Source organism: Acidovorax sp. (assembly GCF_046314175.1).
Taxonomy (GTDB): domain Bacteria; phylum Pseudomonadota; class Gammaproteobacteria; order Burkholderiales; family Burkholderiaceae_C; genus Acidovorax.
Map to the genome: position 1 here is coordinate 1 of NZ_JBKBXG010000019.1, position 56,377 is coordinate 56,377.

Genomic DNA, 56,377 nt, shown 5'->3' on the forward strand with positions numbered 1-56,377 from the left:
TCTCGAACCAGTTCGTGACCTTGGCGCCTGCCGAGGCGTTGGGGGAGATTTCCTTGAATTCAGCCATGTCGATTTACCTCAGGCCTTCTTGTCTTCGCCGATCAACAGCAGTGTGTCGGACAGGTACATGTGCGGCGGCACTTCCAGATTGTCAGGCGCCGGCTTGTTTTTGAAGACCCGGCCAGCCACATCGAACGTGGAACCATGGCAGGCACACAGGAAACCACCATGCCAGTCATCCGGCAGGGATGGCTGAGGACCTGTTTGAAATTTGTCGCCAGGCGAGCAGCCCAGATGGGTGCAAATGCCCACACCCACAAACACTTCTGGTTTGATGGAGCGATGCTGGTTCTTGGCGTACTCGGGGGTGGGGTACGTATTGCGATCCGACTTGGGGTCAGCCAGTTGCGGCTCAGTCTGTGCGAGGGACTCCAGCTGCTTGGGAGTGCGCTTCATGATCCACACGGGTTTGCCACGCCATTCGACCGTCAGCTTCTCGCCGGGCTGGAGGGCCGAAATATCCACCTCTACAGCGGCACCGGCCGCTTTGGCTTTTTCCGAAGGCTGGAAACTACTGACGAAAGGCACTGCAACGGCCACTCCGCCAGCGGCACCGGCACATCCGGACGCAATCAGCCACGTCCTTTTACTGGTGTCGACTGGTGTGTCACTCATGGGGATCCTCGGTAAACATCGCTATTGTTTGGGTCAACCGCGAATTGTAGCGGAGTGAAAATGGTTATTTCAATGCGTTGAGTGCCTTGACAGGGCATTGGGCTTGAGGATACTCCGGCATCGCTATTTACAAACGAGGGAACATCATGGGAATGATGCAAGAGTTCAGGGAGTTTGCGGTCAAGGGCAACGTGATTGACTTGGCAGTGGGTGTCATCATCGGAGGCGCGTTCGGCAAGATCGTGGACTCGGTGGTCACTGACCTGATCATGCCGGTGGTGGGCCTGGTGTTTGGCCGGCTCGACTTTTCCAATCTTTTTGTGGTGCTGGGTACTGTCCCCGCAGGCACCGCCATGACGCTGGACGCCCTGAAGAAGGCGGGCGTGCCCGTTTTTGCCTATGGCAACTTTCTGACCGTCGCAGTCAACTTTGTCATCCTGGCGTTCATCATTTTCATCATGATCAAGCAGATCAATCGCCTCAAACGCGAAGCCCCCGCAGCGGCGCCAGCGCCTGCGGCAACCCCTGAAGACATCGTATTGCTGCGTGAAATTCGCGACAGCCTGAAGAAATAGCCCGAGTGGCCTTGCTGTAAGACCAACAGCGCCACGGGGCCGCCCGTGCAACCAGCCACCCGAATGGCGCCGCTACCCTCTTGATAGCTACTACCGCTTACCCCATAAGCGGTAGCACTCAATTTCATTCACAAAGTGCACGGGCCATTCGGATTGCCTCGATCAGGCTCGCGGGGTCCGCCACGCCCTGCCCCGCAATGTCGAACGCGGTGCCGTGGTCAGGGCTGGTGCGCACCAAAGGCAGGCCGAGCGTCACGTTCACGCCCTTGTCCACACCCAGGTACTTCACCGGGATCAGGCCTTGGTCGTGGTACATCGCGATCACCACATCAAACTCACCCGGGTGACCCGGCGTGCTGCGCGCGCGCATGAACACGGTGTCTGGCGCTAGCGGGCCCGACACGTCCAGCCCCTGGGCACGCGCGGCGGCGATGGCCGGGGCGATGACGGTGGCCTCCTCATTGCCGAACAACCCACCCTCCCCCGCATGGGGATTGAGACCCGCCACTGCGATGCGCGGTGCGCGGCCCAGGCTGCGCAGCAGCGCGGTGTGGGTGATCAAGAGCGTCTGCAGCACATTGTCGTAAGTGACCGCTGCAATCGCGTCGCGCAGCGACATGTGGATGCTGACCAACACGGTGCGCAGTTCGTCGTTCGCCAGCATCATGCGCACGGGCATTTGCGTCAGCGCAACGCCCTGGTGTGCGGTGGCCTCGGCCTGCAGCAACTCGGTGTGCCCCGGGAACGCCACGCCCGCCGCGGACAGCGCCTCTTTGTGCAGGGGCGCTGTCACCAGGGCCGCCACATCCCCACGCAGCGCAGCACGCGCGGCCCATACCACGCTGTCGGCGGCGGCGCGCCCCGCGTCTGCGCTGACTTGTCCCCACGGTTGAGGCCCCGCAATGCCGGGCAACTGAAACACAGGGATACAACGCGGCAGCACATTCAAGGCGTCGGCCGGTGCTGCAATCTGTGCAACAGGCACCATCGGCACGCCCGGTCGCGCAATTACCTGCGCAGCGCGGCGCAAGGTGGCTACGTCGCCCACCACAAAACACCCGCGCAGATCTGCGGGCGCATCGCGGAACGCCTGCGCCACGGTCTCGGGGCCAATGCCGGCGGAGTCGCCTTGGGTGATGGCAATGATTGACATGAAAATACGAGTCAAATTGGCCTCTAGCGCTTATCCATAAAGCGCTAGCAGCTATAAATAAGTGAGTGATTTCAAAACCACTACTACGCCGGGTTGTCGATTTCGATGAACTGGTGGGTCACCCCGCACTGTCCGGCCACAGCCTCCGCCACTGCGGGCGCGCCGTAGCGCTCGGTGGCGTGGTGTCCGGCGGCGATAAAGCTCACGCCCATCTCGCGCGCCAGGTGCGCCTGGGGTTCGGAGATTTCACCGGTGATGAAAGCGTCAGCGCCGGCCGCAATGGCTGATTCGAAGTAGCCCTGCGCGCCCCCGGTACACCAGGCAACGCGGCAGATGGGGCGCTGGGTATCGTCACCCGCCGTGCCAGGCTGCACCAGCGTGACCGCACGGCCCAGCGCCTGCGCGACGTGGTCGGCTAACGCCTGCCCGTTTGCGAAGGTAGCGGGCGCGGCAAAGCCCAGGTCCTGCTCGCCAAACCGCGCGTCGGCCACAAAGCCCAGCACGCGGCCCAGCTGCGCGTTGTTGCCCAGTTCCGGGTGGGCATCCAGCGGCAAGTGGTAGGCGTACAGGTTGATGTCATGCGCCAGCAGCAGTTGCAGGCGCTGCTTCATCCAGCCAGTGACGCGGCCATCCTGCCCACGCCAGAACAGGCCGTGGTGCACAAAGATGGCGTCGGCTCGGGCCGCAATGGCGGCCTCGATCAGCGCCCGGCTGGCCGTCACGCCGCTCACGATGCGAGAGACCTCGGCCTTGCCCTCTACCTGCAGGCCATTGGGGCCGTAGTCTTTGAAGCGCTCGGGTTGCAGCAGGCTGTCAAACGCCTGCAAGAGTTCGGTGCGGGAGATGCTCATGCCGGTATTGTCGCCGCCGCACCATCGCGCAAGCGAACAAGGCGCAGCGGGGGCGCCTTGTTCAATTCGGGGCGGCTCAGGCGCCCGTCACCGGTAAAGCACCTGCGGCAGCCACAGGCCGATGGCCGGGAACTGGTACAGCAACACGATGGCCAGAACCTGGATGCCCATGAAGGGCAACATGCCAGCAAAGATCTGGTTCAGCGTCACATGCTTGGGTGCCACGCCCTTGAGATAAAACGCACTCATCGCCACGGGCGGGCTCAAGAATGCGGTCTGCAGGTTCAGCGCCACCAGCAGGCCAAAAAACAACGGGTCCACGCCAAAGTTGTCCAGCAGCGGGATGAAGATGGGCATGAAGATCACGATGATTTCCGTCCACTCCAGCGGCCAGCCCAGGATGAAGATGATGACCTGCGACAGCACCAGGAACTGGGTCTTGGTAAGGTTCATGCCCAGCACCCACTGCTCTACCAGCTCCTGCCCACCCAGCAGCGCAAAGGCCGCCGAGAAAATGGCCGACCCCACAAACAGCCAGCACACCATCGCGCTGGTCTTGGCGGTCAGGTACACCGATTCCTTGACCACGCCAAAGGTGAGCTGCCGGTAGGCCGCCGCCAGCACAAAACCACCGAACGCGCCCACAGCCGCCGCCTCGGTCGGAGTAGCCAAGCCAAACACGATGGAGCCGAGCACCGACAGGATGAGGATGAGCAGCGGGAAGAAGCTGGACAGCAGCATCTTGAACACTTCCAGCCGCGCGTGGCTCAAGATGCCGTAGAACACCGCCAGCGCCAGCGCCCCCACACCCAGGCCAATCCAGTAGCCGACGGGCGCTGGCTGGGACGTGGCTGCAGGTGCCGATTCACCAGCCCCATCGCCAGCCGCCGGGGCATCTGCCGACCCAGGAAGCGCGGCAAGCCCATCGGCTGCGCCTGGGGGCTCGGCCACAGCGTCGGTCGGCGCTGCAGCGGGCTCCGCACCCGGCGGTTCCGCCACGCCGTCGGCCTCATCGCCAGGGGGCTCCGACAGGCCCGACCCGCTGGGCTCGGCAAGCCCCCCGCTGTCGCTGCCTTGGGCGTCTTCGGTCGACCCTGCACCCATCGGCTGCAGTCCTTCGTAGGTCTCGACCACGGTGACGCGGGTTACGCTCTGGTAGCTGGACACGGCCACCACGGCAAACAGCAGTGCGGGAAGCAGGGCCACGCCAAGCTGCCCCAGCAGGTAGCGTGTAGACACGGCCTGGTTGCGTTTGCCCTTGAGCGCGTTGACCAGATTGCCCACAGCCCATCCATCGGCCGTCGCACCAATCGCCTTGAGCCCAGGCGGCAGCGGCACCACCCGCTGCGCCGCAGACAGCGGCGGCGCCCACTGCGGCTTGATCTTGGCCATCAGCACCACGTACAGGATGTACAAACCGGCCAGCATGATGCCCGGGAAAAAAGCGCCCGCATACAACTGCACCACCGACACCCCCGCCGTGGCGCCGTACACGATCAACAGCACCGAGGGCGGGATGAGAATGCCCAAACAGCCGCCCGCCGTGATGACCCCGGCTGACAGCCGCACGTCGTACCCGGCACGCAGCATCTGCGGCAAGGCCAGCAACCCCATCAACGTGACCACCGCGCCCACAATGCCCGTGGCAGTGGCAAAAACAGCACAGGTCACGAGCGTGGCAACACCCAGCGACCCGGGCACCCGCGACAACGCCAGGTGCAGGCTGTGAAAGAGCTTTTCGATCAGGTTGGCACGCTCGACCAGATAGCCCATGAAAACAAACAGCGGGATCGAGATCAGCACGTCGTTGCTCATCACCGAAAACGCACGCTGCACCATCAGGTCCAGCGTCTGCTTCATCGCCCCGGCCGCCGTCTGGTCGCCTGAGTGGTAGGCAAAAAAGGCGAACAACATGCCCATGCCCATCAGCGTGAACGCGGTGGGAAACCCGAGCATGATGGCCACCACCACCAACGACAGCATCAACAGGCCGTAGTGGCCGTTGGTCATGGTGTCCACGCTGAACACCATGGCGAGCGCCGCCACAATGATCACGCCCATCAGCGTGAAGCCGAAATACAGTTCCTTGCGGATCTTCATCACTGGCCGCCTTTCTTGTTCACCACCAGGCTGTCCAGCGCTTCAATGTCGGCGTCTTTGACGTGCACCATCTGCTTGAGCTTGTCGACATCCACCTCCTCCACATCACCCTCCCGGCGCGGCCATTCGCCGGTGCGGATGCAGATCACGCAGCGGATGATTTCCACCACGCCTTGCAGCAGCAAAAAGGCGCCGGCCAGCGGCACCACAAACTTGAATGGATATACCGGCAGCGGGTCGGCGTTGAAGGTCTGCTCCCGCATGCCCAGCGAGTCCTGAAAGAAGTACCAGCCCGCGTACGTCAACGCCACAATGCCGGGCAAAAAGAACACCACGTACAGCAGGAGATCGATCCACGCCTGCGTGCGCGGCTGGAAGAACCCATACAGCACATCGCCCCGCACATGCCCGCTTTTGGCCAGCGTGTACGCGCCCGCCGTCATGAACAGAAAGCCGTACAGCATGATCTGTGCGTCCAGCACCCAGGCATGTGGGGTGTTGAGGACGTAGCGGGAGAACACCTCCCAGGTGATCAGTGCGGTGAGCGCAATCACGCTCCAGGCACAGGCTTTGCCGAACCAGGTCGAGAGCCGGTCGACGGCCAGTAAAAGTTTTTGCATGACATACCTATGGCGGAACACAAAAATGGGCGCCAAGTGGCGCCCATGGGCAACGCAGCCCGGGTCGCCGCAGGCGGGGACATCAACGTCTCCGGCGCGGGGCCCGCACTGCGCAGCCCGCAAAGGGCCGCAGCCTGTCCGTCAGCTCTTCTTGGCTCCGCGGCCAAAGTAATGGTTGTAGGCCATCTTGAAGTCCACGGTGTAGTCGTTCTGCCATTGGCCTGCACGCTGCGCGAACGCTTTTTGCGAGTCCAGGATCTTCTTGAACATGGCGTTTTCACCGCCCTTCTTGGCCATGATCTTGTCCCACGCTGCCAGCTGGCCGCGCAAGATGGCGTCGGGGGTCTTGTAGAACTTGACGCCCTGCTTCTTGAGCTCGTCATAGTCCTTGGAATTACGCTCGATGGCCTTCCAGCTCATGTCCGCGCTGGCGGCCTGCACGGCGTAGTCGATGATGGATTTGAGCTCGGCTGGCAGCGCCGCAAGCTTGCCCTTGTTGAACAAAATCTCAAACTGCTCGCCGCTCTGGTGAAAGCTTTGCAGCATGCAGTTTTTGACCACATCGGGGAAGCCCAGCAGGCGGTCAGACGAGGCATTGTTGAACTCGGCGCCGTCAATAAGCCCCCGGTCCAGCGCAGGCACGATTTCGCCGCCGGGCAGCGGGTTCACCGCGGCGCCCATGTCGGTGTACATGTCCACAGCCAGCCCCACGGTGCGGAACTTGATGCCCTTCATGTCCTCAGCCTTGGCAATCGGCTTCTTGAACCAGCCAAACGGCTGGGTCGGCATGGGGCCGTACAGGTACGACACCACATCCAGGTTCAGGCTTTTGTAGATTTCTTCGAGCAGTTCCTTGCCGCCGCCGTAGTTGTGCCAGGCCAGGAGCATGTTGGGGTCCATCCCGAACGAGGGCCCCGAGCCCCACAGCGCCAACGCAGAGTTCTTTCCATAGTGATAAGCGACCACGCCGTGGCCACCATCGAGCGTGCCTTTGGCCACCGCCTCCAGCAGCTGGAACGCAGGCACTACTGCGCCTGCGGGCAACACCTCGATCTTGAGGCGACCGCTGGCCATGTCGTTGACCTTTTTCGCGAAGTCCTGGGCGTACTCGTGAAAAATGTCTTTGGCCGGCCAGGTGCTCTGAAAGCGCAGACTTGTGGTCGTCTGCGCCGTGGCGACCATGGGGGCGCTCAGGGCGCCCGCTGCGACGGCTGCGCCCTTGAGCAGGCTGCGACGGCGCGAGGTGTTGCTATGCGTCATGGATGTCTCCGTAATGTTGATGCAATCTACTGTTGCAATTTCATTGTCGGCATCGTCAGCGCCCGCCCTACAGGGTTTACACCATCCAGAAAATGACCAAACCGGCAAAAAGGGTGAAAAAAATCTCACACCATCTCTTTTGGCAAACCGGTCCAGAGCCCGCACAACTGAATGCCCCGTTCGCGGCGAGACCGACCGTTCAGCGACAATCATTGATAGACCGCCCCAGGGCGACCACGCGTTCTCACATACCCTTTTCCCGAGTCACCCACACACACCATGAAGCGCATTTGGCTCCTCTTCTCGCAGGCTGTGACGGTGTTTGTCGCCGCCTACTTTGTTGTCGCAACCTTGCAGCCAAGCTGGCTGGGCCGGGGCGCGACACGCTCTGGGGCCGGGATTGCGCTGATCGAGGCGCCCGCCGCACCCAGCTCGCTGCCCGCGGCGGGCAGCTTCAGTGCAGCGGCCCGCAAGGCATCGCCAGCGGTGGTCAGCATCAACACCAGCAAGGCGGTGCGCCACCCGCGCAGCAATGACCCCTGGTTCCAGTTCTTCTTTGGCGACCAGGGCAGCCAGTCACAGGCCGGGCTGGGCAGCGGCGTGATCATCAGCCCCGACGGCTACATCTTGACCAACAACCACGTGGTCGAAGGTGCCGACGAAATTGAAGTGACGCTGACCGACAGCCGCCGCACCCGCGCCAGCGTGATCGGCACCGACCCGGACACCGACCTGGCCATCCTGAAGATCGACCTCGATAAATTGCCCGTCATCGTGCTGGGCAACTCCGACCAGCTCGACGTGGGCGACCAGGTCCTGGCCATTGGCAACCCGTTTGGCGTGGGCCAGACCGTGACCAGCGGCATCGTGAGCGCCCTGGGCCGCACACAGCTCGGTATCAACACGTTTGAGAACTTCATCCAGACCGACGCTGCCATCAACCCTGGCAACTCGGGCGGCGCGCTGGTGGATGTGAACGGCCATCTGATGGGCATCAACACTGCCATCTATTCACGCTCGGGGGGCAGCATGGGCATCGGGTTTGCCATACCTGTGTCCACCGCACGCCAGGTGCTGGACGGGATCGTTAAGGACGGCCAGGTGACCCGCGGCTGGATCGGCGTGGAGCCCAACGAACTGTCGCCCGAACTGGCCGAGACTTTTGGTGTGAAAAAGGCCACCGAAGGCGTGATCATCACCGGCGTACTGCAGGATGGTCCCGCCGCCCAGGCCGGCATGCGGCCGGGGGATGTGATCGTGAACGTGGATGGCAAAAAGGTGAGCAACGTGTCTGAGCTGCTGACAGCAGTAGCTGCTCTGAAGCCCGGCACGGACTCTGCGTTCACGGTACAGCGCGGCGACGCGATAGTAGAGCTGAACATCAGCCCCGGTGTGCGGCCCAAGCCCCAGCGCAATGTAAGAAGGTAAAGGAGTAGGAGTGCCCTGAGGGAGGCGCCTCCAGCGGCCGGGCAAAGCCTGTTCCGCAGTGGCGCTGGCAATCGGGACGCACCAGTTTCTCAGTGCGGTGCACACAACACCGCAGGAACATCGATGACGATTTACCTAGCCCAGACAGCTATAAAAGTCATAGCTTCCAGCGCTTACTGGACAAGCGCTAGCAGCCAATTTGGCTAGTAATTCAAGGCGTCAGGAATTAGAGGCAGGTTCGCTGCCCTCTTCCGGCGCCTTGGTGTGCTTGATGAAAACCTGCGCGGCCCAAATGCCCACCTGGTACAAGATACACATCGGGATGGCCAGCGACAGCTGTGACACCACGTCGGGCGGCGTCACGATAGCGGCGATTACGAACGCCAGCACGATGAAATAGCCGCGAAACTCGCGCAGCTTTTCGATGCTTACCACACCCATGCGGGCCAGCACGACCACAGCAATCGGCACCTCGAACGCCAGGCCAAACGCCAGAAACATGGACAACACAAAGCTCAGATACGCCTCGATGTCTGGCGCCGCTGTAATGCTCTTGGGCGCAAAACTCTGGATGAACGCAAACACCTGGCCAAAAACCAGGTAGTAGCAAAACGCCACGCCGATGAAAAACAGCAGTGTGCTGGAGATGACCAGCGGCAACACCAGCTTTTTCTCGTGTGAATACAGGCCTGGCGCCACAAAGGCCCACACCTGCCACAACACAAAAGGCAGTGCCAGCAAAAAGGCGGCCATCAGCAAGATCTTGAGCGGCACCATGAACGGCGAGATCACTGAAGTGGCAATCAGCGTAGCGCCCTTGGGCAGGTGCGCCACCAGGGGCGCGGCCAGAAAGTCATACAGCTCGCCAGGGCCAGGAAAGAAGAACAGGATCGCCGCCGCAATGCCGATGGCGATGATGGCCTTGACCATCCGGTCGCGCAGCTCCATCAGGTGCTGAACAAACGGCTGCTCGCTGCCGGCCAGCTCGTCTTCTTTGGAAGGGGTTTCGGACATGGTGGGTTTTCGTGGGCGTCAGGGTCGTCGCCCGTACAGCGCGTGGAGCGCTGCTGGCTGCATCAATGGAATTTTTGGGGACGGTAACGGGCCACACGGGCCGCGCCAGACTGCGCCTTGGTGCGCACGCCGCTTTTGGACTTGTACCACTGGGGTACGGCACCGCGCTTGAGGCGCCAGTTTTTGCCGGGGTGCTTGTAGGCGGGCACTACGGCGCTCTGGTCCTGCAGCGCTGCGTTGGCCTCGCTGGCAGTACCGGTGGCGTCGGCCCAGTCTTTTTCAAACTCGCTGGCGCTGGTCTGGATGGAATTTTGCACATCGCGTGCAGCGCCTTCCATCGTGTCCTTCATCTTCTTGAGCTCATCAAGCTCCATGGACCGGTTGACCTCGGACTTCACGTCAGCCACGTAGCGCTGCGCCTTGCCCAGCAAAGTGCCGACCGTGCGCGCCACGCGTGGGAGCTTCTCGGGTCCGATGACGATAAGTGCCACCGCGCCGATCAGCGCCATTTTGGACAGGCCAATATCAATCATGAACGATCAAGCGGCGTTGCCAGTACGGGTGCCATGAATGGACGCCCGCTCAGCTTTTTTGCTTGGCTTCAACATCGATGGTGGTCTTGTCAGCCGCTTGGCTGTTGGCAACCTGGCCAGCGGGAGGACTAGCAGCCGCGTCAGCCGAACCGTCCTTCATGCCATCCTTGAATCCCTTGACGGCGCCTCCGAGGTCAGAGCCCATGTTCTTGAGCTTCTTGGTGCCGAAGACCATAACGACGATCAGCAGCACGATCAGCCAGTGCCAGATGGAAAAAGAACCCATGGAATATCTCCTAACGAATTGCAATCATTTTAGACGGGGGGCGTGACAGGAGTTCACCGCCCAGACACAACTGCGGGAATCTCCCTGCACAACCCGTCAGCCTGGTTCAGCCTTTGAGCCATGGGCGCGGGCCGCCCATCACGTGCACATGCAGGTGATGGATTTCCTGCCCACCTTCAAGCCCCGTGTTTACCACGACGCGAAAGCCACCTTCCGGGTACGGGTTGCAGCCCTGCTCCAGCGCCAGCCTGGGGGCCAGCGCCATCATGCGCCCCAGAACCCCGGCGTGCTCAGCGGTGACCTGCGCCATCGAAGGGATATGCGCCTTGGGCACCATCAAGAAATGCACCGGCGCCCAGGGATGGATGTCGTGAAAAGCAAAAATTTCTTCGTCTTCATAGACCTTCTTCGAAGGAATCTGGCCTGCGATGATTTTGCAGAAGAGGCAGTTCGGATCGTGCATGGTAAGGAGATGAAGATACAAAGGGCCGTATGCGGCAGCGAGGTCACCGCAAACGCTTAAGCATTGTCTGTGATCTTGATCGTGGGCCGCACGCCCACATCCTGGCGGTGCGCATGCAGCCATTCCTGCCCGGCGGCTCGCCCCAGATCAAACAGTTTGCGCACAAAGGCCATGTCCGCGCGGGTCTTGCTGTCGGCACCAAACGGGGCCAGCACGGCGCCACCGTCGATGCGGTGCATGCGCACGCTTTTGTAGCGGCGCGCATCGAGCTTGCCTTCGGCCAGCAGGCGGCGCACAAACTCGATGGCGCGCAGCTCGGCCAGCAAGCTGGCGTTGAAGGTCACCTCGTTCATGCGCTCCATGATTTCGGGGCCTGAATGGGGCAGGTCCAGATGTTCGATGGGGTTGATCTGCACCAGCAGGATGTCGGAGGTCTCGGTTTGGTAAATCAGCGGGTGCAGCGCCGGGTTGCCCGAGTAGCCGCCGTCCCAATAGTGCTCGCCCTCGATCTCCACCGCCTTGAACAGCAGCGGCAGGCAGGCCGAGGCCATCACGGCGTCCGCACTGAGCCGCGGGCCCGAGAAGATTTCCCCACGCCCGGTGCGAACATTGGTGGCGCACACAAACACCGTCGGCCCGCCCGCGCCGCCGTGGGATCGGCGCGCCGCGCACAGCAGGTCAAAGTCCACCTCGCGCTCCAGCAGGCGACGCAGCGGGTTGATGTCGAGCGGGTTGGTCTGGTAGGGCGACAACCACTGACGCATCAGCCCCATCATCGGATTGGCTGCCGACAAGGGCGTGCCGCGCAGCAGGCTGCCCAGCGTGCCCACGCCCTCCCACAAGCGGGTGAGCGTCTCGCGTGCCTTGGCGCACCCCGCCAGGTGCGCTTCGTGCGGGTCTTTGTATTCATGCGCCGCGTGGGCAAAACCGTGGGCCATGGCCACAGCGTTCATAGCGCCTGCGCTGGTGCCGCTGACACCATCAAACTGCCACTGGCCGTCTTCCAGCAGCGCATCTAGCACGCCCCAGGTCAACGCGCCGTGCGAGCCTCCGCCCTGCAGTGCCAGGTTCAGGCGCTGAAGGGGCGCTGATTCAGGCATCCACCGCCTGGTTCTTGCTCATGGCCAGCATGCCGCGCACGATGCGGTACAGGAACCACAGAGAGATCACGATCCACGCAGGATTGAAAAGCAACAGACCAAGCAACCAGAACGGAAAGGTGACCAAATACAACACGCCCGCCCAGACCACGGAACGGATGCGCCACGAGAAATGATTGGCCTGCCAGGTGCCTTCGGCGTCACCGCGTTTGACCAGGTCGAGCACCAGCGCAATGATCAGCAGCAGCGCGCTGGCCTGGGCGCCGGGCAGCACCGCGCCCACCGCCACGATCAGGTGCAGCACATAGCTGACCCATCCGATGTTCTTGAGGCCCTGTGCCTTTTCTTCGTTGCTCTGCACATCAATGATGTCGTTCATGGGGACCCTTCCTCAGCGGACCGCGCAACGGCCTTGCGCAAGGCTTTTTCCTCGATGCCGCTGGTACCTTCGCGGCGCTCCAGTTCGGTCAATACATCTGCGGGCGTCAGGCCATAGTGCGCCAGCGCGATCATGGAGTGAAACCACAGATCGGCCACTTCATAAACGATCTTGGATGTGTCTGCGCCATGGTCCACATCCTTGGCCGCCATCACCACTTCGGTGGCTTCCTCGCCAATCTTCTTCAGAAAGGCATCCGGCCCCTTGTGCAGCAGGCGCGATACGTAGCTCTTGTCCGGATCGCCGCCGTTGGCGGGCTTGCGGCTTTCAATGATGGCAGCCAGGCGCGCCAGGGAATCGTTGGAACTCATGGTCTTCTCGTCCATTACCATTACTTGTAGATGGATTCGGGGTCTTTCAAGACCGGTTCAACCGCATGCCATGCGCCGTCCTTGAGCACGCTGAAAAAACAGCTGTGGCGGCCGGTGTGGCAAGCGATACCGGGCTCATGGCCCAATTGCGTCACCTTGAGCAGCACCACATCGTTGTCGCAATCCAGGCGGATCTCATGCACCGTCTGCACGTGGCCGGATTCTTCGCCCTTGAACCACAGCTTTTTGCGCGTGCGACTGAAGTACACAGCACGGCCCAGTTCTGCCGTTTTCTGCAGGGCCTCGCGGTTCATCCACGCAAACATCAGCACGTCGCCCGTGCCCTGCTCTTGCGCAATCACGGGCACCAGGCCCTGCGCGTCCCATTTCACATCGTTGAGCCAGTTCATGCGCGGGATTGTCGGTTATTTGAATGACCTGCCCGTCTGCGGGACGAGGCGATTGGAGGTCAAATGGGACTCTAGCGCATATGCAGCAAGCGCCAGCAGCTATCAAATTGAGAAATCACCCCATAAAACAGGGCGCTGCAGCAAGGCCACCGGGCACCACACAGTGCGCCCTGTGAGGTGCAACATGCACTACAAAAATAATAGCTACTATCGCTTACCCATCAAGCTTTATATCCTGTTTTTATCCAAAATTCACACTGCAACGCTGAAACGACCCATCGTCAGCGCCCAGCCAGCGCCGACGAACCGCTTCATCACAAACGCACCGGAATGCCGCGCTCGGCCATGCGGGCCTTGGCCTGGCCCACCGTGTATTCGCCGTAATGGAAGATGCTGGCCGCCAGCACCGCGTCGGCACCGCCGGTCTGGATGCCATCGGCCAAATGGTCGAGGTTGCCCACTCCGCCCGAGGCGATCACGGGCACGCTGACCGCGTCGCTCACGGCACGGGTCAGCTCCAGGTCAAAACCAGCCTTGGTGCCATCGCGGTCCATGCTGGTCAGCAGGATTTCGCCCGCGCCGCGTTGCGCCATCTCGGTGGCCCAGGCAACGGCGTCCAGGCCGGTGTTCTTGCGCCCGCCGTGGCTGTATACATCCCAGCCTGCACCCACGGCCTGGCCGTTGGCGCCGATGCGCAGGGCATCCTCGGCCGAGCGGCGTTTGGCATCGATGGCCACCACGATGCACTGCGCGCCGTACTTGGCAGACACGGCGTTGATCACGTCGGGGTTGGCGATGGCGGCCGAGTTGAAGCTGGTCTTGTCGGCACCGGCATTGAGCAGCCTGCGCACGTCTTCGACCGTGCGCACGCCGCCGCCCACGGTGAGCGGAATGAACACCTGGCTGGCCACGGCTTCGATGATGTGCAGGATCAAATCGCGGCCATCGCTGGTGGCGGTGATGTCCAAGAAGGTGAGCTCGTCCGCGCCCTGGGCGTTGTAACGTGCAGCGATCTCTACAGGGTCGCCTGCATCGCGCAGCTCGACGAAGTTGACGCCCTTGACCACGCGGCCTCCGGTGACGTCAAGGCAAGGGATGATGCGTTTGGCAAGCATGGCGCGTGAAAAAAGTGGGTTGAAGTGGAGGGATGCAGAGCGGACCGCTCGTCGGAATGGCAGGCAACCGGCAAAAGGAACACCGCGATGCCGCATTTTCTGCCCGATTGTCCACTCTCTGATGCGCCACGAGCTGCACGGTCAGCTCTGCACTCATCCTGAATCAGTCTTGCAGGCTTGCAGCGACGCCACTTTGCCAGCGCCATGCGTCGTCGCACATGCGCTGGATTCCATGCTGGGCGCGCCAGCCCAGCAACTGCTCGGCCAGCGCCGGGTCTGCCCAGCACTGAGCAACGTCGCCGGGCCGCCGTGCTACCACCTGATAGGGCACGGGGCGGCCACTGGCTTGCTCAAACGCCTGGACCATCTCCAGCACCGAAACCGGTTTGCCGGTGCCCAAATTCACTGTCAGAAGCCCCGCGTGGTCGCGCAGGTAGCGCAAGGCCGCCACATGGCCATCCGCCAGATCACACACGTGGATGTAGTCGCGCACGCCGGTGCCGTCGGGCGTGGGGTAGTCGCCCCCGTATACGCTCAGGCGCTCCCGCAGACCCACGGCCACTTGGGCCACATAAGGCAGCAGGTTGTTGGGCACGTCCTGGGGGTCTTCGCCAATCAGGCCGCTCTCGTGTGCACCTACGGGGTTGAAGTAGCGCAACCGCGCTATGCGCCAGAGCCCGGGCTCTGCCGCTTCCACGTCGGCCAGCACCTGCTCCATCATGAGCTTGCTGGCACCGTATGGGTTCTGTGTGGACAGGGGTGCGTCCTCGCGAATGGGCAGCGACTCAGGCTCGCCATACACGGTGGCGGACGAGGAGAACACCAGGGTTCGCACATCGGCTGCCTGCATCGCACGCAACAGGGTCACCGTCCCAGCCACGTTGTTGTCGTAGTAACGAAGAGGTTCACGCACCGACTCCCCCACCGACTTGAGCGCGGCAAAGTGCACCACTGCGTTGATCGGATGCTGCGCAAAAACCTGTCGCAGCAAGTCGGCGTCGCGCACGTCACCTTTTACGAGCGCTACGGATGTCCCCGTGATGCGCTGCACCCGCTCCAGCACAGACGCACGGCTGTTGCAGAAGTTATCCAGCACCAGAAACGGAATGCCTGCCGCAGCCAAAGCCACACAGGTGTGGGAGCCGATGAATCCAGCTCCACCAGTTACAAGAATCACAGACCAATCTCCTAAAAAAATGATGCACGCGCTGGTTGCGCCCGCGTTTTACGCCACCCACGCGCAGTCCATCACAGCGTTTATCCCCTAGCCAAGTACTCACCCGCGACAGACCATTGCAAACGATTGTCAACGCACGTTCACGGCCTTCGTCTCGCACGGATACTGCGACATGTCTGGAAATGAGCCCCCAAAAAGTCCAGTTCATTTGGAAAACGCCGGGAGCTTGAATCCAGAACGCCGCCCTGTGCGTACCCGTGATATCCGGCGACCCACTGGCGCACAAAAAATACACATTCAGTAACAGATTGTCATAGATTTCAACTATCAATACACAGCTATTCTTGGCGACCAACGCGGGCTCCTGCCTCAGTAGACCCGCTTGTACTTCTGCTGCCACTGGCGGCGGTTCGGCAGCCAGATCTCTCATTCAAGCCACCGACTCCATGTTTCTTTCGCTGCGCCAGACCCTCAGGTGGGCCTTGTGTCTATTGACCTTCTTTACATTCGGCGCCCCCGCGATGGCGACACCGGCCGTCGCACTGCATTACAGCCACCACGCGCCGTTGGAGGATCTGAAGCTGTTTGACATTGTGGTGGTGGAGCCGGACCACGGCCACGACCCCGTTTCCTTCAAGAGCAAGGGCAGCGAACTGTATGCCTATGCCTCTGTGGCCGAGGTGCAACCTACGCGCAGCTACTTCAAGGATCTTCCACTCCCCTGGCAAATGGCGCGCAACGGCCAGTGGAACTCGGTCGTCATTGACCAAACACCCCCTGAATGGCCTGCGTTCTTTGCCGACCGGGTTATCGGGCCCTTGTGGAAACAGGGTTATCGCGGTTTCTTTCTAGATACGCTCGACTCCTACCGACTGGCCAGCAGCTTTGATGAAAATGCTCAGCAGGATGGCCTGGTCCGTGTGATCGAAGGCTTGCACCAGCGCTTTCCGGGCATCAAGCTCATTGTCAACCGGGGTTTTGAGGTGATGCCCCGCCTTCAGGGCAAGGTCGAGATGGTGGCGGCAGAGTCGCTGTACCGCAAGTGGAACGCCGGCAGCAAGCGCTACGAAGAAGTATCTGAATCCGATCGCCAGTGGCTGCTGGCACAACTCAAGACCATCCAGGAGCGGGACCGCATCCCGGTGCTTGCCATCGACTATGTTCCCCCGCACGACCGCACACTTGCGCGGGATACCGCAGCACGCATCCAGACCCACGGCTTCATCCCTTGGGTGAGCGACAGCGATCTGTCCACCGTCGGCATCGGCAGCGTGGAACTGGTACCGCGCCGCGTGCTGATGGTCTTCAATGGCGCCGAGTCTCCCGCCCTCAACTACAGCACGGCCCACCGGTTTCTGCAGATGCCACTGAATCACATGGGCTATGTGGTGGATTACGCCGACATCCGCAGCCCCTTGCCCCGCGGTATCTACCGCGACCGCTATGCGGGGGTAGTCACTTCATTCGCGGGCTTCATTCCCGGCGCACACCGGGCAGAGCTGACGCGGTGGCTGCATGACCAGATGGCTGCAGGCATGCCGGTGGCCATTGCGGGAGACTTCGGGCTTCAGCCAGACCGGTCATGGGCCGACAAAGCGGGCATTCAGGCCCAGGGCTTTACCCTTCAAGGCGCGCTCCGTGTCAGCCAAAGTCACGCCATGATGGGGTTCGAGGTGGAGGTTCCGCCCACCGACAAAGACTATTTACCCATTCGACTGGTGGGCAAGGCGGCCGATCAAGCAAAGCCGCTGATGGAGTTCAAGGACGAAAAGGGCCAGACGTTTGTGGGCGGTGCGCTGACGTCCTGGGGTGGTTTCATCAACGACCCCTTTGTTCTGGCGGACATCCCTGGCACGGACCAGAGCCGGTGGGTTGTCGACCCCTTCGCCTTCTTTACCCAGGCGCTGAAACTCCAGCCCCTGCCCATTCCAGACATCACGACCGAAAACGGCCGCCGCCTGTTGCTGGCACACGTGGATGGCGACGGTTTTCCGTCGAGAGCAGAGTTTGCTGGCAGCCCGCTGGCGGCAGAAGTGCTGCTCAAAGAGGTGCTGGAGAAATACAGCATCCCGCAGACCGTGGCCATCATCGAAGGCGAAACAGCGCCCCACGGTCTTCACCCGGCATTGAGTCCGCAGCTGGAGGACATTGCGCGGCGCATGTTCCGCCTGCCCCACGTAGAGGTCGCCAGCCACAGCTACTCGCACCCGTATTTGTGGGACACCAGTGTCAAGCATGGCCTGTTCGCGGAGAACAAAGAGGCTGCCCTTAACATGGCCATTCCAAATTACGCGATGGATCTCAAGCGGGAGATCGCAGGCTCGGTGGACTACATCCGCCAACAGTTGGCGCCCAGCGGCAAGCCAGTGAAGGTGTTTCAGTGGACCGGCGACACCGCACCCAATGGACGCGCCCTTCAGATCGCCTATGAGGCGGGGCTGATCAATATCAACGGAGGTGACACGTTCATCTCGAAACTGAACCCCTCGCTGACCGCGGTTGGCGCGCATGGCATTACCAAAGATGGCTACCTGCAGGTGTACGCGCCCATCACCAACGAAAACATCTACACCAACTTGTGGGGCGGCCCTTTTTATGGCTTCACGCGAGTGATCGAGACCTTCGAGATGACGGACAAACCGCGTCGCATCAAACCGGTGGGCATTTACTACCACACGTACTCGGCCTCCAAGCCCGCAAGCTTGCGCGCTCTGCGCAACGTCTATGACTGGGCCTTGGCACAGCCGCTGCACCCTGTGTACACCTCGGACTACATCCGCAAGGTGCAGGACTTTCACAGCTTAGCCCTCGGGCGGGATCGCCAGGGGTGGCGAGTACGAAGCAATGGACACCTGCGTACGCTGCGCCTGCCGAGCGGGATGGGAACGCTGGTACCCAAAGGCAGCGTGGGTGTGGCAGGCACCCGCGAGGGCCAGGAAGGCGCCTACGTGCACCTGACCGGGGACAAGGCTTGGTTCCAGGTAGCGAGCAGTGCTGCACCTGCCACCGACTCCACGCCAACTGCCGACACGCGCGTGCCTGTCTCACTGCATGAAGCGAATGCCCGCATTGCGAGCTGGTCGGTCAGCCCTGACGGACTGACCACCGACTTTGCCCTGCAAGGCCATGTGCCGCTGCAGTGGAGCATGGCCGGCATGGGCGACCACTGCCAACTTCGTGCCGACAAGCGCGTGATTCCTGCCCAAAAACTGCCTGCGACAGCGCGCTCCAACCTTCGCACTTACCGACTCTCCGATGCTTCCGCGCAAATCCAAGTTACCTGCGCAGTCCGTTGAGCGCCCGGTTCTGGCCCCCCATTGGCTGACGGCGATGCTCGCCACCATGGTGGGAGGATCGCTTTGGCTGATGTATCCCCGCCAGGATCTGGAGCGGCGCCTTACAGCGTCGCCGAGTGACTCGGGCCTGTCATACGTCTACCTGAGCAACCTGCTGCGCAGCGACCCGGAGAATCCACGCCTGCAAGCGCTCATGGCACAACATGAAGCCAAGGAAGAAGCGGCCCGGCTGGCGCGCGAGGCCCAGGAAGCACAGGCTGCAGAAATGCAAAGCGCCAACCCATGGACGCTGTGGAACGCATCCATGGACGAGTACCACGCAATCGATCCGCAGGACACTGAGCGGCGCAGCGCCGCTCGCGCCGAACTGGTGCAACGTCTGAACACCCTGCTTGCCAGCGACGTTCCAGCTGGCATGTTGCCACGGCTGGCTGGCCAAGCCTTTCAACTGGACGAACGGGCGCTGGGCATACGCCTGTATCAGCAGATGGCTGCCGCGACCAAGGTGCCCAGCGAAGCCTCGCAACTGTATCGCCGTGCCGCGCGGGAATCCCTGGCCATGTCAGCCCATGCCCAGGCGGCTGACCTGTACCTGATGGCTCGCCGGACCACCACCGACCCTGACGAGGCGAAATCACTCTATCTGGACGCGCTGGCCGCCATGCAGGCATCGGGCAAACCGGCTGCAGCGCTGACACTGGCCCAACGCGAATTGGGCACGCTTGAAAATGACCCACAGGTACTGCGCGCCCTCGTCGACTTGGCACGCGCAGCCGGAAAGCCCGCAGTGGCGGAGCGTTATGTGAAGAGGCTGCTGCAGCTGGCGCTGCTCCAGCAATGGCAACTACAAGGCGTCGCCCACGCGGCTTTGGACAGCGGATATCAACAGATGTCGGCTACCGCGCCTGCGATGCCCGCTGTCGCCGGCAAGTACGAAGACCGCGCCTACCTGCTGGACCAGACCTTTCTGCACCACCCGGATGACATCGGCGGGCGCATGGTGCGCACGACCCAAGCCGGCACCGACGCCAAGAAATCCGGACCTGGCATTCCGTTTGACGACAAGACCTACACGCTGGGATACCAGGTGTTTCTGGAAAACCGCAACCTCGAAGACGCCTGGCTAGTGGCCCGATCCGCCGTGCAGCAGTCCCCGGGAGACCTTGCCTGGAGAGAGCGGCTGGCCCGCGTGGCAGAGTGGACACAGCGTGGCCCCGTTGCCTTGGAGAACTGGCTGGTGATCGCACGGCGAACCCAGAAGAACGAAGCCTGGCAAACCGTACTCAGACTGGCGCCGGGGCTGTTCGACGATGAGGCGCTGATCGAGGGGCTGCGGTACGAGCTGCGCAGGCAACCACACAACCCAAAATTGGTGCGAGAACTGGTGCTGGCCTACGAGCGCATCGGCACGCCCCAGCCAGCCATCGATTTCCTCATCCAGCAACCTGCCACCCCGGCCAACCTGGAGCTGCTGGCTGAACTGGCCAGCCGGGCGGAGGACCTGGATTTGGCGCTCAAAAGCTGGGAGCAACTGTTCAAGGACCCCGAGCAATTGACTCCTGATCGTGCCATGCGCGCCAGCGTCCAGGCCCTGCTGCGCGGGCGCGCGGCGTTGGGAATGTCTTGGCTGGAGGCGGCGCGCAAGCGCGTTACAGAGTCCACCGCTGATGCAGCAGACTTCTGGCGAATGACGGGCCAATTGGCTGAGAAACAACGGCGCGATGCCACAGCGCTGGAAGCCTACCGCGCACTCCTGGCTACCGACCAAGCCGACATGGGCGACTTTGACAGCCTGTCCCGGCTTTTGAAGACCGACCACCCGGCGCAAGCGGCTGATGTGGACCTGCTGGCATGGGACCGTTTTGGCGAGCCCCGTCACCTGGTCTCAGCCCTGACCTTTTTGGTGAGCCGCAGCCAGTGGCCTGCGGTGAAGAGCCAGTTGCAGCGACTCAACCCAGACCCACAGGCCAGCCGCTACCCGCTGCAACCGCTGCTGAAAGCCCCTGAATTCCTGCGCCTGGCAGGCCTGTACCACCAGAACACGGGAAACATTCAGAAGGCCGTGCAGATGTTCGAGTCTGGGCTGCGCTTGGCGCCCGAGGACGCTGCGATGAAACAAGCCATGATCTGGTTGTTCATCGATGCCAATGACAACGTAGCGCTGCGCAAGCTCCTGTCGCTGCATGAAGCCGCCTGGAGCAAGAACCCGGAAATGCACGATGCGCTGGGATCAGCCTACCAAGCACTGTCTTTGCCAGCGGTGGCACTGGAGCGGTACTTTCGCCCACGCATTGCAGCCAACCAGGAGGACTTCCTGTGGATGATGAACTACGCGGACGCTCTGGACCAGAACCAGGAAACCGACAAATCGTGGCGCCTGCGCAAGCATCTGCTGTCGCAGGAATGGGACAAGGCCCAGGTGGGCAAGCGGCTGACACGGGCACAGGCCCGGCAACGCTGGCTGACAGAAGGTGGACTGGAAGAAGCGCAGCGTAATGCGCGGGCCCGGCTCATCCTGCAGCAAAAGCCCGGGGACGCGGGGCTGGATACGCTGCGCGAGCTCCTGCGGCTGGACCGCGATGCACAGGGCAACTACTCGAACGCCGCAGCCGAAACCGCTATCGGCTGGTTCCAGGACGCAGGTGAATACACCGCAGAGCGCGCGTTCTTGTGGCACCAGTACGCGCGCAGCCAGAGCCTGCGTGCCAATCGGCCGCTCTGGGCCGATATCACGGTGGCATTGGCCGAAAAAGACCTTGCCGCAACCGGCCAGTTGCTCGATACCTTTGGCGAACGGCTGCCGCGCTATGACCGGGTCAATGCGGCTGCGGCGGTGCTGGACGTGCGCATGGCGCAGACCGTGGCGTTTGAAACCCAGGAAGACCAGCCGGACGACAACCCGCTGCACTTGCAGCTCACAGAAAACCTGCTCGCTTTCAGCGACCATGCAGGGGCCAAAGTCGTATCGCGTGACCTGCGTGACTTGCGTGAGACCGAAACATCCGTCACCCTGCACCTGGCGCTCACACCACGGCTCTCTCTGGATCTGGGCGCCGAGCGCATTGAGAGGGTGGCAGGGCTCACACAGCAACTGAGCAACCCGTCGCAAGAACGCAGCGTGCGCATGGACCTTCGCTGGCAGGACAACGACAGCACCACCCTGCTGCACATCGCCCGCCGCGAGAGTCTGACCAGCTACACACCCGTTCATCTGGAACAGGAATGGCGTATCGACAATCGCCTGAGCCTGCGCATGGACGTTGGCATGCAGTTGCCAACACAGGAAAGCACCGTAATGCGCATGGCTGGCATGAAGGACCGGGTCGGAGTGAGCCTGCGCTACCAGGCATCGCGCCTGGACCAGTTCACGGTAGAACACTGGCAGGAGCGGTACAAGCTGCAAACTGGCGGAGCCATTGGCAGCGGGCGCCACTCAGCTCTGTCGTACACGCACACCTACCGCCTGGACGTGCCCACCCTGGACTTTGGTGTTTTCTGGTCGAACCACACCTACAACCGACGCGACCCTGCGGGCCTGTCGGTTGCCGACATGGCCTTTACCCGCTATCTGCCCCCCTCGGTCACCCAAGTGAGCGAAGGCTACTTCCTGCCGGAAAACTTCAGTTTTTACGGGGTGCAGATGTCCACCAACACGCGCTTCGAGCGCGACTACACCCGCGCGTTCTTGCCGTACGCCAGCGTGGCGCGGACCTGGCACAGCAAGCAGGGAGCGGGCTACAGCCTGCGCCTGGGTATCGCTGGCAGCGTTCTGGGCGGCGACCACCTCAACCTGAACTGGGGCCTGGTACGAGGTGGCACCCAGACCCTGGGGCTGAACCGCGAAATCCAGCTCAACTACCGAAAACACTATTGATGACCCCGCAAGAAAGGCTTGTCCGATGAACACTTCAATGCCCCTGATGAAAACACTGAAACGCGTGGCTTGCGCCATTGCGCTCACCGCACTGGCGGCGTGCTCCACCATGGATCGCGGCAAAGCCCCAGCCCTGCAGGCAGATGCCACCTGGACGGTCCTTCCCTTTGCCAACCACACCGAGACGCCCATGGCCGGCAACCGGGCAGAAAGCATTGCCGAGGCGCTTTTGCACGCCAAGGGTGTAGGCAAGGTCAAGCGCTACAGCGCCACGGCGCAGCAAGAGGCCCTGTTCGACTCGGGCGATACCAAGCGGCAGGACGACGCGCTGGCATGGGCGCGTGAACAGGGCATTCGCTACGCCCTCGCGGGCTCGGTGGACGAGTGGCGCTACAAGGTGGGGGTCGATGGTGAACCGGCTGCCGGCGTCACGCTGCAGATCATTGACGTGGCCTCGGGCGACGTGGTGTGGAGCGGCGCAGGCGGCAAAAGCGGCTGGAGCCGCGAGGCCCTCTCTGCCGTTGCGCAAAAACTGATCCGCGAACTGCTCAACTCCGGCCTGTCCGGGGCACGCTGAGGACTGGCTTTAGCAACCATGGCTAGCACTCCTTCCGATCCGTCCGAGCGCCCCCTGCCCGGCACCACTGCGCCTTCAGGCTCCGGGGCTCCAGCCTTCACGGGCTCGCCCCTGGGCAAGCTCACGGCCGTCGGTGATCGGCCGGTGATCGTCCTGATGGAGACGATCCTGGTGCCGCTGATCGCGGTGGTGCTGGGGTTTGCGCTCAATCCCGACGACCCGCTGGGCATTCATGCGGAGTTTCATTGGTCCTGGCTGGCACCCATCATTGTGGCGCTGCGCTACGGCCCTCTGGCGGGTCTGGGAGCAGCTGCCGTCCTGCTGGCTGGCTGGTTCCTGCTTAATCTGGGGCATGTGGAGCAGTTCCCACAGATCTTTTTTCTGGGTGGGCTCATCACTGTCATGCTGGTGGGGGAGTTCTCCAGCCTGTGGCGCGCTCGCACACGGCGTGCCGAGGCTGTGCAGTTCTACCTGGACCAGCGCCTTGAGCACCTGATCCGACAGTACTACCTGCTGCGCCTGTCGCACGACCGACTGGAGCAGGAACTGATCGGCCGCCCGATGTCGATGCGCGATGCGCTCAAGACGCTGCACGGCCTGGGCAGTAACCCCAATGACGCGCAGGTGCTGCTGCGCCTGCTCTCGCAGTACTGCCAGATCAGCTCTGCAGCCCTGTATACCGTGCGGGACGATCAGATAGAACCCCAACCGCTGGCCACGCTGGGCACACCGGTCGGCCTCATCAACACGGACCCGCTGGTTGTTCAGGGGCTGGAGACCCGCACCCTGTGCCACGTGGTACAGGCCACAGTGCGTGAGGAAGCCAGCCGCTATCTCGTGGCTGCGCCGCTGCTCGACATTGGCGGCGAGGTCTACGGCATTCTTCTCATCGATGACATGCCGTTTTTCTCGCTGCAGGATGAAAGCCTCCAGACCATCAACCTGCTGCTGGGCTACTACACAGATGGCCTGTCGACCCACGCCCTGGCGTCGCCCCTGCTCGCCGAAGCGCCGGACTGCCCACCCGAGTTCGCTTTCGAGCTGCAGCGCCTTTGGCGCATGCAGGAGAGCACTCGGGTTCCCAGCGTGATCGTGGCATTGGAGTTCAACCAGTCGGCCATCGACCGGGACCTGCCGCAGCAGTTTCTGCGCCTCAAGCGCCTGATGGACGAAACCTGGTGGATCTCCGGCCCACGCCGTCAGGTACTGGCTGTGCTGATGCCTTTGGGCGACGCCTCCACAGCCGAGGGCTTCATTGCACGCCTGGAAGGCTGGATGGACGGCAAGGAAGGCATGTCGCTGACCCAGGCCGGGGTGTATTCGCACCAGCTCCCGCTTGCGCAGGCCCAAGGCCCCCAAGCGCTTTTGCACAAGCTGCAACAACTCGCCAATGCTTAGTTCCAAACTGGGTCTGTGGGCCGTTTTGATGGAGCTTGGTGCATGGGCGGGTCCCGCGCTGCTGGATGGCAACTCTGAAGCCGCGCTTCTGAGCTATTTGCTGGCCCATGCGGCGGCCAGCGTGCTGCTTGCCTTGTTCACACTGCCATTGCTCGCCCCGCAGCAGGCGAAGCCGCGCGCCCCCATGCTGGCGCTGATGGCTGTGTGCAGCTACGTGGTGCCCATCGCGGGTTTTATGGGCGTGTTGGTCGGCGCATTGGTGCTGCGCTTTTACCGGTCTGCAGCCCATGTCGATGATTTCAGCTCGCTGCAATTGCCTGAGTTCGACCTGCATCAGCGCATGCAGAGCGGGTTCCGTCAGACAGGGCTGCGCGCTGTGCTGGGCAACAGCGACGTGCCCACCCGTTCGCGCATGCGGGCCATGGTGGCGCTGCAGCATGTCTCCGGGCGGATCTCGTCTCCATTGCTGCGCAACGTACTCAATGACTCCAGCGAAGACCTGCGCCTGCTGGCCTACGGCATGCTCGACAGCCTGGAACGCAACATCAGCCGCTCCATCGACCAGGAGCTGGATACGCTGCGCAAAGCGCAGGCCAGCGAAGGCAACGAGAAACTGGGGCCCATCGGCCTGCAGGCGGCAGAAAAGCTGTCTGCGCTGTACTGGGAGCTGGTGTACCAAAACCTCGCGCAAGGAGATATGCGCGACCACGCAATTCGCGAGTCACTGCGCTACTGCGAACTGGTTCTGGGCCAGCACCCGAACCACGCCCAGCACACCTTGCGCCGAGGCCAGCTGCTGCATGCCCTGGGACGCAACGACGAGGCGGCGCTGTCGTATGACCTGGCCCTGCAACAGGGCCTTCCGGCCACCCGCGTGCTGCCGTACCTGGCCGAACTGAGCTTCGCGCAGCGCGACTTTGAAAGAACCCGGCAACTGATGCAGCAACTCGACGAGTGGAGTTCTCTTCCCAAACTGCGCCCGGTCATCGACTACTGGAGTGCCCGATGACACATCCCAAGGCCGAACAGGCAGACATTGCCCTGCTGCTGGAAGGTACGTTCCCATACGTCAGCGGAGGCGTCTCGAGCTGGATCAACCAGATCATCCGGGCGTTTCCCGAGTACCGGTTTGCCATTATTTTCTTGGGCAGCCAGAGCCGGGACTATCCCAAGTTCAAGTACGAGCTGCCCGCGAACGTGGTGCATTTCGAGCAGCACTTTCTCTACGACCATCTTTCTGCCAACGACCTCCCGCACGCACGCGAGGGTGACAAAGCCACGTTCCAGGTTTTGCGCGACATCATCACCACGCTGCGCCAGGGCCATACAGAAACCGCCCTGGCACTGCAAATGCTGCGTGCCGTGACCCACGAGATGCTGCCCGGGGGCAGGTTTCCGCTGGAAGACTTTCTCTACAGCGAACAATCGTGGGAGCTGATCTGTGACACCTATCGCAGAGACTGCACAGATCCCTCGTTCGTAGACTATTTCTGGACCGTGCGCATCATGTTCCAGCCGCTGTGGACCCTGGCCCGGGTCGCCCACAGCATGCCTGCCGTGCGAATGTCGCACAGCGCCTCGACCGGGTATGCCGGATTTCTGGGGGCCTTGCTCCATGACACCCGTGGCATCCCCCTGGTGCTCTCGGAGCACGGCATCTACACCAAAGAGCGCCAGATCGACTTGCTCAAGAGCGAATGGATCCGCGACAACCGCAACATCTTCCAGCGCGACCCTACGGAGCTTTCGTATTTCCGGCAGATGTGGATCCGGCTGTTTGAGTGGCTCGGGCGGTACTGCTACGCGGCTGCTGACCCCATCATCGCGCTGTACGAAACCAACCGGCTTCGCCAGGTGCAGGACGGAGCCGATGCAGCTCGGACGTTCAACATCCCGAACGGAATTCAGCTGTCGCGCTTTGCGCCCATGCGTGCCAAGCGCACCGCTGAAACGCCTCCCGTTTTGTGCCTGATCGGGCGCGTAGTGCCCATCAAGGACGTGAAGACGTTCGTGCGGGCCATGCGACGCGTGGTCAACCAGGTGCCCAACGCGCAGGGCTGGATAGCGGGCCCCACAGAAGAAGACGCTGCTTATGCGCAGGAATGCCAGAACCTTGTGCGCAGCCTGGGGCTGGAGGAGCATGTGAAGTTCCTGGGCTTTCAGAAGGTGGAAGACCTCATGCCCAAGATCGGCCTGGTGGTGCTGTCGTCCATCAGCGAGGCCCTGCCCCTGGTGATTCTGGAGGGCTACGCCGCGGGCGTGCCCACGGTGTCCACCGATGTGGGATCGTGCCGGCAACTCATCGAAGGGTTGAGTGACGAAGACCGCGCCCTGGGAGCCAGCGGAAGCGTGGTCGGCATTGCAGACCCCCAGGCCCTGGCAGACGCCGCCATTGCACTGCTGGCCGACCCTGTGGAATGGCGGCGCGCCAGCGCGGCGGCCATTGCCCGGGTGGAGCGCTACTACACCGACACCATGATGTTTGACAGCTATCGCAAGGTCTACCGCCAGGCATTGCAGGACCGGACGGCCCGGCAGGAGACGCACTGATATGGCAGGTATCGGATTTGAACTTCGGCGCATGCTGCGCAAGAACACGCTGACGGGACTGATTCAGGCATATGCCTACGCAGGCGTGATTGGCTCGGGCCCATGGGTGTTCTCCATCATCGGCATCTTGCTGGTGGGTATCTTTAGCGCCAGCGTGGTGGTGCCCAACTTCCTGGTGACGCAGTTTCAGACATCGGTCACCTACCTGGTGGCATGTAGCCTGATATTGACCGGCTTTGTGCAGCTGGCGTTCACCCGATTCGTGTCGGACCGGTTGTTCGAGAAACAACGCGATCTCATCCTGCCCAACCTGCACGGCCTGCTGCTGATCGTGATGGTCTTCGCTGCAGTACTGGGCTCGTTGTCGCTGTTCGTGGTGTTCCCTGGCGAAAGACTGCTGTACCGCATGCTCATGCTGGCGGGCTTTGGCGTCATGTGTGGCGTATGGATACTTGCGATCCTCCTGTCGGGCATGAAGCGTTACCGCGCCATCACCATTTTGTTTGGGGGGGCCTACGCGCTGATCGTGGTAGCAGCCTTGCTTATGCGGCCCTGGGGCCTGGAAGGGTTGTTGGGCGGTTTTGTGCTGGGCAATTTTGTCCTCCTCACTGGCATGTGGGTGCTGGTGGTGCGCGAATTCAGCCCCCAAGGGCGTCTGATTGCCTTTGACTTTGCCCGCATGGAGTTGCTATACCCGTCTTTGATGCTGGTCGGCTTTTTGTACAACCTGGGCATCTGGGCGGACAAGTTCATGTTCTGGTACTTCCCGCCCACCTCCGACCCGATCATCGGCGGGCTGCGTGCGTCGCTGATCTACGACCTGCCGGTGTTCCTGTCGTACCTCTCCATCATCCCGGGCATGGCCGTTTTTCTGGTGCGCATCGAAACGGACTTTGTGGAGTACTACGACAAGTTCTACGATGCCGTGCGCAGCGGCGGATCGCTGGAATACATCGAGGCCATGCGCGACGAAATGGTGTATTCGATCCAGCAAGGGCTGGCAGAAATCGCCAAGATCCAGACGCTGGCCATACTCGTCACCTTTGTGGCCGGCCCGGCCGTGCTGGACGCCCTGGATATCTCACACCTCTATTTGCCACTTCTGCATGTGCAGGTGATCGGCGCAGGCCTGCAGGTGGGTTTGATGGCCATTCTCAACGTGTTTTTCTACCTGGACCAACGCCGCATTGTGTTGCTGCTGTGCGCAGAAATGGTGCTGCTCAACATCGCCCTGACCGCGCTGACCCAGTACCTGGGTGCCGCTTACTACGGCTATGGCTTTGCGGTGGCCATGCTGATCACGCTGTGCACAGGTCTGATACTGCTGACCCGCCAACTCAACCGGCTGGAGTACGAGACCTTCATGCTGCAGTGAATGAACAGGCAGCAAAGTGAAAAGTGAAGGGGCGGGTGCCACGGCTGGCACCCCCTTCATTTTTACCCGCAGGTGAACGGGTTTCAAAACTGGGCTTGGCAGGGTATGCAGCCCATGCGCTTCTGGCACACTGGACTGCATTGCCGTCCTTGGCCAAAGCGCCTCATCACCATGCATCGCCCTCCCAAAACACTCCTTCGTTCACTTGGTCTGCTTGGCGCAGCCGCCCTGCTGTCTGCCTGTGGCGGAGGAGGTGCAGGTACAGACGCCCCGGCCACATCGATACAAATCACAGTTGCCACGCCCACCAGCAGCGGCGGGGTGTTTGAGGTGCAGACACCCGTTGCGGTGCAAACCCAGGTTCAGATCAACGGTGCTGCCGCCGCCGATGGCACCCAGGTCAATCTATCGATGCCGGGCGGAGTTTTTTCTCCCGCATCCACTACCACGCGGAACGGAGTCGCCACCAGCTCCCTGACAGCGGCGACGCCCGGTGCCCAGACCATCACGGCCAACGCACAAGCCAACGGCACTTCGGCAAGCGCCACGCAAACCATATACCTTCGCCCCCTGCCCGCCAAGCTGGAAATTTTGGTTCCCGCGTACTTCGTCCCTTCGAGCGGCACGGGCTGGAGCCAGATGGCTGCTTCAGCCGCCGGCACACCGGGTGTGCGCATCACCGCCATCCTGAACCCCTCCAACGGCGTTTTCACCACGGCCAACGCCCCACTGCTGGGGGCAGCGCGTGACCTGGTGAGTTCAGGGGGTTCTGTGGTCGGCTACGTGTACACCCGCTACGGCAACGGCACGCGGTCGATGGCGGACATCAAGACCAACATCGACCGTTACCTGACCCTGTATGGCCGCGATGTGATCAGCGGTATTTTTCTGGACGAGATGGCTTCGGACGCACGCCAGATCGATTTCTACCGCGAGATCTACAGCTACATCAAGTCCAAGGACGCCACACTGCGCGTGATGGGAAACCCCGGAACAACCCCTGCCGAAGTGTTCGCTACTGTGGCCGATCTGCTGGTCACCTTTGAAGGCACTGCGGCCGACTACCAGAACTACGACCCGCGCAGCCGATCCGCCTGGCTCTATGCCCTGCCCAATGCGCGCCAGTCCGCGCTGGTGCACAACGCCGACACCTGCGCCGCAATGCAGGCCGCAGTGCGTTCAGCGGCGTCCGCCCGGTTCAATGCTGGCGTCGTTTATGCCACGGATCTGCGCTTCAACTTCAGCACGGGGGTGGGCAATCCGTGGGCCAGCCTGCCCACGTATTGGGCCTCGTTGGTGAGCACGGTACAAGCCGTCAACACGGGTTCGGCATTGCCGACCTGCTGAGCCGCAGCGGCAAAAAAGAAGGCCGGGTGAATCCCGGCCTTTTTACTGCCACGCACAAACTGAGTGTGGCAAATTGGACGGCTGGCTGTTCAGACAGCGTCGCCCAATTCATCAGCGCGGGCCTGCGCAGCAGCAAAATCAAGGTCACCCGAGTAGATTGCACGGCCGCAGATGACACCTTCGACGCCTTCGCTCTCCACCGCGCACAGTTGCTCGATGTCGGCCATGTTCGACAAGCCGCCCGAGGCGATAACGGGGATGCTCAGCGCCTGCGCAAGCTTCACCGTGGCGTCGATGTTGATGCCCGAGAGCATGCCGTCGCGGCCGATGTCGGTGTAGATGATGGATTCGACGCCCCAGTCCTCGAACTTCTTGGCCAGGTCCACCACTTCGTGGCCGGTGAGCTTGCTCCAGCCGTCGGTGGCCACCTTGCCGTCCTTGGCGTCGAGCCCCACGATGATGTGGCCGCCAAAGGCGCTGCAGGCATCCTTCAGGAACCCGGGGTTTTTGACCGCCGCCGTGCCGATGATCACGTAGCGCAGACCGCCGTCGATGTATTTCTCGATGGTATCCAGGTCACGGATGCCACCGCCCAGTTGCACCGGGATCTCTTCGCCCACCTCTTTGAGGATCGACTTGATGGCGGCGTAGTTCTTGGGAACGCCCGCAAACGCGCCGTTCAGGTCCACCAGATGCAGGCGACGTGCGCCAGCATCCACCCATTTGCGCGCCATGGCGGCGGGGTCTTCACCGAAGGTGGTGGATTGGTCCATATCGCCTTGTTTGAGGCGAACGCAGTGGCCGTCCTTGAGGTCGATGGCGGGAATGAGCAGCATGGTGATGGAGTTCGGGAAAAAAGGGCGAGACAGGGCTCGGCCCGAACGGGTGGATGTTAAAAAATCAAGGATTCCAGTGCAGAAAATTGCGGTACAGGGCCAGGCCGTGCTCCGCGCTTTTCTCCGGGTGAAACTGGGTGGCGAAAATATTATCGCGTGCAATGGCTGCGGCGAACAAACTGCCGTAGTCCGTTTGCCCTGCGCAATGGGCAGGATTTTGTGGCACAGCGTAGAAACTGTGCACGAAGTAGAAGTAACTGTTGTCGGGCACACCGGACCACACGGGATGCACGGAACCTGCATGGGGCACCTGCCGCACCTGGTTCCAGCCCATCTGGGGCACCTTGAAGCGGCTGCCGTCGGGCTGGGTTCGGCCTGCCAGGTCGAACTTGCGCACATCGCCGGGAATCAGGCCCAGGCCAGGTGTGTCCCCTTCGGCACTGTGGTCCAGCAGCATCTGCATGCCCACACACACGCCGAACATCGGCTTGGTGGCGGCGGCTTCGAGCACCGATTCCTGCAGGCCGGACTCGCGCAGCTCGCGCATGCAGTCGGGCATGGCGCCCTGCCCTGGCAGCACGATGCGCTGCGCGGCGCGCACGTCTTCGGGGCGCTGGGTGACGACCACGGTCCAGCCCGTGCCCTCGGCGGCGGCTTGCACGGCCTGCGACACCGAGCGCAGGTTGCCCATGCCGTAATCCACGACCGCCACTGTTTTTGCTTCCATATTCATAGCTACTAGCGCTTATCCATCAAGCGCTAGCGCCCGATTTGATCTAAAAATTTCACAAAGAACCCTTGGTGGAGGGAATCACGCCGACCGAGCGCGGGTCCCGCTCCAGCGCCGCGCGCAGCGTGCGCCCGAACGCCTTGAAGATGGTCTCGCACTGGTGGTGGGCGTTAATGCCCTTGAGGTTGTCGATGTGCAGCGTGACGCCCGCGTGGTTCACAAAGCCCTGGAAGAACTCGTACACCAGTTGTGTGTCGAGCTGGCCGATGCTGCCCGCCGTGAACTTCACGTCGATGTGCAGCCCCGGGCGGCCCGAAAAATCGACCACCACGCGCGACAGCGCTTCGTCGAGCGGCACGTAGGCATGACCATAGCGGCGGATGCCCTTCTTGTCGCCCACTGCACGCGCAAAGGCCTGGCCCAGCGTGATGCCCACGTCTTCCACCGTGTGGTGGCCGTCGATGTGCAGGTCGCCTTCGCAATCGATGTCGAGGTCGATCAGCCCGTGGCGGGCGATCTGGTCGAGCATGTGGTCAAAGAAGCCGATGCCGGTGTGCAGCTTGGCCTGGCCGGTGCCGTCGAGGTTGATGCGCGCAGTAATGCGCGTCTCGGCGGTGTTGCGGCTGACCTCGGCAATGCGGTCGGCCAGGGGATCGGTGGTCGTGGAGGTGACGAGTGCGGAGGAGGTCATAGGGAGGCTTGAAGTGCGGCCAGCATCTGCGCGTTATCGGAGGCAGCGCCCACCGTGAGACGCAGGCAGTTGGCCAGCATGGGGTGCATTGTAGAAACGTTCTTGACGAGGACCTTGCGGTTTTTCATGCCCTCGTAGGCACGGGCGGAATCAGCCACACGGATCAGCACCATGTTGGCCTCGCTGTCCCAGCACTTTTCGACCCCGGGCATCTGGCGCAGGGCCGCGACCAGCGTGGTGCGCTCGGCGCGGATCTCGGCAGCCTGGGCGGCAAACACCTCGGCGTGTTCCAGGGCAAATAGCGCGGCTTCACAGTTAAGCACGCTCACGTTGTAGGGCGGGCGCACCTTGTCGATCTCGCTCACTAACGCCGAGGGCCCGATGAGGTAGCCCAGGCGCACGCCTGCCAGACCAAACTTGCTGAGCGTGCGCATGAGCAGCACGTGCGCATTGCGCGCGGGCTCTGCGCGCATGCGGTCGATCCAGGTGCGGCTGGCAAAGGGTTGGTAGGCCTCGTCCATGACCACGATGCCGCCCTGCGCGCCAGCGGCGTCGATGATGCGCTGCACCGCGCCCTCATCCCACAGCGTGGCCGTGGGGTTGTTGGGGTAGGCGATGTAGGTGATGGCAGGCTGGTGCTGGGCGATGGCGGCCAGCATGGCGGGCTCGTCCAGCTCGAAATCAGGCGTGAGCGGCACGCCGACAAAATCCAGGCCCTGCAACTGCGCAGACAGCGGGTACATCACAAAGCCTGGCATGGGCGCCAGCATGGTGGCGCGTTGCCCCGTGCCGGGTTGGGCGCACGCCAAGGCCAGCAGGGTGATGAGCTCGTCCGAGCCGTTGCCCAGCACGATGCCGTAGCCCTCAGGCATGTCGGCGTATTTGGCCAGGGCAGCCTTCAGGTCAGCAATGCGATCACCCGGGTAGCGATTCAGTGCCAGCGCGCCCAGGCGCTGGCCCAGCGCGGCCTGCAGATGCGCGGGCAGGCGGAACGGGTTCTCCATCGCGTCCATCTTGAGCATGCCGGTGGAGGGCTGCACCACATAGGAGTGCATCGCACGGACGTCGGGGCGGATGCGGGCCAGGGCTTGCAGGGGAGACGATGCAGGAGTAGTCATTCGGCAGTGTCCAGTTCTGAGGGTGCAACAAGGAAGGGGTTGATGGGACGCACGGCGTCCAGGGGCTCGCCATGCGGCAGGGCTTCAGTTAGCAGGTAGCGGCAGCCCTGCTGGTGGGCGGACGAGAGGATGAGCGCGTCCCAATAGCTCAGGCGGTAACGGTCCTGCAGGTCCCAGGCGCCGTCCACGGTGTACGAATCGAGATGTGGCGGCAACCAAACCCGCAGGCGGCGCACCTGAGCGCGCACCTGTTGCAGCACGTGCGGGCCGTCAAAACGCTGGATGGCCTGGTTGTACAGCTCGTTGAGCACCTGCGAGCTGATGCGGCCGCTGCGCGTCTGCCAGCAAAAACTGATCCATTCGCGGGCCCGCGCCTGGCGATCTGCATCGCGGTCGTCCACGCTGGCGAGCAGGATTTCGGTATCGACAAAAATGGGGACGGTGCTCATGGGGTTTCCACCATTCAGCGCAGAAACAGCGTTTCGCGGGGCACATACGGGCCGGTGGATACGCCCCAGGATTCAAAGCCCAGCGCCTCGCGCATCGCCTGGGCGTAGGCGTCTTCCTGGCGCATCTTTTCGGCCAGCCATTCACCCAGCAGGCGCGACACGCTGCTGCCGCGCTTGGCGGCCTCCACACGCACCCATTCGGCTACGGTGTCGTCCATGGTCACGGTGATGTTTTTCATGGGATAAATACTACACGAACTTCGTGCAACACGAAATTCGTGTGGAAAAATTTGACTCGATGCGGGGCGACTACGCCGCCTGCCGCTGGCTTTGCAACATCTGCGTGGCCATGTCGCCCACGGTGCGCAGCGCCTCCAGGTGGGCGGGCGACCAGTCGCCCCCCACCCCGATGCGCAGGCAGTTGCGAAAGCGCCCGCTGGTGCTGAACACCGTGCCCGGTGCGATCAGTATCTGTTTGGCCAGGCAGGCTTCGTGCAACTGCACCGAATCGAGCGCGCGAGGCAGCTCCAGCCACATCAGCAAGCCGCCGGGTGGGTCGCTAACCCGCGTGCCCTGCGGGAAGTGCGATGCGATCACCCGGCGCGCCTCGTCCATGCGCGCCGCGATGCCCGCGCGCAGCTGGCGCATGGCGGCGGCATGACCCGCCTGGGTGATGAGGTCTGCCAGCGCCAGCTCCAGCACGGCCGACTGGCCGCCTGCCTGCAGGTCCTTGATGGCGCGCAGCTTGTCGGCCCAGCGCCCCGCCTCCAGCCAGCCCAGGCGCAGTCCCGGCGCCAGCGTCTTCGAGAACGAGTCGCACAGCATCACATGGCCGGTGGTGTCGTACGACTTGACGGTGCGGCGCATCTCGTCCACTTCGACCAGGTCGTTGTAGATCGCATCTTCGATCACCGCCAAACCATGGCGCGCCGCCATCTGCGCCAGGCGCTTGCGTTCGGCCTGCGGCATACAGCTGCCCAGCGGGTTGCTGAGCGTGGGGACGATCATCACTGCCTTGACCGGCTGGGTGTCCAGCGCCAGCTGCAGCGCGTCAAGCGACAAACCGTGGCGCGGGTGCGTGGGGATCTCCAGCGCCTTGAGGTGCAGGCCCTGCAGTACCTCCAGAAACGAAAAATGCGTGGGCGACTCCAGCGCCACCACGTCGCCCGGCTGCGTCACTGCGCGCAGGCACAGCGCAATGGAGTCCATGCAGCCGCCGGTGATCACGATGTTCTCGGGGTCCAGGCTGCAACCCATGCCGACGGCGTAGCGCGCCAGGGCCCGGCGCGCATCCTCGTGCCCCGCCGACGTGGGGTAGGTGCACAAAAGATTGCGGTGGCGCTGCGCGGCACGCACCACGGCGCGGCGCACCCGGTCAGGGTTGAACAGCTCGCAGCCCGGTGTGCCGCTACTGAAGGAGATCATGTCCCCGGGCTGGTTGCGCCCCAGGATACGCTGGCCCAGCCAATCCACCGACACCTCGCGCGGGCGGCGCAGGGGGCGGGGTGTGCTGGGCTCGGGCAGGCTCACCGGGCGCGCCGCCACAAAGAAGCTGGAGCGCGGGCGCGCGGTGATGAGCCGTGCGTCTTCAAGCCAGTGGTAGGCCTGCACCACCGTGGTCTGCGCCACCGCATGCTGGCGAGCCAGCTCGCGCACCGACGGCAGCTTTTCGCCGCGCGCCAAGGTGCCATTGCGGATCAGCTGCGCGAGTTGCTCGGCAATCTGCAGGTACAGCGGGGGTGCATCATCGGTGGCCATGCTGCATTCTGTACTGGCACTTTGAGAATTTGACAGTACAGAGGCGCATCAGTGCGACCAGTACAGATAGGCCGGCTCGCTATTCTGTACTGGCCCAGATAGCCCCTGCCTGTGGCTGTTGGCGCGCGGCAGTTGGCCGCACAGTGAAGGCATGAACTCGCTGCACACCCCCACCCCACCGTCGCCCGCCGTGCCCACGCAGCCTGCGGTCCCTCTTACGCTGCAATGGAAGCGCCAGCCGCTGCCGCCGCTGCAGGCCGTCCAGGTGCTGGACTTCCGCGCGGGCGACATCGCCCTGCTCGAAGTGGAGCAAGGCCGCGTCTGGGTGACCTGTGATGGCCTGCTGGAGGATTATTTTCTGGAGGCGGGCCAGCGCCTGTCGTTCACCGGCCCCGTGCGGCTGCGGGTGAGCGCCGAAGGCCACCGGCCCGCGCGGCTGAACTGGGCAAAGCACCAAGCGGTGGATGGGGCTGCGTACCCACCCTCACCCGCGGCAGCGCCCCAGACGGTCACGGTGGTGCCAACCTCCCCTGCGCAGGGCCCTGCCCTACCCCGCAGCGCGATCAGCGCGGCTTGAGCGGGGTCTTCAGGCGCATCTCGGCCGCCTGCGCGTGGGCCTGCAGGCCCTCGCCATAGGCCAGCTCAGCGGCGATGGTGCCCAGCACCTGGGCGCCAGCTTCGCTCACTTCAATGATGCTGCTGCGCTTTTGGAAGTCGTACACGCCCAACGGGGACGAGAACCGTGCCGTGCCGCTGGTGGGCAACACGTGGTTGGGGCCTGCGCAGTAGTCGCCCAGGCTCTCGGAGGTGTAGGCGCCCAAAAAGATCGCCCCGGCGTGGCGCAGCAGCGGCTCCCAGCGGTGTGGGTCGGTGCTGCTCACTTCCAGGTGTTCCGGTGCGATGCGGTTGCTGATCGCGCAGGCCTCTTCCATGTCTTTGGTCAGGATCAAGGCGCCACGGCCGGTGAGGCTCTTGGCGATGATCTCAGCGCGCGGCATGGTGGGCAGCAGGCGGTCGATTTCGCGCTGCACGGCGTCGATGTAGGCAGCGTCGGGGCACAGCAAAATGGACTGGGCCAGCTCGTCGTGTTCGGCCTGGCTGAACAGATCCATCGCCACCCAGTCGGGCGGCGTGGTGCCGTCGGCCAGCACCAGGATTTCGCTCGGGCCCGCGATCATGTCGATGCCCACGGTGCCGAACACGCGCTTCTTGGCGCTGGCCACGTAGGCATTGCCGGGGCCGGTGATCTTGTCGACTTTGGGCACGGTGGCCGTGCCGTACGCCAGCGCGGCCACAGCCTGCGCGCCGCCGATGGTGAAAGCGCGGGTGACGCCCGCCACGTAGGCCGCCGCCAGCACCAGATCATTGCGCTCGCCCTTGTCGGACGCCAGTTGCGCGCCCGAACCACCCGTGGCCACGCTGCCGCGCACCGGCGTGGGCACGACCATGATGATTTCCTGCACGCCCGCCACGTGGGCGGGGATGGCGTTCATGAGCAGGCTGGAGGGGTACGCGGCCTTGCCGCCGGGCACGTAGATGCCCACGCGGTCCAGCGGCGTGACCTTCTGACCCAGCAAGGTGCCGTCTTCGTCGCGGTAGCTCCAGCTCTCGCCCGACGCCTTCTTCTGCGCCTCGTGATAGCTGCGCACGCGCTTGGCGGCGGCCTGCAGCGCGTCGCGCTGGGCCTGCGGAATGGCGTCGAACGCGGCCTTGAAGTCGGCTTGCGTCAGCTCCAGCGCCGCCATGCTGGGGGCTGAGAGGCCGTCGAAACGGGCCGTGTACTCGAGCACGGCGGCATCACCGCGCTTTTGCACATCGGCCAGGATGTCGGCCACACGCTGCTCGATGGCCGCGTCGGTGTCGGCAGACCAATGCAGGCGGGCTGCAAAATCAGCCTCAAAAGTGGCTGCAGCGGTGGACAGACGGGCGGGAGCAGCTACCAAAGTCATAGTGCGTTCTGAGGTTGGGTTCAGTTCTTGGGGGCGGGAATGGCTGAGGCAAACGCATCAATGATGCGGCGCAGCGGTGCCTGCTTGAGCTTGAGCGCGGCCTGGTTGACCACGAGGTAGGAGCTGATGTCCATGATGCGTTCGACCTCCACCAGGTGGTTGGCCTTGAGCGTGTTGCCGGTAGAGACCAGATCGACAATGGCATCTGCCAGCCCGATGAGTGGCGCCAGTTCCATGCTGCCGTAGAGCTTGACCATGTCCACGTGCACGCCCTTGGTCGCAAAGAAGTCGCGGGCGATGCTGGTGTACTTGGTAGCCACCTTCAGGCGCGAGCCCTGCTTGACGGCGCGCTCGTAGTCGAAGTCATTGCGCACGGCCACACTCACGCGGCATTTGGCGATCTGCAGGTCCAGCGGCTGGTACAGGCCCTGGCCACCGTGTTCGATGAGGGTGTCCTTGCCGGTCACGCCGAGGTCGGCACCGCCGTACTCCACGTAGGTGGGCACGTCGGTAGCACGCACCAGCACCACACGCACGTTGGGCTGGTTGGTGGGCAGGATGAGCTTGCGCGACTTTTCGGGGTCTTCCAGCACCTCAATGCCTGCGGCGGCCAAAAGCGGCAGGGTTTCGTCAAAGATGCGGCCCTTGGAAAGTGCCAGGGTGATCATGTTGTTGCTCATGCTGAGATCCGTTCAATGTCGGCGCCGATGCCGCGCAGCTTGGCTTCCATACAGTCGTAGCCACGGTCCAGGTGGTAGATGCGGTCCACCACGGTTTCGCCATTGGCCACCAGGCCCGCGATGACCAAGCTGGCCGAGGCGCGGAGGTCAGTAGCCATCACCGTCGCTCCCGACAGGCGTGGCACGCCTTCAATCACTGCCACCTTGCCATCGGTCTGGATTTTGGCGCCCAGGCGCACCAGTTCATCGACGTGCATGAAGCGGTTTTCAAAGATGGTCTCGGTCACGGTCGACGTGCCCAGCGCCACGCAGTTGAGCGCCATGAACTGCGCCTGCATGTCGGTGGGAAAGCCCGGGTATTCGGTGGTGCGAAAACCCTGGGCCTTGAGCGTGGCGCCGCCCGCGCTTTGTACGCGGATGCCGCCATCCACCGCTTGCACGTTGGCACCGGCCTCGCGCAGCTTTTCAATGACGGCGTCGAGGTGGTCGGCACGGCCGTGGCGCAGCACCACGTCACCGCCTGCAGCCGCCACGGCACACAAGAAGGTGCCCGCCTCGATGCGGTCAGCCACCACGCGGTGGGTGCAGCCGTGCAGCTTTTCCACCCCTTGGATGCGGATGCGGCTGGTGCCGTGGCCTTCGATCTTTGCGCCCATGGCGATCAGCATCTCGGCCAGGTCCGAGATTTCGGGCTCTTGCGCGGCGTTTTCGAGCACCGTCTCGCCCTCGGCCAGCGCGGCGGCCATGAGGAAGTTCTCGGTGCCCGTCACGGTGACCATGTCGGTGGTGATGCGGGCACCCTTCAGCCGCTTCCAGCCAGCCGGCAACTTGGCGATCATGTAGCCATGCTCGACCACGATCTCGGCGCCCATGGCGGCCATGCCCTTGATGTGCTGGTCGACCGGGCGCGAGCCAATGGCACAACCGCCGGGCAGCGAGACAGTCGCCTCGCCAAATCGCGCCAGCAGCGGGCCCAGCGCCAGCACCGAAGCGCGCATGGTCTTGACCAGCTCGTACGGCGCCTCGGGCGTGTTGAGTGCACCGGCGTCAATGCGCACCGTATCGTCTTCGGCGCGCTCTGCCGTCACGCCCATGTTGCGGATGAGCTTGAGCATGGTGCTCACGTCTTGCAGCTGGGGCACGTTGAGCAGCGTCACGGGCTCGGCCGTGAGCAAGGCGGCGCACAACTCCGGCAAAGCGGCGTTCTTGGCGCCAGACACCAGCACCTCACCGTGCAAGGTGCGTCCGCCGCGAATCAGGAGTTTGTCCATCTCTATCTACCAACCAAAATATGAATGAAAATGGCCTCTAGCGCTTATCTATAAAGCGCTAGCAGCTATCAAATAATGAGTAATCTGAGGCGCAGATTTACTGCGCCTGCGCCGCCCACTCGGCGGGGGTGAAGGTCTTCATCGACAGCGCATGCACCTCGTCGGTGTGCATTTTGGCGCCCAGCGTGGCGTAGACGCGCTGGTGGCGCTGAATGGCACGCTTGCCTTCGAACTCGGCCGAGACGATGGTGGCGTACCAGTGGCGGCCATCGCCCTCCAGCGTGATGTGCTCGCAGGCCAGGCCGGCAGTGATGATGTCTTTGAGTTGGTCAGCGGTCATGTCAATTCCGAATTTTGTAGCCGGTGCGCAGCAGGTGTACGGCCAGAAAGCTCACGGCCAGCCAGGCGATGCCCACGATGCTGAGGCTGAGCCAGGGCGAGGTGTCGCTCTGGCCAAAGAAGCCATAGCGGAACCCATCGATCATGTAGAAAAACGGGTTGAGGTGGCTCACGGTTTGCCAGAACGGTGGCAGCGACTGGATGGAATAGAACACGCCCGAGAGGAACGTCATGGGCACCACCACAAAGTTCTGGAACGCGGCGAGCTGGTCGAACTTGTCAGCCCACAGCCCCGCAATGAGCCCCAACGTGGCCAGCAGGCCCGCGCCCAGCACTGCAAAAACCAGTATCCATAGCGGCGCTGCAAACTCCGGCCGCGCAAACGCCAGCGTGACCACAAACACACCCAGCCCCACCACCAGCCCGCGCACCATCGACGAGCCCACATAGGCCACAAACCAGGCCCAGTGCGACAGCGGTGTGAGCAGCACAAACACCAGGCTGCCCATGATCTTGCTCTGGATCAGGCTGGACGAGCTGTTGGCAAAGGCGTTCTGCAGCACGCTCATCATCACCAGGCCGGGCACCAGGAAGGCGGTGTAGCTGATGCTGTCATAGACCTTCACATGGTCTTCTAGCACGTGGCCAAAGATCAGCAGGTACAACACAGCGGTGAGCACGGGTGCGGCGACGGTCTGGAAGCTGACCTTCCAGAAGCGCAGCACTTCTTTATAAAAAAGCGTTTGCCAGCCGGTCATAGCGCAACCCCTTCCAGAGGGATGTTCGATGCCGACGTCCCCGACATCACCTGAAGGAACACATCCTCCAGATCGGGCCTGCGAATCTCCATGTCGTGCACCTCTACACCGGCCACACGCAGGGCGGCCAGATGACTTTCGATCTCTGCGGCGTCGTGCGCCGGTAGTTGCACGATGCGCCCCGTCACACGCGCCACCACTGCGAGCCCTGGCGGCAAGGCGGTATCCGTCTTGAACTGCAGCATGCTGCCCGAAGCCGCCTTGAGCAGTTCGCTGGTGCGGTCCAGCGCCACCACCTGCCCGGCCTTGAGCATGGCGATGCGGCCACACAGGGCCTCGGCTTCTTCGAGGTAATGGGTGGTGAGCAGCACGGTGTGCCCCTCTTTGTTCAGACGGGCGATGAAATGCCACAGCGTCTGGCGCAGCTCCACATCCACGCCCGCCGTGGGTTCGTCGAGCACGATGATGGGCGGCTTGTGCACCAGCGCCTGCGCCACCAGCACCCGGCGCTTCATACCCCCCGACAGCTGGCGCATGTTGGCGTTGGCCTTGTCAGTGAGGCCCAGGTTTTCGAGCAGCTCGTCGATCCAGGCGTCGTTGTTCTTCACGCCGAAGTAGCCCGACTGGATACGCAGCGCCTCGCGCACATTGAAGAAGGGGTCGAACACCAGTTCTTGCGGCACGATGCCGAGCTTGCGACGGGCATCGGCGTACTGGGCTTGCACATCGCTGCCCTGCACCAACACACGGCCGCTGGTGGCACGCGCCAAGCCGGCGAGGATGCTGATCAGGGTGGTTTTGCCGGCACCGTTGGGGCCGAGGAGCCCGAAGAACTCGCCCTCCTCAATGTCCAGGTTGACCTGGTTCAGTGCCTGGAAAGGGCCTTTGGGTGTGTCAAAGGACTTGGAGATGGCTTGGAATGAGACTGCGGGCATGAACCCTCGATTTTACGGCCTTGCCTCCTACTGCGTCGGCAGGCCAGAATCATCGCCCCGTGGCCCACAGTTGCAGCCCCAGGGACAGGGTTGGCCTGCGTCCACAACAAAGCCAGGAACAGGCTCAGCCCGCAGGCTCCAGCAACGCGTCCACGCCATACAAACCCGCCATGCCCATCAATGCGGGCGGCAGGCCTTTTACGGAAAAGGTCTTGCCCACAGACAGCGCCTCGCGGCGGCATTCCAGCAGCACGGCCAGCGCCGAGGTATCGAACGCCGTCAGCGCATGCGCGTCCACCACCACTGCAGGCTCGCGATGCACCTTCAGCCCTTGCATGAGCATGCCCAGGCACGCCGTCGCCTGGCGGTGGGTGAGTTCGGGGGGCAATACCAGCATGTATGTATTGACTAAGGGCGGGCCGCTCAGCCTTTGGCGGCGTTGGTCTTGTTGCGGGCGGCCAGCGTTTCGATCAGACCATCAATGCCCTTGGCGTTGATCTCCTGGGCAAACTGGCCGCGGTAGGTTTCCACCAGCCACACGCCCAGGACGTTCAGGTTGTAGATCTTCCAGCCGGCACCGTCGCCAGGGGTTTTTTCCAGGCGATAGTCGAGCTGGATGGGGTCGCCCCGGCCGACGATTTCTGTGCGCACGAGCACATCCTTGTCGTCAGCCGCTGCACGCAGGGGCTTGATCTGAATGGTCTGGTCGTTGACCTGCGCAAGGGCCCCTGCATAGGTGCGCACGAGCAATATCTTGAATTCGTCCTGCAGCCGCTTTTGCTGCTCAGGGGTCGCCTGGCGCCAGCCCGGGCCCACGGCGGCAGCGGTCATGCGGCGAAAGTTGACGTTGGGCATCACGGTCTTGTCGACCAGCGCAATGACCTTGGTCAGATCGCCACCCTGAATGGATTTGTCGCCCTTGACGGTGGTCAGCACGTCTGCAGACAGGCGTTTGATCAGCGCGTCAGGGGCTTCGTCGGCGGCCAGGGCCGCCACGGGCAAGCCCAGCGACAAGGCAGTGGCCACACACAGGGCCATCTGCCCCAGGGTACGTCGGTTCATCGTGTCCTCTTCTTTCGTCGGACGGGGCACCCCCCGCGTTCGATTCATTGTGGTGGGCCTCGCAGCAACGGATGCGTCGCTGCGGTTGCGAGTTGCAAGCAAGTGCAACGCGCGCAGCGGTTGCAACTGCGCAGGATCGGCTATTTGGCGGGCTCCGGAGGCAGCACGCCATCGTTGGCGTCCCGGTCCTCCTGCGCTTGTGTGGACGGGGACTCACCCGCCTGGCTGCGCACCTGCAAGAACACGTCCCGGGTGAAGCTGTACTTGTCCAGCGCCGCGCTGTCGAGCACGTTGCCGGCGCGCAGCAGATTCGAACGCACCTCTACTGCCCGCAGTGCATACAGAGAATTGCGGGCAGACACCGGGTCGACATAGCTCACCACATTGCCCTTCATGTCGACGGGAAGTGCAAAGGTGTCACGCACCGTCGAGGGACCGAGGATCGGCAGCACCACGTACGGGCCCGTGCTCACGCCCCAACGGCCCAGCGTCAGGCCGAAATCCTGGCGGTAACGGTCAATCCCCATTTCGCTGGCAACATCCAGAACGCCGCCGAGGCCAAAAAACGTGTTCACGTTGAACCGCATGAAGCTCGACGCAGCCGCCTCGCCACGCAGTTGCAGCACGTTGTTCACGAACGACCACGCGTCGCTCAGATTTGCAAAGAAGTTGCTCACCCCGGTGCGCACAGGCGCGGGGGTGATGTCCTTATAGGCGATGGCCACGGGCTTGAGCACGAGCGCATCCACCTGCTCGTTGAAGTTGGTCATGCTGCGGTTGTAGGACTCCAGCGGATCGCGCGGGTCCGGGTTGGCCACCGTGGCACAGCCCGACAGCAGCGCGACGCCCAGCACCAGCGCCAGCCAGGTGCCCAGGCGGCTACGGCTTGAAAGGGTCCCGGCAAAAGAAGCCAGGTTCGCGGGTTTTGAATTCATCATTTTTTATCACCTGCCCCAGTGGGCTTACCAGCATCTTCGGCTTGTCTGTACAAAAATTGTCCGATCAGGTTTTCGAGCACCACGGCCGACTGCGTAGCCGTGACCGTGTCGCCCGCAACGAGATTCTTCTCGTCCGCACCTGCTTCAATCCCGATGTACTGCTCACCCAGCAAACCGCTGGTAAGAATCTTCAGAGAGCTGTCTTTGGGGAACGCGTAGCGGTCTTCCAGAGCCAGCGTCACCCGGGCCTGGTAGATCTTGTCATCGAACGTGATGGATTCGACGCGGCCCACCAACACCCCCGCGCTGCGCACCGCCGCCTGGGGCTTGAGCCCACCGATGTTGTCAAAGCGCGCCGTGATGCGGTAGCCGGACTGAAAGCTCAGGCTCAACAGGTTGGCCGACTGCAGTGCCAAAAACACCAGCGCCGCCGCACCCAGCATGACAAACAGGCCCACCCAGAGGTCGTTTTTAGAGCGTTGCATTTGTATTGGATTCCTCTTCACCTGCCAGCTTCGCCAGCGTCAGATACTGAACATCAGCGCGGTCAGGACAAAGTCCAGCGCCAACACCGCCAGGGACGCCATCACCACAGTGCGTGTGGTGGCACGGGACACACCTTCGGGCGTTGGCTTGGCCACAAACCCCTGGAGCAGGGCCACAAAAGTGACCGTGAAGCCAAAGACCACACTTTTGAGCACGCCGTTGCCCACGTCCTTCCACACATCCACGCCGCCCTGCATCTGGCTCCAGAACGCGCCAGCGTCGATGCCGATCATGAGCACTCCCACGACCCAGCCCCCCATGATGCCCACGGCGCTGAACACCGCTGCCAACAGGGGCATGGTGATGACACCGGCCCAGAAACGCGGGGCCAGAATGCGGCGCACCGGGTCAACGGCCATCATTTCCATGGCACTGAGTTGTTCACCAGCGCGCATCAGGCCAATCTCCGCCGTCAGCGAGGTTCCTGCACGGCCTGCAAACAGCAGCGCCGTGACCACGGGCCCCAGCTCACGTACCAGCGACAGCGCCACCAGCAACCCCAGCGCCTCTGAAGACCCATACCGCTGCAGCGTGTAGTAACCCTGCAGACCCAGCACAAAGCCCACGAACAGGCCGGACACCGCGATGATGGCCAACGAGTAGTTACCCAGAAAGTGCACCTGATCGCGCACCAGCCCCGGGCGCGAAAAAGCCGCACCGCACAGCAGAACCAGGCGACCGAACAAGCGCGCACCCATGCCGATGTCTGCCAGCTTCACGCGGACGGCGAAACCCAGATCAGCGGGGTTGTACCAGCTCATTGCGACCGCCCTTCGATGGGCCCAAAGTCTTCTGCCACCCCGGGTCCTGGGTGATGAAAGGGCACCGGCCCTGTCGGCAATGCATTCATAAACTGATGCACCAGCGGATCGGTGCTGGCGCGCACTTCGTCGGGCGTACCCTGCGCTGCCACCACGCCCTCGCCCAGAATGATCACGTGATCTGCGAGCCGAAGGGTTTCCTCTAGATCGTGAGACACCACGATGCTGGTCAGGCCCATCGCGTCATTGAGTTGCCGTATCAGCTGCGCGGCCGTGCCCAGCGAAATGGGGTCCAGGCCGGCAAAGGGCTCGTCATACATGACCAGTTCGGGGTCCAGCGCAATCGCACGCGCCAGCGCCACGCGCCGCGCCATGCCACCCGACACCTGGCTGGGCATCAGGTCGCGGGCACCGCGCAACCCCACCGCGTGCAGCTTCATCAGCACCACATCGCGGATCAGCTCTTCTGAAAGGTCCGTGTGCTCACGCAGCGGAAACGCTACGTTCTCAAACACACTCAGGTCGGTGAACAACGCGCCAAACTGAAACAGCATGCCCATGCGCCGACGGGCTGCATACAGGCCGTCCGCGTTCAGGCGCCCCACATCCTGGCCGTCAAACAGCACTTCACCGCTTTGCGCTCGCTGCTGGCCGCCAATCAGCCGCAATACCGTCGTCTTACCGCCACCGGACGCCCCCATCAGCGCCGTGACCTTGCCGCGCGGCACTGCGAGCGTCACGTCGCGCAGGATCACACGATCACCGTACGAAAACGTGACGTTGCGCAGCTCGGCAAGGGAAGGCGACTCAGACATTCAAGCAATGAAAATCAAAAAATGCGGGTGGGTGCAGGCACCCGAGAGAGGTCGCCAGCCAAAAACAGCTGCGATCGTAGCTGAATAATTAAACATACATACACGTATGTTTGCTATTTGATGCAGCTGTGTGCGTGACGAAACGGCGTCTCAGCCTCAGGCGAATCCGGATTGACAAGCGCCCGATTGTGCCAATAAAGGGTTTGCACGGTGGTCCAAGTGGCTTTACCACGCACGGGGACTGCCCCTGAGCACAGCCACACAGGATATCGCTATCTGCGGCAAGCACCTCCCCTCCTAAAGTACGGATGAAGGCCCTGGTACGCATAAAACCATAAAAAACGGCGCCACGCTGGCGCCGTTTTCATGAACCAGGGACTCGCAAGCCCTCAACGAGGAAGGTCGGAGTAGCCCATCAGGAATTCATCGACCGCACGCGCGGCCTGACGACCTTCGCGGATGGCCCAGACCACCAATGACTGGCCCCTGCGGATGTCGCCGGCAGCGAACACCTTGGGCACGTTTGTGGCATAGCCGCCGTCGAACTCGGTCGTGGCGCGGGCGTTGCCGCGGGCGTCCTTGTCAACACCGAAGGCATCCAGCACAGGTGCCACGGGGCTCACAAAGCCCATGGCCAGCAACACCAGGTCCGCCTTCAGGATCTGCTCGGACCCTGCGACCTCGACCATCTTGCCGTCCTTGAATTCCACGCGCACGGTCTTGAGGCCGGTGACCTTGCCCTTTTCGCCAATGAACTCCTTGGTGGAGATGGCAAATTCACGCTCGCAGCCCTCTTCGTGGCTGGAGCTGGTGCGCAGCTTGATAGGCCAGTAAGGCCAGGTCATCGGGCGGTTTTCTTCTTCGGGCGGCTGGGGCATCAGCTCAAACTGCGTGACGCTTGCAGCGCCGTGGCGGTTGCTGGTACCCACGCAGTCGCTGCCGGTGTCGCCGCCACCGATCACGATCACGTGTTTGCCGTCGGCGCGCAGCTGACCCTTGAGCTTGTCACCTGCGTTGACCTTGTTCTGCTGGGGCAGGAACTCCATCGCGAAGTGAATGCCCTCCAGGTCGCGGCCGGGCACCGGCAGGTCGCGCGACTGCTCGGCACCGCCGGTCAGCAGCACCGCGTCGAACTCCTTGTGCAACTGCTCCGGCGTGACGGTTTCCTTGGCCCAGTTGGTGACCTTGGAATCCTTGCCCAGGCCGTCCTTGGCCGCACCCACAAACACGCTGGTGCGAAAGACCACGCCTTCAGCTTCCATCTGCTTGACGCGGCGATCAATGTGCGACTTCTCCATCTTGAAGTCAGGGATGCCGTAGCGCAGCAACCCGCCTACACGGTCGTTCTTTTCGAACAGCGTGACGCTGTGGCCGGCACGTGCCAGCTGCTGGGCGGCTGCCATGCCCGCAGGGCCCGAGCCCACTACGGCCACCTTCTTGCCGGTTTTGTGCTTTGCTACGCGGGGTACCACCCAGCCCTCTTGCCAGGCACGGTCGATGATCGCGTGCTCGATGGACTTGATGCCCACGGCGTCGTCGTTCACGTTGAGCACACAGGCTGCCTCGCACGGCGCGGGGCAGATGCGACCAGTGAACTCGGGGAAGTTGTTGGTGCTGTGCAGCACCGCAATCGCACTCTTCCAGTCCGAGTGGTACACCAGGTCGTTGAAGTCCGGAATGATGTTGTTCACCGGGCAGCCGCTGTTGCAGAACGGCGTGCCGCAGTCCATGCAACGCGCGCCTTGCACCTTGGCCTGGCTCTCATCGAGACCGATGACGAATTCCTTGTAGTGCTTCAGGCGCTCGGGCACGGGCTTGTAGCCCTCTTCGATGCGCTCGTATTCCATGAAGCCGGTTGTTTTTCCCATGACGATGTCCTTGTTTATGAATGCTGTGCTGGTCTTTGCGGCCCCGCCTTATTTGGCAGGAACCGATTCATTTTTAGTAGCAGCTACCGCTGGTGTAGCGGACTCCTCCAGCACTTTTCGTTCATAAATTTCAGCCAGCGCACGTTTGTACTCGGTCGGGAAGACCTTCACAAACTTGCTGCGCGATGCCGCCCAGTTGTCAAGCAGTTCGCGCGCACGCTTGCTGCCCGTCCAGCGGTTGTGGTCTTCCAGCAGCTTCTTGAGCTGGGCTTCATCCGTCTGGCCGTTGTGCCAGATCGAGCGTGGCACCGTTGCCTCTTGCTCGGTCCCCGGCAGGATGCGCTCCAGCGTGACCATGGACATGTTGCAGCGCGTGTCGAACTGGCCGTCTTCATCGTAGACGTACGCAACGCCGCCGCTCATGCCCGCAGCAAAGTTGCGGCCCGTCTTGCCCAGCACCAGCACAGTGCCACCGGTCATGTATTCACAGCCGTGGTCACCTGTACCTTCCACCACCGCCGTGGCCCCCGAGAGGCGCACAGCAAAGCGTTCGCCCGCCACACCACTGAAGAAGGCCTCGCCTGTGGTGGCGCCATACATCACCGTGTTGCCCACGATGGTGTTGCGCACCGCGTCGCCGCGGAAGTCGATGCTGGGGCGCACGATGACACGGCCACCTGACAGACCCTTGCCGGTGTAGTCATTGGCGTCGCCAATCAGGTACAGCGTGATGCCGCGCGTGAGGAAAGCGCCGAACGACTGCCCCCCCGTGCCCTCCAGCTGGATGCGGATGGTGTCATCTGGCAGACCTTCGGGGTGCACGCGGGTCACAGCACCCGAGAGCATGGCACCCACGGAACGGTTGACGTTGCGAGCCACCTCAATGAACTGCACGCGTTCGCCACCTTCGATCGCAGGCTTGCTGCGCTCGATGAGCTTGCGGTCCAGCGTGTGCTCGATGTTGTGGTCCTGCACGTCCACGTGGTAGCGGGGCACATCGGCGGGCACATTGGGCTGGGCGAACAGGCGGCTGAAGTCCAGGCCGCGTGCCTTCCAGTGATCCAGGCCTTGGCGGGTGTCCAGCAGGTCGGTGCGGCCAATGAGGTCGTCAAACTTGCGAATGCCCAGCTGCGCCATGATCTGGCGCACTTCTTCAGCGATGAAGAAGAAGTAGTTCACCACGTGCTCGGGCTTGCCCGAGAACTTGGCGCGCAGCGCCGGGTCCTGCGTGGCCACGCCCACGGGGCAGGTGTTCAGGTGGCACTTGCGCATCATGATGCAGCCCTCGACGACCAGAGGCGCGGTGGCAAATCCGAACTCGTCGGCACCCAGCAGCGCGCCGATGGCGACGTCGCGGCCGGTCTTCATCTGGCCGTCGGCCTGCACGCGCACGCGGCCGCGCAGGCGGTTGAGCACCAGGGTCTGCTGGGTTTCGGCGAGGCCGATCTCCCACGGGCCGCCCGCGTGCTTGATGGACGACCAGGGCGATGCGCCCGTGCCGCCGTCATGGCCAGCGATCACCAGGTGGTCGCTTTTGCACTTGGTCACGCCCGCGGCAATGGTGCCCACGCCCACTTCAGACACCAGCTTGGTGCTGATGCTGGCGTGCGGCGCCACATTTTTCAGGTCGTGGATCAGCTGTGCCAGATCTTCGATGGAATAGATGTCGTGGTGCGGCGGAGGCGAGATCAGCCCCACGCCGGGCACGCTGTGGCGCAGCTTGCCGATGTAGTTGGACACCTTGCCGCCGGGCAACTGGCCGCCTTCGCCGGGCTTGGCGCCCTGGGCCATCTTGATCTGGATCTGGTCTGCCGAGGACAGGTATTCGGCGGTGACGCCAAAGCGCCCCGAGGCCACCTGCTTGATGCGGCTGCGCAGCGAGTCGCCGTCCTGCAGAGGCAGGTCGACCTCAACGTTTTCGGCACCGATCACGCTCTTGAGCGTATCGCCCTTCTTGATCGGAATGCCCTTGAGTTCATTGCGGTAGCGTGCAGCGTCCTCGCCGCCTTCGCCGGTATTGCTCTTGCCGCCGATGCGGTTCATGGCCACGGCCAGCGTGGCATGCGCCTCGGTGGAGATCGAGCCCAGCGACATGGCGCCGGTGGCAAAGCGCTTGACGATTTCCTTGGCGGGCTCGACCTCGTCCACGGGGATGGCCCTGGCGGGGTCGATCTTGAACTCGAACAGGCCGCGCAGCGTCATGTGGCGCTTGCTCTGGTCGTTGATGAGCTGGGCGTATTCCTTGTACGTGTTCCAGTTATTGGCACGCGTGCTGTGCTGCAGCTTGGCAATCGCGTCGGGGCTCCACATGTGCTCTTCGCCACGGGCGCGCCAGGCGTATTCACCGCCCGCGTCCAGCATGGTTTCCAGCACGGGGTCGTCGCCGAAGGCGGCCTTGTGCATGCGGATGGCTTCCTCGGCGATCTCGAACACGCCGATACCTTCCACACGGCTGGCGGTGCCGGTGAAGTATTTGCCCACGGTTTCCGTGTTCAGGCCGATGGCCTCGAACAGCTGCGCGCCGCAGTAGCTCATGTAGGTGCTCACGCCCATCTTGGACATGATCTTGGACAGGCCCTTGCCAATCGCCTTCACATAGTTGTAGATCGCCTTGTCCGCAGACAGGTCACCCGCCAGATCCTTGTGCATCTCGGCCAGGGTTTCCATGGCCAGGTAGGGGTGCACGGCTTCAGCGCCGTAGCCGCCCAGCACGGCAAAGTGGTGCACTTCGCGCGCCGTGCCCGTTTCCACCACCAAACCAGCAGTCGTGCGCAGGCCCGCGCCCACCAGGTGCTGGTGGATGGCGGACAGCGCCAACAGCGCAGGGATTGCGACCTGTGTGGCGCTGACGGCGCGGTCGCTGACGATGAGGATGTTGGCGCCGCCCTTGATGGCATCCACTGCCTGCGCGCACAGCGAGGCGAGCTTGGCTTCCACGCCCTCACGGCCCCAGTCCAGCGGATAGGTGATGTCGATGGTGGCGCTCTTGAACTTACCCTGCGTGTACTTTTCGATGTCGCGCAGCTTGGCCATGTCGGCAAAGTCGAGCACGGGCTGGCTCACTTCGAGCCGCATCGGAGGGTTGACCTGGTTGATGTCCAGCAGGTTGGGCTTGGGGCCGATGAAGCTGTTGAGCGACATCACGATGGCTTCGCGGATCGGGTCGATCGGCGGGTTCGTCACCTGGGCGAACAACTGCTTGAAGTAGTTGTACAGCGGCTTGTTCTTGCCCGACAGCACAGCCAGCGGGCTGTCGTTGCCCATGGAGCCAATGCCTTCTTCGCCATTTTTGGCCATGGGCGCCATCAGGAACTTGATGTCCTCCTGGGTGTAGCCAAAGGCCTGCTGGCGGTCCAGCAGCGGCAGATCGGCCGGCTGCGGTGCAGCCACTTGTGCGCCCGCGTCAATGCTGTCGAGCTTGATGCGCAGGTTCTCGATCCACTGCTTGTAGGGCTTGGTGTTGACGATGTTGGCCTTGAGCTCATCGTCATCGATCATGCGACCTTGTTCCAGGTCGATCAGGAACATCTTGCCGGGCTGCAGGCGCCACTTGCGCACGATCTTGTTCTCGGGAATCGGCAACACGCCCGATTCAGAACCCATGATCACCAGATCGTCGTCGGTGATGCAGTAACGCGAGGGGCGCAGGCCGTTGCGGTCGAGCGTGGCGCCAATCTGGCGGCCGTCGGTGAACACGATGGACGCGGGACCGTCCCACGGCTCCAGCATGGCGGCGTGATATTCATAGAAGGCCCGGCGGCGCTCGTCCATGGTGGTGTGTTGCTCCCAGGGCTCGGGGATCATCATCATCACGGCCTGGCTGATGGGGTAGCCCGCCATGGTCAGCAGTTCAAGGCAGTTGTCGAACGTGGCGGTGTCGGACTGGTCGGCAAAGCTGATCGGGTACAGCTTTTGCAGGTCGGCGGCCAGAACGGGCGAGGCCATCACACCTTCGCGCGCCTTCATCCAGTTGTAGTTGCCCTTGACGGTGTTGATTTCGCCGTTGTGCGCCACGTAGCGGTACGGGTGGGCCAGCGGCCACTCTGGGAACGTGTTCGTTGAGAAACGCTGGTGCACCAGGCCAATGGCCGAAACGCAGCGTTCGTCAGACAGATCCTTGTAGTACACGCCCACCTGGTCGGCCAGCAGCAGGCCCTTGTAGACCACGGTGCGGCTGGACATGCTGGGCACGTAGTATTCTTTGCTGTGCTTAAGCTTCAGTGCCTGGATGTTGGCGCTGGCCGTCTTGCGGATCACGTAGAGCTTGCGCTCCAGCGCATCCTGCACGATCACATCATTGCCACGGCCAATGAACACCTGGCGCAGGATGGGCTCCTTCTTGCGCACGGTGGGCGACATGGGCATGTCGACGTTGACCGGCACATCGCGCCAGCCCAGCAGCACCTGACCCTCGGCCTTGATGGCGCGCTCCATCTCTTGCTCGCAAGCCAGTCGCGAGGCGTGCTCCTTGGGCAGGAAAATCATGCCCACGCCGTATTCGCCAGCCGCTGGCAGGGTCACGCCCTGCTTGGCCATTTCTTCGCGGTACAGCGCGTCAGGGATCTGGATCAGGATGCCGGCGCCGTCGCCCATCAGCGGGTCGGCACCCACCGCGCCACGGTGGTCGATGTTTTCCAGAATCTTCAGAGCCTGCGTCACGATGTCGTGGCGCTTGATGCCCTTGATGTGGGCCACAAACCCGAGGCCGCAGGCGTCGTGTTCGTTACCCGATGAATACAAACCGTGTTGTTGCAGATGCTGGATCTCGGCAGCCGTCGTCGTCATGGCGCACTCCTCATATTTTTCGCAGGGACTGGGAGATTAGTGCATTGCAACATAGTTTGGCAAGAATAATATTTGGGGTCAGATCATAATTAATGGCGCATGACTCACCGCAACGACTTTATAGGGGACATATCAAATAGAGTAGCATCCAGCGCTCACTGATAAAGCGCTGAAGGCCGATTTGACCGCTATTTTTCCGCCGAACGGGGCCGTCCGGCGCGTCCACGGCTGACGCGGCGAGGTGTGCGCTGTTGTAGTTCGTCTACAAAGCCAGGGGAACCCAGCGCCCATCCACTCAACACAGACTGCGTCAAAGCCGCCTGCTCCTTTGATCCAACGCCGGCCTGAGCAAGCGCTGCGTAGGCCGCTTCGCGAGCAAAAGGCGTATTACCTAACGCCCAGTACAAAGCATGGGGCGTGAGCAAGCGGTCCGTGCGTCGGCCCAACCAGTGGGCGTGACTGGACCATACGTAGTCAGAGGCCTGTGCGACCAATCCCGCCCGTACAGGGTTGAGATCCAGATACACCATGCACGGCAGAAGATAGCGCTCGGGCTCCAGCACGGTAGAGCGGTAGCGCCCCTCCCAAAGCGTTCCCGTCCGGGCATGGCGGCGATTGAAGTGCTGAACATACCGCCGCCCCACCGCCTGCATCATCTGAGGCAACCCATCGGCCGTGCTTGGCGTGGCCAGCAGATGAAAGTGGTTGCCCATCAGCACATACGCATGCACGGCGACTGCGTATTTTTGGGCGTTGTCCGCCAGTACCGCGAGCATCAGCTCAAAGTCTTCGCTGTCACCAAAGATCGGCTGGCGATTGTTGCCACGCTGAATGACATGGTGCAGATGACCCGCAAGGGTCAGGCGCGGCAGGCGGGCCATGGGCGTCCATCGGTTAACAGAGGGACCGCGATGATAAATCCGTCCCCGATTTCGGCCTACCGTCGCACCCGAGTGATTAGGAGATGGTTTCGGCGTCTGCCGGTACGCTCAGTGGGTCCGTTGCGTCCGCAGAGCCTGTCAGGCCAAAGCGCGCCCCCAACACCTTGTCGAGGCCGAACTCTTCAAGAATGGCGCGCAGCCGCTCTGCCGCACTGCGCTTTTTTTGCCCGGTGTACCGCGCAATGATCAGTTCGTTCTTCATGCTGTGCTCCCACCCGACCAGCTCGGTCACGGTGACCTGGTAGCCATTTGCCTCCAGGTACAGACAGCGCAGCACGTTGGTGACCTGGCTACCCAGTTCACGGGTATGCAGTGGATGCCGCCATAGCTCTGCCAGCGGAGTGCGCGCCAATTGCAGCGCTTTGCCTTGCCGCAGGCAAGCGGCCATCTCGGCCTGGCAGCAGGGCACAAGCACCATCGCGCGGGCACGTTTTTGCAAGCCAAAGGCGATGGCATCGTCGGTGGCTGTGTCGCAGGCGTGCAGCGCCGTGACCACATCGATCTGGGCGGGCAACTCATCGGCATCAGTGGACTCCACCACCGACACGTTCAAGAACGACATGCGCGCAAAACCCAGTTTCTGGGCAAGTGCGCGAGATTTTTCCACCAGCTCTGCCCGGGTCTCCACCCCATAAATATGCCCACGCCCAAGTGCCTTGAAATACAAGTCATACAGGATGAACCCCAAGTAAGACTTGCCCGCCCCATGGTCAGCCAGCGTGGGGCCTTGGCCGCTGCTCGAAAGCTCCGCCAGAAGAGGCTCGATAAAGTTGAAGAGGTGATAAACCTGCTTGAGCTTGCGCCGGGAGTCCTGGTTCAACTTGCCGTCGCGAGTCAGGATGTGCAACTCCTTGAGCAACTCGACCGACTGGCCGGGTCGAAGTTCTGACAATTGACCGGCATGTTGTGCAGCATCGCCGTTCGAAGCGGCACCCGTCGCCCCGATCTTCTTGCCCTGGCCAGCAGCCTTGGCGTGGGTGGTCGTGTCTTTCTTCATGGCTCCACACCTTTCATCGCCAGGGGCGCAGGAGCCGCAGGGCTGCTGGCCCCAACCTGCAACGCGACCCAACCGTCCATACCCAGATCCTCCAGCACTTCCATGTTTCGCTCAAAAATGGCCTCGGCTTCGGGGAAGGCCTCCACCGCGCGGTCAATGCTCTCCTCGCGCAAAAGATGCAAGGTGGGGTACGGGGAGCGGTTGGTGCAGTTGGTCACGTCATCAGCGTCTGTGCCTGCAAACTGAAACTGCGGATGGAAACTTGCGATCTGCACCGTACCGACCAAGTCCATGGATTCCAGCACACCGTCTGCCTCCTGCAGAAAGTCGTTGAAGTCCAGAAAGTCAAGCAGGCACTGAGGCAGTATGAGCAAGGTTGTATCCCGCTCCGTTGGGGGCGCTGCCACCAGGTCAGCCAGTTCGCGACGAAGCAGCGCGAGCACCTCCTCAGACTCCGTCGCCACCGTCACCGCGTAGTGAATCTGGGACTTGACATGCACTCCTTTTGCAAAGGGGCACAGGTTCAGCCCGATAACCGCACGCTCCAGCCATCTGACGGTGTCAGAAATGAACAAGTTTGCAGGATCGGACGAACCTGCGGGGGCGGCGGGTAGGTGTGGGGTCATGATGAAGAAAGAAGCGCGCAAGGCGCAGAGACGGGGGAGCGGAGAGCGGCACCCGATTTTACTGGCCGGCATCCCTGCGCGACCTGCACCGTTCGAGTCGAGCATCTGAGGCGTCGGATGCGCCGATCACGTGAACGGGATCTGTCTCAACCCAACAGACGCCGTCCCGTCAGCCGTTCATGTTCACGTGCCGCAAAGCGATCCGTCATTCCGGCAATGAAATCCGCCACCGCGCGGGCACGGAGTGGCCCAGCATCCAGTGAGGCCTGCTCAGCAAACGCCGCCTTCATCTCCTGGGGGGTTGCCGTGTAGGCTGCAAACAGGTCTCGCACGATCTCCTGGGCACGGCCTGTGGTCTCCATCACACTGGGGTGCCGATAAAGGTTCTTGAACAAAAACCGTTTGAGTGTCTGTGAGCGCTCGCGCATGGCATCACTGAACCTCACCAGCGGCGGGCACTCGGTGCGTACCGCATTCACATCTGCCGGATGGCTGTCGGCCAGCGCTGTTTGAGTGGCATCAATCACGTCATAGACCTGGGCACTCAGCATGCGCCTGATCGCTTCATACAACAGCCTGCGCTGCAGCGCAGGCTGTGCAAGCTCCGGATATTCCGCTTGCGCGTCTGCTCTGTAACGATCGAACAAAGGCACGTCCCGCAACTGGTTCAGAGTGAGCAAACCAGAGCGCACACCGTCGTCGATATCGTGCGCGTTGTACGCAATTTCATCCGCGAGGTTACACAACTGAGCCTCAAGACTGGGCTGCTCCCGCCGCAAAAACCGGCCACCCACGCCGCCAGGTTCTTGATCCTCCAATTGCTGCGCGTGCAGCCTGGAGCAATGCTTGAGCACCCCCTCGCGCGTTTCGAAGGTCAGATTCAACCCGTCGAACTGCGGATAGCGCTCTTCCAACTTGTCCACAACGCGCAAGCTCTGCAAATTGTGCTCAAAGCCACCATGCCTAGCCGTGCAAGCGTGCAGCGCATCTTGCCCTGCATGACCAAACGGCGTGTGCCCCAGGTCGTGCGCCAGCGAGATCGCTTCCACCAGGTCCTCGTTGATCCGCAACGACCGGGCAATCGAACGCCCCAACTGAGCGACTTCAAGCGAATGCGTGAGCCGGGTTCGGAACAGGTCACCTTCGTGGTTCAGAAAGACCTGTGTCTTGTAGACCAGCCTGCGAAAGGCCGTAGAGTGAACAATCCGATCCCGGTCACGCTGGTACTCGGTACGGGTCGGCGCAGGCACCTCGTAGAACAGTCGACCACGACTTCTCGCCGGGTCGCATGCATAAACCGCAAGATCAGAATTTTGAGTCAAAATGCTCACTGGCGCTTATCCACAAAGCGCTGACAGCTATATATTCAGTAGCAAACTACCCGCACAACTACGCGCAGCAGGCATCGATCACTTCACGAACCAGCGCATCTGGCGCCGCACGCAACACCGCTTTGCCAGGCCCATCAATAAGAACAAAACGGATCTCTCCACCTTCGGACTTTTTATCGACCCGCATCAGCTCCAGGTAGCGACCCGCATTGTCCGCCGCATCCAATACCGGCCCCTTCGTTGGCAAACCCGCACGCTCGATCAAT

At 62.5% G+C, this 56,377-nt stretch carries 53 protein-coding genes (1 of these 53 cut by a window edge); 11 read left to right on the plus strand and 42 right to left on the minus strand.

Annotated elements, in window-relative coordinates; genetic code table 11:
• Positions 1-78 precede the first annotated feature (78 nt).
• Positions 79-675 (minus strand): ubiquinol-cytochrome c reductase iron-sulfur subunit, encoded by a 597-nt coding sequence (gene petA, locus ACK4OE_RS07355; RefSeq protein ID WP_409884033.1) that lies wholly within the window; start codon positions 673-675, stop codon positions 79-81.
• 146 nt (positions 676-821) lie between these two features.
• Here petA and mscL point away from each other — a divergent pair, with 146 nt between their 5' ends.
• Positions 822-1,250, plus strand: coding sequence for a large conductance mechanosensitive channel protein MscL (gene mscL / locus ACK4OE_RS07360; protein WP_409884034.1), 429 nt, complete (start codon positions 822-824; stop codon positions 1,248-1,250).
• A 124-nt stretch (positions 1,251-1,374) separates the two neighbouring features.
• Here mscL and pdxA read toward each other — a convergent pair whose 3' ends face one another.
• The 5 genes from pdxA to ACK4OE_RS07385 all read right to left on the minus strand — a co-directional run bounded on the left by pdxA (position 1,375) and on the right by ACK4OE_RS07385 (position 7,234).
• The gene (gene pdxA / locus ACK4OE_RS07365) at positions 1,375-2,403 is read right to left on the minus strand and encodes a 4-hydroxythreonine-4-phosphate dehydrogenase PdxA (RefSeq protein ID WP_409884036.1); all 1,029 of its coding nucleotides are present in this window, start codon (positions 2,401-2,403) and stop codon (positions 1,375-1,377) included.
• Between the two features lie 83 nt (positions 2,404-2,486).
• Entirely contained in the window at positions 2,487-3,254 is a 768-nt protein-coding gene (locus ACK4OE_RS07370) for a Nif3-like dinuclear metal center hexameric protein (protein WP_409884038.1), read from the minus strand.
• An 87-nt stretch (positions 3,255-3,341) separates the two neighbouring features.
• Positions 3,342-5,354, minus strand: coding sequence for a TRAP transporter large permease subunit (locus ACK4OE_RS07375; protein WP_409884040.1), 2,013 nt, complete (start codon positions 5,352-5,354; stop codon positions 3,342-3,344).
• On the minus strand, positions 5,354-5,974 hold the full coding sequence (locus ACK4OE_RS07380) for a TRAP transporter small permease subunit (protein ID WP_409884041.1): 621 nt from the start codon (positions 5,972-5,974) through the stop codon (positions 5,354-5,356). The genes ACK4OE_RS07375 and ACK4OE_RS07380 overlap by 1 nt, the downstream gene beginning before the upstream one ends.
• Before the next feature lie 141 nt (positions 5,975-6,115).
• Positions 6,116-7,234 (minus strand): TRAP transporter substrate-binding protein, encoded by a 1,119-nt coding sequence (locus ACK4OE_RS07385; RefSeq protein ID WP_409884042.1) that lies wholly within the window; start codon positions 7,232-7,234, stop codon positions 6,116-6,118.
• Between the two features lie 279 nt (positions 7,235-7,513).
• On the opposite strand from ACK4OE_RS07385, the gene ACK4OE_RS07390 reads away from it, so the two are divergent.
• Positions 7,514-8,662, plus strand: coding sequence for a trypsin-like peptidase domain-containing protein (locus ACK4OE_RS07390; RefSeq protein WP_409884043.1), 1,149 nt, complete (start codon positions 7,514-7,516; stop codon positions 8,660-8,662).
• Positions 8,663-8,881: 219 nt separating this feature from the next.
• Here ACK4OE_RS07390 and tatC read toward each other — a convergent pair whose 3' ends face one another.
• From tatC to galE, 10 genes are all read right to left on the minus strand, one after another.
• Entirely contained in the window at positions 8,882-9,676 is a 795-nt protein-coding gene (tatC, locus tag ACK4OE_RS07395; protein WP_409884044.1) for a twin-arginine translocase subunit TatC, read from the minus strand.
• A 62-nt stretch (positions 9,677-9,738) separates the two neighbouring features.
• Positions 9,739-10,209 carry a Sec-independent protein translocase protein TatB gene (gene tatB, locus ACK4OE_RS07400; protein WP_409884045.1) on the minus strand — a complete coding sequence of 157 codons (471 nt, stop codon included), beginning with the start codon at positions 10,207-10,209 and terminating at the stop codon, positions 9,739-9,741.
• Positions 10,210-10,258: 49 nt separating this feature from the next.
• Entirely contained in the window at positions 10,259-10,495 is a 237-nt protein-coding gene (gene tatA / locus ACK4OE_RS07405; protein ID WP_409884046.1) for a Sec-independent protein translocase subunit TatA, read from the minus strand.
• Between the two features lie 106 nt (positions 10,496-10,601).
• Positions 10,602-10,958, minus strand: coding sequence for a histidine triad nucleotide-binding protein (locus ACK4OE_RS07410; RefSeq protein WP_409884047.1), 357 nt, complete (start codon positions 10,956-10,958; stop codon positions 10,602-10,604).
• Between the two features lie 56 nt (positions 10,959-11,014).
• The gene (locus ACK4OE_RS07415; RefSeq protein WP_409884048.1) at positions 11,015-12,058 is read right to left on the minus strand and encodes a patatin-like phospholipase family protein; all 1,044 of its coding nucleotides are present in this window, start codon (positions 12,056-12,058) and stop codon (positions 11,015-11,017) included.
• Positions 12,051-12,437: a DUF4870 family protein gene (locus tag ACK4OE_RS07420; protein WP_409884049.1), complete on the minus strand. Its 387-nt coding sequence runs from the start codon at positions 12,435-12,437 to the stop codon at positions 12,051-12,053. The genes ACK4OE_RS07415 and ACK4OE_RS07420 overlap by 8 nt, the downstream gene beginning before the upstream one ends.
• Complete coding sequence (locus ACK4OE_RS07425; protein ID WP_409884051.1) at positions 12,434-12,808, minus strand: phosphoribosyl-ATP diphosphatase; 375 nt, start codon at positions 12,806-12,808, stop codon at positions 12,434-12,436. Before ACK4OE_RS07425 ends, ACK4OE_RS07420 begins: the two co-directional genes overlap by 4 nt.
• 20 nt (positions 12,809-12,828) lie before the next feature.
• Positions 12,829-13,227: a phosphoribosyl-AMP cyclohydrolase gene (gene hisI / locus ACK4OE_RS07430; RefSeq protein ID WP_409884102.1), complete on the minus strand. Its 399-nt coding sequence runs from the start codon at positions 13,225-13,227 to the stop codon at positions 12,829-12,831.
• Between the two features lie 305 nt (positions 13,228-13,532).
• Positions 13,533-14,333, minus strand: coding sequence for an imidazole glycerol phosphate synthase subunit HisF (gene hisF, locus ACK4OE_RS07435; RefSeq protein WP_409884053.1), 801 nt, complete (start codon positions 14,331-14,333; stop codon positions 13,533-13,535).
• Positions 14,334-14,496: 163 nt separating this feature from the next.
• Positions 14,497-15,510, minus strand: coding sequence for a UDP-glucose 4-epimerase GalE (gene galE, locus ACK4OE_RS07440; protein ID WP_409884054.1), 1,014 nt, complete (start codon positions 15,508-15,510; stop codon positions 14,497-14,499).
• A gap of 521 nt (positions 15,511-16,031) precedes the next feature.
• Here galE and ACK4OE_RS07445 point away from each other — a divergent pair.
• The 8 genes from ACK4OE_RS07445 to ACK4OE_RS07480 all read left to right on the plus strand — a co-directional run bounded on the left by ACK4OE_RS07445 (position 16,032) and on the right by ACK4OE_RS07480 (position 29,927).
• Positions 16,032-18,806 (plus strand): bifunctional glycoside hydrolase 114/ polysaccharide deacetylase family protein, encoded by a 2,775-nt coding sequence (locus tag ACK4OE_RS07445; protein WP_409884055.1) that lies wholly within the window; start codon positions 16,032-16,034, stop codon positions 18,804-18,806.
• On the plus strand, positions 18,766-22,680 hold the full coding sequence (locus ACK4OE_RS07450; RefSeq protein ID WP_409884056.1) for a tetratricopeptide repeat protein: 3,915 nt from the start codon (positions 18,766-18,768) through the stop codon (positions 22,678-22,680). Before ACK4OE_RS07445 ends, ACK4OE_RS07450 begins: the two co-directional genes overlap by 41 nt.
• A 37-nt stretch (positions 22,681-22,717) precedes the next feature.
• Positions 22,718-23,257 carry a penicillin-binding protein activator LpoB gene (locus tag ACK4OE_RS07455; protein WP_409884103.1) on the plus strand — a complete coding sequence of 180 codons (540 nt, stop codon included), beginning with the start codon at positions 22,718-22,720 and terminating at the stop codon, positions 23,255-23,257.
• A gap of 18 nt (positions 23,258-23,275) precedes the next feature.
• Positions 23,276-24,655: a PelD GGDEF domain-containing protein gene (locus tag ACK4OE_RS07460; protein WP_409884057.1), complete on the plus strand. Its 1,380-nt coding sequence runs from the start codon at positions 23,276-23,278 to the stop codon at positions 24,653-24,655.
• Positions 24,648-25,664, plus strand: coding sequence for a hypothetical protein (locus ACK4OE_RS07465; RefSeq protein ID WP_409884058.1), 1,017 nt, complete (start codon positions 24,648-24,650; stop codon positions 25,662-25,664). The genes ACK4OE_RS07460 and ACK4OE_RS07465 overlap by 8 nt, the downstream gene beginning before the upstream one ends.
• Positions 25,661-27,205 carry a GT4 family glycosyltransferase PelF gene (gene pelF, locus ACK4OE_RS07470; protein WP_409884059.1) on the plus strand — a complete coding sequence of 515 codons (1,545 nt, stop codon included), beginning with the start codon at positions 25,661-25,663 and terminating at the stop codon, positions 27,203-27,205. Before ACK4OE_RS07465 ends, pelF begins: the two co-directional genes overlap by 4 nt.
• A gap of 1 nt (position 27,206) precedes the next feature.
• Complete coding sequence (gene pelG / locus ACK4OE_RS07475; RefSeq protein ID WP_409884060.1) at positions 27,207-28,580, plus strand: exopolysaccharide Pel transporter PelG; 1,374 nt, start codon at positions 27,207-27,209, stop codon at positions 28,578-28,580.
• 171 nt (positions 28,581-28,751) lie between these two features.
• Complete coding sequence (locus tag ACK4OE_RS07480; RefSeq protein WP_409884061.1) at positions 28,752-29,927, plus strand: spherulation-specific family 4 protein; 1,176 nt, start codon at positions 28,752-28,754, stop codon at positions 29,925-29,927.
• Between the two features lie 89 nt (positions 29,928-30,016).
• Here ACK4OE_RS07480 and hisA read toward each other — a convergent pair whose 3' ends face one another.
• The 7 genes from hisA to ACK4OE_RS07515 form a co-directional block, all read right to left on the minus strand.
• On the minus strand, positions 30,017-30,763 hold the full coding sequence (hisA, locus tag ACK4OE_RS07485; RefSeq protein WP_409884062.1) for a 1-(5-phosphoribosyl)-5-[(5-phosphoribosylamino)methylideneamino]imidazole-4-carboxamide isomerase: 747 nt from the start codon (positions 30,761-30,763) through the stop codon (positions 30,017-30,019).
• A 64-nt stretch (positions 30,764-30,827) separates the two neighbouring features.
• Positions 30,828-31,496, minus strand: coding sequence for an imidazole glycerol phosphate synthase subunit HisH (hisH, locus tag ACK4OE_RS07490; protein ID WP_409884063.1), 669 nt, complete (start codon positions 31,494-31,496; stop codon positions 30,828-30,830).
• A 52-nt stretch (positions 31,497-31,548) separates the two neighbouring features.
• Positions 31,549-32,184: an imidazoleglycerol-phosphate dehydratase HisB gene (gene hisB / locus ACK4OE_RS07495; protein ID WP_409884064.1), complete on the minus strand. Its 636-nt coding sequence runs from the start codon at positions 32,182-32,184 to the stop codon at positions 31,549-31,551.
• On the minus strand, positions 32,181-33,302 hold the full coding sequence (gene hisC / locus ACK4OE_RS07500; protein WP_409884065.1) for a histidinol-phosphate transaminase: 1,122 nt from the start codon (positions 33,300-33,302) through the stop codon (positions 32,181-32,183). The genes hisB and hisC overlap by 4 nt, the downstream gene beginning before the upstream one ends.
• Positions 33,299-33,751, minus strand: a complete 453-nt coding sequence (locus ACK4OE_RS07505; protein WP_409884066.1) for a PIN domain-containing protein — start codon at positions 33,749-33,751, stop codon at positions 33,299-33,301. Before ACK4OE_RS07505 ends, hisC begins: the two co-directional genes overlap by 4 nt.
• 14 nt (positions 33,752-33,765) lie before the next feature.
• On the minus strand, positions 33,766-33,990 hold the full coding sequence (locus ACK4OE_RS07510) for a CopG family transcriptional regulator (RefSeq protein ID WP_409884067.1): 225 nt from the start codon (positions 33,988-33,990) through the stop codon (positions 33,766-33,768).
• Positions 33,991-34,060: 70 nt separating this feature from the next.
• The gene (locus ACK4OE_RS07515) at positions 34,061-35,509 is read right to left on the minus strand and encodes a PLP-dependent aminotransferase family protein (RefSeq protein ID WP_409884068.1); all 1,449 of its coding nucleotides are present in this window, start codon (positions 35,507-35,509) and stop codon (positions 34,061-34,063) included.
• A 151-nt stretch (positions 35,510-35,660) separates the two neighbouring features.
• On the opposite strand from ACK4OE_RS07515, the gene ACK4OE_RS07520 reads away from it, so the two are divergent.
• Positions 35,661-36,086, plus strand: coding sequence for a DUF2917 domain-containing protein (locus tag ACK4OE_RS07520; protein ID WP_409884069.1), 426 nt, complete (start codon positions 35,661-35,663; stop codon positions 36,084-36,086).
• Here ACK4OE_RS07520 and hisD read toward each other — a convergent pair.
• From hisD to aroB, 19 genes are all read right to left on the minus strand, one after another.
• Positions 36,073-37,458, minus strand: a complete 1,386-nt coding sequence (gene hisD, locus ACK4OE_RS07525; protein ID WP_409884071.1) for a histidinol dehydrogenase — start codon at positions 37,456-37,458, stop codon at positions 36,073-36,075. The genes ACK4OE_RS07520 and hisD overlap by 14 nt on opposite strands.
• Positions 37,459-37,478: 20 nt before the next feature.
• On the minus strand, positions 37,479-38,138 hold the full coding sequence (gene hisG, locus ACK4OE_RS07530; RefSeq protein ID WP_409884072.1) for an ATP phosphoribosyltransferase: 660 nt from the start codon (positions 38,136-38,138) through the stop codon (positions 37,479-37,481).
• Positions 38,135-39,409, minus strand: coding sequence for a UDP-N-acetylglucosamine 1-carboxyvinyltransferase (gene murA, locus ACK4OE_RS07535; protein WP_409884073.1), 1,275 nt, complete (start codon positions 39,407-39,409; stop codon positions 38,135-38,137). The genes hisG and murA overlap by 4 nt, the downstream gene beginning before the upstream one ends.
• Positions 39,410-39,506: 97 nt before the next feature.
• Positions 39,507-39,749: a BolA family protein gene (locus ACK4OE_RS07540; RefSeq protein ID WP_015012677.1), complete on the minus strand. Its 243-nt coding sequence runs from the start codon at positions 39,747-39,749 to the stop codon at positions 39,507-39,509.
• A gap of 1 nt (position 39,750) precedes the next feature.
• Positions 39,751-40,506: an ABC transporter permease gene (locus tag ACK4OE_RS07545; protein WP_409884075.1), complete on the minus strand. Its 756-nt coding sequence runs from the start codon at positions 40,504-40,506 to the stop codon at positions 39,751-39,753.
• The gene (locus ACK4OE_RS07550; protein WP_409884076.1) at positions 40,503-41,441 is read right to left on the minus strand and encodes an ABC transporter ATP-binding protein; all 939 of its coding nucleotides are present in this window, start codon (positions 41,439-41,441) and stop codon (positions 40,503-40,505) included. The genes ACK4OE_RS07545 and ACK4OE_RS07550 overlap by 4 nt, the downstream gene beginning before the upstream one ends.
• 124 nt (positions 41,442-41,565) lie before the next feature.
• On the minus strand, positions 41,566-41,838 hold the full coding sequence (locus ACK4OE_RS07555; RefSeq protein ID WP_409884077.1) for an STAS domain-containing protein: 273 nt from the start codon (positions 41,836-41,838) through the stop codon (positions 41,566-41,568).
• Between the two features lie 26 nt (positions 41,839-41,864).
• The gene (locus tag ACK4OE_RS07560; RefSeq protein WP_409884078.1) at positions 41,865-42,503 is read right to left on the minus strand and encodes a phospholipid-binding protein MlaC; all 639 of its coding nucleotides are present in this window, start codon (positions 42,501-42,503) and stop codon (positions 41,865-41,867) included.
• 140 nt (positions 42,504-42,643) lie between these two features.
• Positions 42,644-43,441: a VacJ family lipoprotein gene (locus ACK4OE_RS07565; RefSeq protein ID WP_409884079.1), complete on the minus strand. Its 798-nt coding sequence runs from the start codon at positions 43,439-43,441 to the stop codon at positions 42,644-42,646.
• Complete coding sequence (gene mlaD, locus ACK4OE_RS07570) at positions 43,438-43,926, minus strand: outer membrane lipid asymmetry maintenance protein MlaD (protein ID WP_409884080.1); 489 nt, start codon at positions 43,924-43,926, stop codon at positions 43,438-43,440. The genes ACK4OE_RS07565 and mlaD overlap by 4 nt, the downstream gene beginning before the upstream one ends.
• 39 nt (positions 43,927-43,965) lie before the next feature.
• Positions 43,966-44,748: a lipid asymmetry maintenance ABC transporter permease subunit MlaE gene (gene mlaE, locus ACK4OE_RS07575; protein WP_409884081.1), complete on the minus strand. Its 783-nt coding sequence runs from the start codon at positions 44,746-44,748 to the stop codon at positions 43,966-43,968.
• The gene (locus tag ACK4OE_RS07580) at positions 44,745-45,563 is read right to left on the minus strand and encodes an ABC transporter ATP-binding protein (protein WP_409884083.1); all 819 of its coding nucleotides are present in this window, start codon (positions 45,561-45,563) and stop codon (positions 44,745-44,747) included. Before ACK4OE_RS07580 ends, mlaE begins: the two co-directional genes overlap by 4 nt.
• Positions 45,564-45,952: 389 nt before the next feature.
• On the minus strand, positions 45,953-47,431 hold the full coding sequence (locus tag ACK4OE_RS07585) for a glutamate synthase subunit beta (protein ID WP_409884084.1): 1,479 nt from the start codon (positions 47,429-47,431) through the stop codon (positions 45,953-45,955).
• A gap of 48 nt (positions 47,432-47,479) precedes the next feature.
• Complete coding sequence (locus ACK4OE_RS07590; RefSeq protein WP_409884085.1) at positions 47,480-52,216, minus strand: glutamate synthase-related protein; 4,737 nt, start codon at positions 52,214-52,216, stop codon at positions 47,480-47,482.
• Positions 52,217-52,404: 188 nt separating this feature from the next.
• The gene (locus tag ACK4OE_RS07595) at positions 52,405-53,097 is read right to left on the minus strand and encodes a transposase (protein WP_409884087.1); all 693 of its coding nucleotides are present in this window, start codon (positions 53,095-53,097) and stop codon (positions 52,405-52,407) included.
• Positions 53,098-53,173: 76 nt separating this feature from the next.
• A complete protein-coding gene (locus ACK4OE_RS07600; RefSeq protein WP_409884088.1) occupies positions 53,174-54,154 on the minus strand; it encodes a class I SAM-dependent methyltransferase in 981 nt (326 codons plus the stop codon).
• Positions 54,151-54,780, minus strand: a complete 630-nt coding sequence (locus ACK4OE_RS07605) for a DUF1415 domain-containing protein (protein WP_409884089.1) — start codon at positions 54,778-54,780, stop codon at positions 54,151-54,153. The genes ACK4OE_RS07600 and ACK4OE_RS07605 overlap by 4 nt, the downstream gene beginning before the upstream one ends.
• 146 nt (positions 54,781-54,926) lie before the next feature.
• Positions 54,927-56,102 (minus strand): deoxyguanosinetriphosphate triphosphohydrolase, encoded by a 1,176-nt coding sequence (locus ACK4OE_RS07610; RefSeq protein WP_409884104.1) that lies wholly within the window; start codon positions 56,100-56,102, stop codon positions 54,927-54,929.
• Positions 56,103-56,169: 67 nt separating this feature from the next.
• Positions 56,170-56,377, minus strand: the end of a protein-coding gene (gene aroB / locus ACK4OE_RS07615) for a 3-dehydroquinate synthase (RefSeq protein WP_409884090.1). It continues 899 nt past the right edge of the window; only the last 208 of its 1,107 coding nucleotides appear in the window; its start codon lies off the right edge, out of view; its stop codon occupies positions 56,170-56,172.

What these genes read in the sequence shown, in the direction of transcription:
- petA (WP_409884033.1), bottom strand. Translation starts at nt 675, where the DNA reads ATGAGTGACACACCAGTCGACACCAGTAAAAGGACGTGGCTGATTGCG.
- mscL (WP_409884034.1), top strand. Translation starts at nt 822, where the DNA reads ATGGGAATGATGCAAGAGTTCAGGGAGTTTGCGGTCAAGGGCAACGTG.
- pdxA (WP_409884036.1), bottom strand. Translation starts at nt 2,403, where the DNA reads ATGTCAATCATTGCCATCACCCAAGGCGACTCCGCCGGCATTGGCCCC.
- ACK4OE_RS07370 (WP_409884038.1), bottom strand. Translation starts at nt 3,254, where the DNA reads ATGAGCATCTCCCGCACCGAACTCTTGCAGGCGTTTGACAGCCTGCTG.
- ACK4OE_RS07375 (WP_409884040.1), bottom strand. Translation starts at nt 5,354, where the DNA reads ATGAAGATCCGCAAGGAACTGTATTTCGGCTTCACGCTGATGGGCGTG.
- ACK4OE_RS07380 (WP_409884041.1), bottom strand. Translation starts at nt 5,974, where the DNA reads ATGCAAAAACTTTTACTGGCCGTCGACCGGCTCTCGACCTGGTTCGGC.
- ACK4OE_RS07385 (WP_409884042.1), bottom strand. Translation starts at nt 7,234, where the DNA reads ATGACGCATAGCAACACCTCGCGCCGTCGCAGCCTGCTCAAGGGCGCA.
- ACK4OE_RS07390 (WP_409884043.1), top strand. Translation starts at nt 7,514, where the DNA reads ATGAAGCGCATTTGGCTCCTCTTCTCGCAGGCTGTGACGGTGTTTGTC.
- tatC (WP_409884044.1), bottom strand. Translation starts at nt 9,676, where the DNA reads ATGTCCGAAACCCCTTCCAAAGAAGACGAGCTGGCCGGCAGCGAGCAG.
- tatB (WP_409884045.1), bottom strand. Translation starts at nt 10,209, where the DNA reads ATGATTGATATTGGCCTGTCCAAAATGGCGCTGATCGGCGCGGTGGCA.
- tatA (WP_409884046.1), bottom strand. Translation starts at nt 10,495, where the DNA reads ATGGGTTCTTTTTCCATCTGGCACTGGCTGATCGTGCTGCTGATCGTC.
- ACK4OE_RS07410 (WP_409884047.1), bottom strand. Translation starts at nt 10,958, where the DNA reads ATGCACGATCCGAACTGCCTCTTCTGCAAAATCATCGCAGGCCAGATT.
- ACK4OE_RS07415 (WP_409884048.1), bottom strand. Translation starts at nt 12,058, where the DNA reads ATGCCTGAATCAGCGCCCCTTCAGCGCCTGAACCTGGCACTGCAGGGC.
- ACK4OE_RS07420 (WP_409884049.1), bottom strand. Translation starts at nt 12,437, where the DNA reads ATGAACGACATCATTGATGTGCAGAGCAACGAAGAAAAGGCACAGGGC.
- ACK4OE_RS07425 (WP_409884051.1), bottom strand. Translation starts at nt 12,808, where the DNA reads ATGAGTTCCAACGATTCCCTGGCGCGCCTGGCTGCCATCATTGAAAGC.
- hisF (WP_409884053.1), bottom strand. Translation starts at nt 14,333, where the DNA reads ATGCTTGCCAAACGCATCATCCCTTGCCTTGACGTCACCGGAGGCCGC.
- ACK4OE_RS07445 (WP_409884055.1), top strand. Translation starts at nt 16,032, where the DNA reads ATGGCGACACCGGCCGTCGCACTGCATTACAGCCACCACGCGCCGTTG.
- ACK4OE_RS07450 (WP_409884056.1), top strand. Translation starts at nt 18,766, where the DNA reads ATGCTTCCGCGCAAATCCAAGTTACCTGCGCAGTCCGTTGAGCGCCCG.
- ACK4OE_RS07455 (WP_409884103.1), top strand. Translation starts at nt 22,718, where the DNA reads ATGCCCCTGATGAAAACACTGAAACGCGTGGCTTGCGCCATTGCGCTC.
- ACK4OE_RS07460 (WP_409884057.1), top strand. Translation starts at nt 23,276, where the DNA reads ATGGCTAGCACTCCTTCCGATCCGTCCGAGCGCCCCCTGCCCGGCACC.
- ACK4OE_RS07465 (WP_409884058.1), top strand. Translation starts at nt 24,648, where the DNA reads ATGCTTAGTTCCAAACTGGGTCTGTGGGCCGTTTTGATGGAGCTTGGT.
- pelF (WP_409884059.1), top strand. Translation starts at nt 25,661, where the DNA reads ATGACACATCCCAAGGCCGAACAGGCAGACATTGCCCTGCTGCTGGAA.
- pelG (WP_409884060.1), top strand. Translation starts at nt 27,207, where the DNA reads ATGGCAGGTATCGGATTTGAACTTCGGCGCATGCTGCGCAAGAACACG.
- ACK4OE_RS07480 (WP_409884061.1), top strand. Translation starts at nt 28,752, where the DNA reads ATGCATCGCCCTCCCAAAACACTCCTTCGTTCACTTGGTCTGCTTGGC.
- hisA (WP_409884062.1), bottom strand. Translation starts at nt 30,763, where the DNA reads ATGCTGCTCATTCCCGCCATCGACCTCAAGGACGGCCACTGCGTTCGC.
- hisH (WP_409884063.1), bottom strand. Translation starts at nt 31,496, where the DNA reads ATGAATATGGAAGCAAAAACAGTGGCGGTCGTGGATTACGGCATGGGC.
- hisB (WP_409884064.1), bottom strand. Translation starts at nt 32,184, where the DNA reads ATGACCTCCTCCGCACTCGTCACCTCCACGACCACCGATCCCCTGGCC.
- hisC (WP_409884065.1), bottom strand. Translation starts at nt 33,302, where the DNA reads ATGACTACTCCTGCATCGTCTCCCCTGCAAGCCCTGGCCCGCATCCGC.
- ACK4OE_RS07505 (WP_409884066.1), bottom strand. Translation starts at nt 33,751, where the DNA reads ATGAGCACCGTCCCCATTTTTGTCGATACCGAAATCCTGCTCGCCAGC.
- ACK4OE_RS07510 (WP_409884067.1), bottom strand. Translation starts at nt 33,990, where the DNA reads ATGAAAAACATCACCGTGACCATGGACGACACCGTAGCCGAATGGGTG.
- ACK4OE_RS07515 (WP_409884068.1), bottom strand. Translation starts at nt 35,509, where the DNA reads ATGGCCACCGATGATGCACCCCCGCTGTACCTGCAGATTGCCGAGCAA.
- ACK4OE_RS07520 (WP_409884069.1), top strand. Translation starts at nt 35,661, where the DNA reads ATGAACTCGCTGCACACCCCCACCCCACCGTCGCCCGCCGTGCCCACG.
- hisD (WP_409884071.1), bottom strand. Translation starts at nt 37,458, where the DNA reads ATGACTTTGGTAGCTGCTCCCGCCCGTCTGTCCACCGCTGCAGCCACT.
- hisG (WP_409884072.1), bottom strand. Translation starts at nt 38,138, where the DNA reads ATGAGCAACAACATGATCACCCTGGCACTTTCCAAGGGCCGCATCTTT.
- murA (WP_409884073.1), bottom strand. Translation starts at nt 39,409, where the DNA reads ATGGACAAACTCCTGATTCGCGGCGGACGCACCTTGCACGGTGAGGTG.
- ACK4OE_RS07540 (WP_015012677.1), bottom strand. Translation starts at nt 39,749, where the DNA reads ATGACCGCTGACCAACTCAAAGACATCATCACTGCCGGCCTGGCCTGC.
- ACK4OE_RS07545 (WP_409884075.1), bottom strand. Translation starts at nt 40,506, where the DNA reads ATGACCGGCTGGCAAACGCTTTTTTATAAAGAAGTGCTGCGCTTCTGG.
- ACK4OE_RS07550 (WP_409884076.1), bottom strand. Translation starts at nt 41,441, where the DNA reads ATGCCCGCAGTCTCATTCCAAGCCATCTCCAAGTCCTTTGACACACCC.
- ACK4OE_RS07555 (WP_409884077.1), bottom strand. Translation starts at nt 41,838, where the DNA reads ATGCTGGTATTGCCCCCCGAACTCACCCACCGCCAGGCGACGGCGTGC.
- ACK4OE_RS07560 (WP_409884078.1), bottom strand. Translation starts at nt 42,503, where the DNA reads ATGAACCGACGTACCCTGGGGCAGATGGCCCTGTGTGTGGCCACTGCC.
- ACK4OE_RS07565 (WP_409884079.1), bottom strand. Translation starts at nt 43,441, where the DNA reads ATGATGAATTCAAAACCCGCGAACCTGGCTTCTTTTGCCGGGACCCTT.
- mlaD (WP_409884080.1), bottom strand. Translation starts at nt 43,926, where the DNA reads ATGCAACGCTCTAAAAACGACCTCTGGGTGGGCCTGTTTGTCATGCTG.
- mlaE (WP_409884081.1), bottom strand. Translation starts at nt 44,748, where the DNA reads ATGAGCTGGTACAACCCCGCTGATCTGGGTTTCGCCGTCCGCGTGAAG.
- ACK4OE_RS07580 (WP_409884083.1), bottom strand. Translation starts at nt 45,563, where the DNA reads ATGTCTGAGTCGCCTTCCCTTGCCGAGCTGCGCAACGTCACGTTTTCG.
- ACK4OE_RS07585 (WP_409884084.1), bottom strand. Translation starts at nt 47,431, where the DNA reads ATGGGAAAAACAACCGGCTTCATGGAATACGAGCGCATCGAAGAGGGC.
- ACK4OE_RS07590 (WP_409884085.1), bottom strand. Translation starts at nt 52,216, where the DNA reads ATGACGACGACGGCTGCCGAGATCCAGCATCTGCAACAACACGGTTTG.
- ACK4OE_RS07595 (WP_409884087.1), bottom strand. Translation starts at nt 53,097, where the DNA reads ATGGCCCGCCTGCCGCGCCTGACCCTTGCGGGTCATCTGCACCATGTC.
- ACK4OE_RS07600 (WP_409884088.1), bottom strand. Translation starts at nt 54,154, where the DNA reads ATGAAGAAAGACACGACCACCCACGCCAAGGCTGCTGGCCAGGGCAAG.
- ACK4OE_RS07605 (WP_409884089.1), bottom strand. Translation starts at nt 54,780, where the DNA reads ATGACCCCACACCTACCCGCCGCCCCCGCAGGTTCGTCCGATCCTGCA.